This window comes from Myceligenerans halotolerans (assembly GCF_054782975.1).
On record NZ_BAAGRL010000063.1, the window covers coordinates 1 to 56,830 of the forward strand.

Annotated in this window: 56 protein-coding genes (1 of these 56 cut by a window edge); 39 read left to right on the top strand and 17 right to left on the bottom strand. The window is 69.8% G+C overall.

All coding sequences use genetic code 11. From position 1 onward, the window contains the following. Positions 1–104: 104 nt before the first annotated feature. Together ACYVK5_RS25215 and ACYVK5_RS25220 are read right to left on the bottom strand one after the other, a co-directional pair. Entirely contained in the window at positions 105–722 is a 618-nt protein-coding gene (locus ACYVK5_RS25215; RefSeq protein ID WP_460708919.1) for a GNAT family N-acetyltransferase, read from the bottom strand. Continuing rightward, complete coding sequence (locus tag ACYVK5_RS25220) at positions 719–1,459, bottom strand: GntR family transcriptional regulator (RefSeq protein ID WP_460708921.1); 741 nt, start codon at positions 1,457–1,459, stop codon at positions 719–721. The genes ACYVK5_RS25215 and ACYVK5_RS25220 overlap by 4 nt, the downstream gene beginning before the upstream one ends. 231 nt (positions 1,460–1,690) lie before the next feature. Between ACYVK5_RS25220 and ACYVK5_RS25225 the strand changes: the two genes are divergently transcribed. The 24 genes from ACYVK5_RS25225 (at position 1,691) to ACYVK5_RS25340 (ending at position 26,120) form a co-directional block, all read left to right on the top strand. Beyond that, positions 1,691–2,023: a hypothetical protein gene (locus tag ACYVK5_RS25225; RefSeq protein ID WP_460708923.1), complete on the top strand. Its 333-nt coding sequence runs from the start codon at positions 1,691–1,693 to the stop codon at positions 2,021–2,023. A gap of 182 nt (positions 2,024–2,205) precedes the next feature. Further along, positions 2,206–2,535, top strand: coding sequence for a hypothetical protein (locus ACYVK5_RS25230; RefSeq protein ID WP_460708925.1), 330 nt, complete (start codon positions 2,206–2,208; stop codon positions 2,533–2,535). 142 nt (positions 2,536–2,677) lie between these two features. Continuing rightward, positions 2,678–3,058, top strand: a complete 381-nt coding sequence (locus ACYVK5_RS25235; protein WP_460708927.1) for a hypothetical protein — start codon at positions 2,678–2,680, stop codon at positions 3,056–3,058. Then, a complete protein-coding gene (locus ACYVK5_RS25240; protein ID WP_460708929.1) occupies positions 3,058–3,909 on the top strand; it encodes an HAD hydrolase family protein in 852 nt (283 codons plus the stop codon). The genes ACYVK5_RS25235 and ACYVK5_RS25240 overlap by 1 nt, the downstream gene beginning before the upstream one ends. Next, positions 3,906–4,235 (top strand): hypothetical protein, encoded by a 330-nt coding sequence (locus tag ACYVK5_RS25245; RefSeq protein WP_460708931.1) that lies wholly within the window; start codon positions 3,906–3,908, stop codon positions 4,233–4,235. Before ACYVK5_RS25240 ends, ACYVK5_RS25245 begins: the two co-directional genes overlap by 4 nt. Then, on the top strand, positions 4,232–4,630 hold the full coding sequence (locus ACYVK5_RS25250; RefSeq protein ID WP_460708933.1) for a hypothetical protein: 399 nt from the start codon (positions 4,232–4,234) through the stop codon (positions 4,628–4,630). Before ACYVK5_RS25245 ends, ACYVK5_RS25250 begins: the two co-directional genes overlap by 4 nt. After that, positions 4,627–5,478, top strand: coding sequence for a hypothetical protein (locus ACYVK5_RS25255; RefSeq protein ID WP_460708935.1), 852 nt, complete (start codon positions 4,627–4,629; stop codon positions 5,476–5,478). Before ACYVK5_RS25250 ends, ACYVK5_RS25255 begins: the two co-directional genes overlap by 4 nt. Positions 5,479–5,572: 94 nt before the next feature. After that, entirely contained in the window at positions 5,573–6,820 is a 1,248-nt protein-coding gene (gene fxlM, locus ACYVK5_RS25260) for a methyltransferase, FxLD system (RefSeq protein WP_460708937.1), read from the top strand. Positions 6,821–6,846: 26 nt separating this feature from the next. Further along, positions 6,847–7,038 carry an FxLD family lanthipeptide gene (locus ACYVK5_RS25265; protein WP_460708939.1) on the top strand — a complete coding sequence of 64 codons (192 nt, stop codon included), beginning with the start codon at positions 6,847–6,849 and terminating at the stop codon, positions 7,036–7,038. An 80-nt stretch (positions 7,039–7,118) separates the two neighbouring features. Continuing rightward, positions 7,119–10,166 carry a lantibiotic dehydratase gene (locus ACYVK5_RS25270; protein WP_460708941.1) on the top strand — a complete coding sequence of 1,016 codons (3,048 nt, stop codon included), beginning with the start codon at positions 7,119–7,121 and terminating at the stop codon, positions 10,164–10,166. Further along, entirely contained in the window at positions 10,163–11,470 is a 1,308-nt protein-coding gene (locus tag ACYVK5_RS25275) for a lanthionine synthetase C family protein (protein WP_460708943.1), read from the top strand. Before ACYVK5_RS25270 ends, ACYVK5_RS25275 begins: the two co-directional genes overlap by 4 nt. Beyond that, entirely contained in the window at positions 11,443–12,279 is an 837-nt protein-coding gene (locus ACYVK5_RS25280; RefSeq protein WP_460708945.1) for a thiopeptide-type bacteriocin biosynthesis protein, read from the top strand. Before ACYVK5_RS25275 ends, ACYVK5_RS25280 begins: the two co-directional genes overlap by 28 nt. A gap of 42 nt (positions 12,280–12,321) precedes the next feature. Then, a complete protein-coding gene (locus ACYVK5_RS25285; protein ID WP_460708947.1) occupies positions 12,322–13,464 on the top strand; it encodes a hypothetical protein in 1,143 nt (380 codons plus the stop codon). 56 nt (positions 13,465–13,520) lie between these two features. Then, on the top strand, positions 13,521–14,789 hold the full coding sequence (locus ACYVK5_RS25290; RefSeq protein WP_460708949.1) for a cytochrome P450 family protein: 1,269 nt from the start codon (positions 13,521–13,523) through the stop codon (positions 14,787–14,789). A gap of 41 nt (positions 14,790–14,830) precedes the next feature. After that, complete coding sequence (locus ACYVK5_RS25295; RefSeq protein WP_460708951.1) at positions 14,831–16,042, top strand: sulfotransferase family protein; 1,212 nt, start codon at positions 14,831–14,833, stop codon at positions 16,040–16,042. A gap of 468 nt (positions 16,043–16,510) precedes the next feature. Continuing rightward, a complete protein-coding gene (locus ACYVK5_RS25300; protein ID WP_460708953.1) occupies positions 16,511–17,020 on the top strand; it encodes a hypothetical protein in 510 nt (169 codons plus the stop codon). A gap of 386 nt (positions 17,021–17,406) precedes the next feature. After that, on the top strand, positions 17,407–17,910 hold the full coding sequence (locus tag ACYVK5_RS25305; protein ID WP_460708955.1) for a hypothetical protein: 504 nt from the start codon (positions 17,407–17,409) through the stop codon (positions 17,908–17,910). Between the two features lie 413 nt (positions 17,911–18,323). Beyond that, a complete protein-coding gene (locus ACYVK5_RS25310; RefSeq protein WP_460708957.1) occupies positions 18,324–19,193 on the top strand; it encodes a hypothetical protein in 870 nt (289 codons plus the stop codon). Positions 19,194–19,303: 110 nt separating this feature from the next. After that, positions 19,304–21,565: a class I SAM-dependent methyltransferase gene (locus ACYVK5_RS25315; protein WP_460708959.1), complete on the top strand. Its 2,262-nt coding sequence runs from the start codon at positions 19,304–19,306 to the stop codon at positions 21,563–21,565. A gap of 8 nt (positions 21,566–21,573) precedes the next feature. Further along, complete coding sequence (locus ACYVK5_RS25320; protein WP_460708961.1) at positions 21,574–21,948, top strand: hypothetical protein; 375 nt, start codon at positions 21,574–21,576, stop codon at positions 21,946–21,948. A gap of 584 nt (positions 21,949–22,532) precedes the next feature. Beyond that, positions 22,533–22,958 carry a hypothetical protein gene (locus ACYVK5_RS25325; protein ID WP_460708963.1) on the top strand — a complete coding sequence of 142 codons (426 nt, stop codon included), beginning with the start codon at positions 22,533–22,535 and terminating at the stop codon, positions 22,956–22,958. A 282-nt stretch (positions 22,959–23,240) separates the two neighbouring features. Continuing rightward, on the top strand, positions 23,241–24,575 hold the full coding sequence (locus ACYVK5_RS25330) for a vWA domain-containing protein (protein WP_460708965.1): 1,335 nt from the start codon (positions 23,241–23,243) through the stop codon (positions 24,573–24,575). Between the two features lie 7 nt (positions 24,576–24,582). Beyond that, positions 24,583–24,969 (top strand): hypothetical protein, encoded by a 387-nt coding sequence (locus ACYVK5_RS25335; protein ID WP_460708966.1) that lies wholly within the window; start codon positions 24,583–24,585, stop codon positions 24,967–24,969. Between the two features lie 41 nt (positions 24,970–25,010). Then, on the top strand, positions 25,011–26,120 hold the full coding sequence (locus ACYVK5_RS25340; RefSeq protein ID WP_460709098.1) for an AAA family ATPase: 1,110 nt from the start codon (positions 25,011–25,013) through the stop codon (positions 26,118–26,120). A gap of 3 nt (positions 26,121–26,123) precedes the next feature. Here ACYVK5_RS25340 and ACYVK5_RS25345 read toward each other — a convergent pair whose 3' ends face one another. From ACYVK5_RS25345 to ACYVK5_RS25375, 7 genes are all read right to left on the bottom strand, one after another. Beyond that, positions 26,124–26,954 (bottom strand): hypothetical protein, encoded by an 831-nt coding sequence (locus tag ACYVK5_RS25345; RefSeq protein WP_460708968.1) that lies wholly within the window; start codon positions 26,952–26,954, stop codon positions 26,124–26,126. 128 nt (positions 26,955–27,082) lie between these two features. Then, entirely contained in the window at positions 27,083–28,108 is a 1,026-nt protein-coding gene (locus ACYVK5_RS25350; protein ID WP_460708970.1) for an ArdC-like ssDNA-binding domain-containing protein, read from the bottom strand. Positions 28,109–28,141: 33 nt separating this feature from the next. Then, positions 28,142–28,336, bottom strand: coding sequence for a hypothetical protein (locus ACYVK5_RS25355; protein ID WP_460708972.1), 195 nt, complete (start codon positions 28,334–28,336; stop codon positions 28,142–28,144). A 126-nt stretch (positions 28,337–28,462) separates the two neighbouring features. After that, a complete protein-coding gene (locus ACYVK5_RS25360) occupies positions 28,463–29,410 on the bottom strand; it encodes a hypothetical protein (RefSeq protein ID WP_460708974.1) in 948 nt (315 codons plus the stop codon). 36 nt (positions 29,411–29,446) lie between these two features. Continuing rightward, a complete protein-coding gene (locus tag ACYVK5_RS25365) occupies positions 29,447–30,094 on the bottom strand; it encodes an LPD29 domain-containing protein (protein WP_460708976.1) in 648 nt (215 codons plus the stop codon). Next, complete coding sequence (locus ACYVK5_RS25370) at positions 30,091–33,279, bottom strand: FtsK/SpoIIIE domain-containing protein (protein ID WP_460708978.1); 3,189 nt, start codon at positions 33,277–33,279, stop codon at positions 30,091–30,093. Before ACYVK5_RS25370 ends, ACYVK5_RS25365 begins: the two co-directional genes overlap by 4 nt. 9 nt (positions 33,280–33,288) lie before the next feature. Continuing rightward, positions 33,289–33,930 carry a nuclease-related domain-containing protein gene (locus ACYVK5_RS25375; RefSeq protein ID WP_460708980.1) on the bottom strand — a complete coding sequence of 214 codons (642 nt, stop codon included), beginning with the start codon at positions 33,928–33,930 and terminating at the stop codon, positions 33,289–33,291. A 110-nt stretch (positions 33,931–34,040) separates the two neighbouring features. On the opposite strand from ACYVK5_RS25375, the gene ACYVK5_RS25380 reads away from it, so the two are divergent. Next, complete coding sequence (locus ACYVK5_RS25380) at positions 34,041–34,211, top strand: hypothetical protein (protein WP_460708982.1); 171 nt, start codon at positions 34,041–34,043, stop codon at positions 34,209–34,211. Between the two features lie 30 nt (positions 34,212–34,241). Here the strand turns inward: ACYVK5_RS25380 and ACYVK5_RS25385 are convergent, their stop codons facing one another. Next, positions 34,242–35,003, bottom strand: a complete 762-nt coding sequence (locus tag ACYVK5_RS25385) for a hypothetical protein (protein WP_460708984.1) — start codon at positions 35,001–35,003, stop codon at positions 34,242–34,244. Between the two features lie 98 nt (positions 35,004–35,101). Between ACYVK5_RS25385 and ACYVK5_RS25390 the strand changes: the two genes are divergently transcribed. Next, on the top strand, positions 35,102–35,392 hold the full coding sequence (locus ACYVK5_RS25390; protein WP_460708986.1) for a hypothetical protein: 291 nt from the start codon (positions 35,102–35,104) through the stop codon (positions 35,390–35,392). A gap of 6 nt (positions 35,393–35,398) precedes the next feature. On the opposite strand, the gene ACYVK5_RS25395 is transcribed toward ACYVK5_RS25390, so the two are convergent. The 6 genes from ACYVK5_RS25395 to ACYVK5_RS25420 form a co-directional block, all read right to left on the bottom strand. Next, positions 35,399–36,766 carry a hypothetical protein gene (locus ACYVK5_RS25395; protein WP_460708988.1) on the bottom strand — a complete coding sequence of 456 codons (1,368 nt, stop codon included), beginning with the start codon at positions 36,764–36,766 and terminating at the stop codon, positions 35,399–35,401. Further along, positions 36,763–39,171, bottom strand: coding sequence for a type IV secretory system conjugative DNA transfer family protein (locus ACYVK5_RS25400; RefSeq protein ID WP_460708990.1), 2,409 nt, complete (start codon positions 39,169–39,171; stop codon positions 36,763–36,765). Before ACYVK5_RS25400 ends, ACYVK5_RS25395 begins: the two co-directional genes overlap by 4 nt. Positions 39,172–39,876: 705 nt before the next feature. After that, on the bottom strand, positions 39,877–40,212 hold the full coding sequence (locus ACYVK5_RS25405; RefSeq protein ID WP_460708992.1) for a hypothetical protein: 336 nt from the start codon (positions 40,210–40,212) through the stop codon (positions 39,877–39,879). Between the two features lies 1 nt (position 40,213). After that, positions 40,214–40,618: a hypothetical protein gene (locus ACYVK5_RS25410; protein WP_460708994.1), complete on the bottom strand. Its 405-nt coding sequence runs from the start codon at positions 40,616–40,618 to the stop codon at positions 40,214–40,216. Between the two features lie 16 nt (positions 40,619–40,634). Then, complete coding sequence (locus ACYVK5_RS25415; protein WP_460708995.1) at positions 40,635–41,528, bottom strand: hypothetical protein; 894 nt, start codon at positions 41,526–41,528, stop codon at positions 40,635–40,637. A 472-nt stretch (positions 41,529–42,000) separates the two neighbouring features. Continuing rightward, positions 42,001–42,810, bottom strand: coding sequence for a hypothetical protein (locus ACYVK5_RS25420; RefSeq protein WP_460708997.1), 810 nt, complete (start codon positions 42,808–42,810; stop codon positions 42,001–42,003). A gap of 325 nt (positions 42,811–43,135) precedes the next feature. Here ACYVK5_RS25420 and ACYVK5_RS25425 point away from each other — a divergent pair, with 325 nt between their 5' ends. The 3 genes from ACYVK5_RS25425 (at position 43,136) to ACYVK5_RS25435 (ending at position 47,717) form a co-directional block, all read left to right on the top strand. Continuing rightward, a complete protein-coding gene (locus ACYVK5_RS25425) occupies positions 43,136–43,924 on the top strand; it encodes a hypothetical protein (RefSeq protein ID WP_460708999.1) in 789 nt (262 codons plus the stop codon). Positions 43,925–44,482: 558 nt separating this feature from the next. Continuing rightward, the gene (locus ACYVK5_RS25430) at positions 44,483–47,104 is read left to right on the top strand and encodes a DUF3854 domain-containing protein (protein WP_460709001.1); all 2,622 of its coding nucleotides are present in this window, start codon (positions 44,483–44,485) and stop codon (positions 47,102–47,104) included. Between the two features lie 88 nt (positions 47,105–47,192). Beyond that, positions 47,193–47,717, top strand: a complete 525-nt coding sequence (locus ACYVK5_RS25435; RefSeq protein WP_460709003.1) for a hypothetical protein — start codon at positions 47,193–47,195, stop codon at positions 47,715–47,717. Here ACYVK5_RS25435 and ACYVK5_RS25440 read toward each other — a convergent pair. Continuing rightward, complete coding sequence (locus tag ACYVK5_RS25440) at positions 47,709–48,524, bottom strand: hypothetical protein (protein WP_460709005.1); 816 nt, start codon at positions 48,522–48,524, stop codon at positions 47,709–47,711. The genes ACYVK5_RS25435 and ACYVK5_RS25440 overlap by 9 nt on opposite strands. Positions 48,525–48,988: 464 nt before the next feature. Between ACYVK5_RS25440 and ACYVK5_RS25445 the strand changes: the two genes are divergently transcribed. The 10 genes from ACYVK5_RS25445 to ACYVK5_RS25490 all read left to right on the top strand — a co-directional run. Next, the gene (locus ACYVK5_RS25445) at positions 48,989–49,432 is read left to right on the top strand and encodes a hypothetical protein (RefSeq protein ID WP_460709007.1); all 444 of its coding nucleotides are present in this window, start codon (positions 48,989–48,991) and stop codon (positions 49,430–49,432) included. Positions 49,433–49,456: 24 nt separating this feature from the next. Further along, complete coding sequence (locus tag ACYVK5_RS25450; protein ID WP_460709009.1) at positions 49,457–50,239, top strand: hypothetical protein; 783 nt, start codon at positions 49,457–49,459, stop codon at positions 50,237–50,239. Positions 50,240–50,274: 35 nt separating this feature from the next. Continuing rightward, complete coding sequence (locus tag ACYVK5_RS25455) at positions 50,275–50,424, top strand: hypothetical protein (protein ID WP_460709011.1); 150 nt, start codon at positions 50,275–50,277, stop codon at positions 50,422–50,424. Between the two features lie 236 nt (positions 50,425–50,660). Continuing rightward, positions 50,661–51,077 carry a M15 family metallopeptidase gene (locus tag ACYVK5_RS25460; protein ID WP_460709013.1) on the top strand — a complete coding sequence of 139 codons (417 nt, stop codon included), beginning with the start codon at positions 50,661–50,663 and terminating at the stop codon, positions 51,075–51,077. 40 nt (positions 51,078–51,117) lie between these two features. Continuing rightward, entirely contained in the window at positions 51,118–51,462 is a 345-nt protein-coding gene (locus tag ACYVK5_RS25465) for a hypothetical protein (protein WP_460709015.1), read from the top strand. Positions 51,463–51,539: 77 nt separating this feature from the next. After that, the gene (locus tag ACYVK5_RS25470; protein WP_460709017.1) at positions 51,540–53,021 is read left to right on the top strand and encodes a RecB family exonuclease; all 1,482 of its coding nucleotides are present in this window, start codon (positions 51,540–51,542) and stop codon (positions 53,019–53,021) included. Positions 53,022–53,038: 17 nt separating this feature from the next. Beyond that, positions 53,039–53,488: a hypothetical protein gene (locus tag ACYVK5_RS25475; RefSeq protein WP_460709019.1), complete on the top strand. Its 450-nt coding sequence runs from the start codon at positions 53,039–53,041 to the stop codon at positions 53,486–53,488. 54 nt (positions 53,489–53,542) lie between these two features. Then, entirely contained in the window at positions 53,543–54,139 is a 597-nt protein-coding gene (locus ACYVK5_RS25480) for a hypothetical protein (RefSeq protein WP_460709021.1), read from the top strand. Next, positions 54,136–55,194, top strand: a complete 1,059-nt coding sequence (locus ACYVK5_RS25485) for a hypothetical protein (RefSeq protein ID WP_460709023.1) — start codon at positions 54,136–54,138, stop codon at positions 55,192–55,194. Before ACYVK5_RS25480 ends, ACYVK5_RS25485 begins: the two co-directional genes overlap by 4 nt. Next, a protein-coding gene (locus ACYVK5_RS25490) for an ATP-binding protein (RefSeq protein WP_460709025.1) crosses the window boundary here: on the top strand, positions 55,191–56,830 show its 5' portion. The gene runs 826 nt beyond the window's last position; 1,640 of the gene's 2,466 nt are visible here — the first part of the coding sequence; its start codon is at positions 55,191–55,193; its stop codon lies beyond the right edge, outside the window. The genes ACYVK5_RS25485 and ACYVK5_RS25490 overlap by 4 nt, the downstream gene beginning before the upstream one ends.

Consider the following 56,830-nt stretch of genomic DNA (forward strand, 5'->3'; position numbering starts at 1 on the left):
GCCGCCATCATTCCTCAACTTCCGGGTGTTCGATGTCTCCATCTAACCCGGGGCGAGACAGTCTCTCGTGCTGGCTCCGTGACCTGTCCGGCGGCGGAGTTCTGTCAGTGGCTACGGACCGCATGCGGGGGCATGCCTGGCAGGGAGGTATGGGTCTCACGCATCGGAAGGGCTCTGCTGGCGTTGGGCGGCACGCCGTTCCAGGACGGAGGCAGCACGTTCTCGAGGCGCCGTTCGAAAAGAGCGCCCGACATGCGATGGGGGTGCTCGACAATGCGCACGAGCTCGAAGCCGAGCGACTGGTAGTACGAATGGAGCCGCGTGTTGTCGCGCATGCAGTCCAGGCGGAGGGCTGATCGTCCAGCACCGGCCGCTGCTGCTGCGATCATCTCGATGAAGAGTGCACCGTATCCCTCTCCGTGGGTCGCCGACATGACGCGAGCCAGGTACCAGGCCTGGTCCAGGTCATCCGCTTCCGTCCAGAAGTCCTCGTCGGGTGGGGCTAGGGCACCGACAACAAGGAGTGCCTCACCCTCAGTGAGTGCGACGAATCGGCCTTGGTCCAGGAGCCGATCAATTGCTTGGTGCGCGAGCTTCGACCAGTGCGGGCCTTGCTGGTCCGGCCAGCCGTGCTCGGCGAGCCAGACTTCGACCTGGTCACGAAGGGCATGGATGACGGCGCGGTCATCGTCTCGGCAGCGCCGGAGTCGCATATGGCTCATGGCTCGAGCTCGTAGGTGATGTGGACGCGGTCGGATGCCATGAGCGTGACCATGTGGCGGACCGGTCGACTGTGCTGGTCGAACCCGGTGCGGCTGTGCACTATCAGCGGTACTCCACGTCCGGTCTTGAGCGACCGGGCTTCTTCGGGCGTAGGCATCCGCGCGCTGATCTCGTCGGCCCACCGCGCCTGCGCAAGGCCTACGTGAGCGAGGATCCCGCCCGGCGCACTGATGTCTCCAGGTTGCAGAAAGATCGGGTGCTCCTCGGCGATCCAGAACGGGAAGAAGCTGTCGGCGAGCTGGTGGGGTTCGCCGTTAACGAATCGTGTCCGACGTCGGGCCACGACTTGGTCGCCAGGATCGATCTGAAGTGCCTTAGCCACGCCCGAGGATGCCTCCTCGATGCGCACCGAAACCTCAGCGTGTGGCGTTCCTCCCTGTGCCCGGACAGCCATCGCCCACGCATCGGCCTCAGCGGTATGAGCGTTGGGTTTTTCCCATGAGGACATCGGCCAGGACATGCGCTCTCGCTTCAAGACTCGTCGGCGGGCTCTTCCCTGTACTCCGATCAGCCCTTCGTTCTCCAGCGTGGTGAACGCTCGGCGCACGGTAGTCCTGGAGATCTTGAACTCTTCGATGAGCTCCGCTTCGGAAGGGAGCTCACCGTCGTACTGGCCAGCATCGATGCGCTGCCGGATGGCTTCTGTCAGCACTTCATGCTTCGCCTCGACGGACATCCGATTCTCCTCTGTCTGTTGACACACCAACTGTAGTCCCTGTAGAAACAGTCTCGCTTGTCACTACAAGTGCTACATGGACTACAGGTAGGTGCCCCGAGTCGACTCGTCGGTGACGAGAGGAGACGGATCCATGGAAGGCCTAGTGAGCGGCCTGAGCGTCGAACTGGCGCTGTGGACGCTGGTGTACACGGTGATCGGCGCGTGCGCCTGTCTTCTGGCGGTGCGCGCATGGGACCGCTGAGCAGCGCCGACCTGTCAGGAGAACTGGGCGGGCGCAAGACGACCGTTCCCGGTGACGTCGTGCGGGCCTTGGTCGCCGCGACACGGATGCTTGCCGACGTCGGGATCCCGATCGCCGCGGTTACCGTGGCCGGTACCGGGATCGTGCAGATCCGCCCTCGGAGCCTCGCCGATGGCGACGAGGTGGCGCGTCGACTCGGGCTGACCGACTCGACACCGCACATGCACCTGATCCCGCCACAGCGTGAGTGGTGCGGGCGTCTCGATGGTATGGAAGTGCACGTCCACTCCCGCTTGCTGTCCCCCGGAGCGCGGCGATGAGCCGTTCCGAACCCGCGCGCGCTGGCGCGAGAATTTGGCAGAGCCGCAACTTTCCGCCGCCGGGGTCGCATCATCCCAGTTCAGGACGCCGCCCAAGTCGCGGAGAAAGTTTGCAACCTCGACGGGGTTCTCACGGCACGTTCTCAACCACACTGAGCAGCCATGCCGGAACGGGGGCGACCATGGAGCATGCGACCGACCTGATGTCCAAGATCCGCAGCGACGCGGATCTCACCGTGTGCGAACTACGCCTCGTCTCTGCCCCGACCACGGTCTGCGGCGACCGCCTCCCGGCCGTGAGCGTCGAGGTTGCCGACACGGTCAGTGCACGTCTCCTGGCCGGTGACCTCGGTCTCATTCCGGACCCCGATCGCGGCTCACTCACCTGGGATGGCTGGACCCGTGTCCCGCGGAGTATGCCCGGGGTGGTGTGGTGCACCGTTACGGTGCGCCCCACCGCCGAGTTCGTGGAGGCTCTCAAGCGGGTTCCAATCCAGGCAGGTCCGGCATGAGCGCCGCGACGACTACGACCGCACCGTGCATGGGGGGCGGGTGGCTGCGCTCCGCGTGTGTGAGCTACCTCCGAGCTTCCAAGCGCCTACGCGGTAGCGAGGCTCACCATTCGATCCCGCCCGCCATAACAGGGGGGACGGCATGAGTGGGGTCAAACCCTTGGCGCTCGGGTACGTCAGCGCGAGCCAGGCCGAGGCCCGCGACCGGCAGAGCCAGGCCGTGGCTGACCACGCGAGTGAGGAGGGTTTCGCGTTGGCTAGCGTCCTGGTCGATACCCGGGATGGCTTCACGATCAGTGAGCTCGTCGCGGCCGCGCTGCTTCACGAGGCGAAGGCCGTGATCTTGCCAGCTGAAACCAGCATCGCCGCGGCCCGCAACCGACTCATGGCCGAACTCACGCCGCATGGTGCCGCCTGCCACGTGATTGGCACCACCACCAGGACGCCGTTGGAGACGGCGACCGACCTTTCCCATGCACTGTCGCGCGGAGGCGCAGTGCGGACCTCGGACGGAACACGATGATGCTTACCCAGACCCACCACCAGAGCGACGCGATGCTGGCGGCGCTCGATATCGACGGCACCGTGACCCGCGAGGGGTCGATCCAGGTGCCCAGCCGGACGATCACGACCGTGGCAGCCGTGCGTGCTGAGGGCCACGATGTCGTTCTTGCCTCCGGGCGTTCCCTGGCCGGCATCCTTCCGGTGGCCGAGCGGCTCAAGCTGACCGAAGCCTTCGTCGTGGCGTCGAGCGGCGCCGTGACAGCGCTGCTGGACCCCCGAATGCCCGGTGGATACGAGGTCGTCTCCGCCGAGATGTTCGATGCGGGTCCCATCATCGAGCTGGTTTGCGCGCGCCAACCCGGTGCACGCATTGCCATCGAGGAGGTCGGGTGGGGCTACTTTGTCACGGACAGATTCCCCGACGGCGCCATCAACGGCAACCAGATGCGCCTGCCGCTCACCGATCTGATGGCTGCCCGCACCCCACGCCTCATCCTGCGAGCACCTGGCGTCGCGGCCGAGCTGCTAGAGCACCTGTGGGAGCTGGGTGTGACGGCGCGCGCCAGCTCGCCCGACTCGATCGACGTCACCCCGAACGGCGTGTCGAAGGCGACGGCGCTCGAGCCTGTCCGGGCGAAGCTGGGCGTGTCCAGGGCGCGGGTGGTGGTCGTCGGTGACGGGCAGATCGACCTCCCGATGTTCGAGTGGGCCCGGGCCGGAGGCGGCCGCGCGGTGGCGATGGGACACGCGCCGCAGGCGGTCCGCGCGGCTGCGGGTGAGGTGACCGGGACTCTCGAGGAGAACGGCGCCGCGGCGGTGCTGGACTCGATCCTCACCGCTGAGAGCACGCTGGCGGTGGTCGCCCGATGAGGTTCACCGACGCACTCGCCCAGGCCATCGACATGTGGTTTGAGCCCGGTCGGCACATGGTCATCCTCGTCACCTGCGCCGATGACCCCCAGGAACATCTGACGGCCTGCCAGCTGTGGTCGACCAACCCCCAGGGCGCTCTGGTCCAACGCGACGACATCGCCGTGACCGGCAAGGAAACGCGCCAGGACGTTGTCTTCGCGGTCGTAGCGACAGGATGCAGCGTCGACCTGACCAAGGACGCGGAACCCCTCTGGCGCGAGGACGCCAGGACCCCCGCGACACACCTGCTGGACGTTCGCCGACCGATGAGGGGGCAGCGATGATCCGCCGCCGCACGGAGCGCAAGATCGGCCGCCTTGCGGAGCTGCTGCGGCTGGGCCTGATGTGCCTCGACCTGAAAAGCGTGCCCGTCGTGATCCGCGCCGAGCCCAGTCACGGACGGCGGCTTACTTCCTGCGAGCTGTGGACCACCACCGGCGAGGGCGCCCGCCGCATCTGTGACCTGCCCGGCGGCGCGGACCTCACCATCGAGATGGTCGAACAGGCCATCGTCACGACCGGACTCTTCCGGCACATCGCCGTCGGGAACGCCCAATGGACAGCCTCACCCGGCGGCACGGCCGTGGAACTGGACCTGACAGATCCCGGCGGCCGGCCCGGCCCCGAACTTGTCAGCACCACCACACAGCACGCCGACGGACCAAGGAGCAGCACATGAACGCCTCAACGGACACACCGTCGGTCGGCGGCCAGGCGCCGGCGGATCCGCGGCGGCTGAGTGCGTTCCTGGGCCTGGGGCTGGAGGCCATGCTGCGGGGCCAGGAGGTGCCGTGGGAGAACGTGCCGGGCGGCTGGGATGCCTGGTGGGTGGCGGTGCGCTCCGATGGACGCCTGCTGCCGGACAGCGCCATGGAGGGCACGTGCAGATCATGCCGCGAGGCAGCCAGCTCGTTTCTGCCATCGGCGGTGTCGACCGTCTCGTGCGGGTGTTTCGAGCAGTGGGCGAGGACCTTCACGTCCCCTGCCATGGAGTGGTCGCTTCCGCAGCGGCTGACCGTGGCGATGATCAAGCCGGGCGTCCCTGATGCTCCGATCAGGGCGCACCTGCGAGGCAGGTTCCGCATCGTGAAGGACGTGACGCGTCGGTTGCGAGCAAACGACGTCGTGCGGTTGACCCCCTTCGCGTGCGGCGACTTCTTGAAGGCATCGACCGAGTACCTGACCGGGGGACTGGTGCGGGTCTTGGTGATGCACGGGGGCGAGCACGCGATCGCCGAAGCCCTGCAGATCAAGCAGACGGTGCGTAATGAGATCGGTGGGGACGAGGTTCGCGATGGTTTGCATGTGCCCGTCACACCGGCCGATGCGCTGGCCGACATCGCGCTTCTGGCCGGCGGCGCCGTTCAGAAGGAGCAGTACCAGCGTCGAGTGGTCAACGACCCGCGCGGAGCTCGCACCCGGATCGACGCCTACCAGGAGCGTGTGGGGCCTGGGCACGGCCAGGGTGATCCCGCTGAAGGCCTAGCGAGGGATCGTCCATCACAGGCAGCCGGGGTGGCGGAGTGAGGGGACGTTCACGGTGTGATCGGCCTCCGCGAGGCAGGCAGTCCAAGCAGATCGAACCGGCGCTCGAGGAGCGTCAAGGAAGGAGCGGCACGACATGACGAGCAAGACGACGGTGAACGAGACGGCCGAGGACCCGGAGGTGCTGCGGGCCGAGATGGTCGACGATCTGGTGAGCAACGGAACGGTGCGGTCGCCGGGAGTTGAGAAGGCGCTGCGCACGGTGCCGCGGCACACGTTCCGTGGACCGGATGACTCTCTGGCTGACGCGTACAAGACCGGCCGGGTGCTACACAGCACGAGCGATGAGTCGGGCACGGCGGTGTCGATGATCTCGGCCGTCGACGTCCAGGCCATGATGCTGGAGCTGGGCCTGCCGGCCGGGGGCGAGCGCGTGCTCGAGATCGGCAGCGGCGGCTACAACGCCGCGCTGCTGGCGGAGATGGTCGGCCCGGATGGGCAGGTCACGACCGTGGACATCGACGAGCGCGTGACCGACCGTGCCAGTCGGTACCTGGCCGAGGCCGGGTACGGCGGCGTGCACGTGGTGCTGGCCGACGCCGATGGTGGGGTGCCGGCCTACGGTCCGTTCGACCTGATCATGGCGACCACGTCGGTGGCCGACCTGCCGCCGGCGTGGGTCGAGCAGCTCGCTCCGGGCGGGCGGATCGTGGTCCCGCTGCGCCTGAGCGGCACGACACGGGTCGTGGTGCTCCAGCGCGACGGCGAGCGCCTGCGCGGTGGCCGGTACGAGCTGTCGCACTTCGTGCCGATGCGCGGGGTGGCCAGCCCCGAGGAGCGGCTGCTGCAGCTGGCCGAGGGTGTGCAGCTGCTGACCGACGCGGACGTGCGCGCCGACGAGCGCTCCCTTGCCGAGGCACTGGGCACCAGCGGCGTCGTCGCGTGGGCGCCGCCGGTGGACGTCGAACGTTTCGACGGCCTGCACATGTGGCTCCTGGCGAACGCGCCGGGGCGGTTCGGTCTGATGACCGCGACCGCCGCCGCGCGGGACGCCGGCGTGGTCCGGCACGCCTGGGGGCTGGGGATGCCCGTGATCCTCGATGCGACCGGCACGTCGCTGGCCTACCTGACGCTGGACAACACCGACGACCAGCTTCGGTTCGGCGGGGTCGGGCACGGCCCGGCCGCACGCGAGCTGGCCGACAGGTTCGCCGCGCTGGTGGCCTCGTGGGACGGCACCAGCCACGGGGCGCAGATCGACATCTACCCGGCCGACACCCCGGGCGACCAGCTCCTGTCCGGTGAGCACACGGCCGTGCTGGCACGGCCCCGCACCCGTGTGGCCATCTCCTGGCCCGCGACCCAGGCGCCGACCGGCGCCTGACCGCCAAGAAGGAAGGAAACCCAGCCATGGTTCTGGCGATGTCCCGCCCCGAGGCCGACACCGCGTTCGGCCTCCCCCAGGTCCCGCCCGCCGCGGAAGGAGGGTTCGACCTGGACATCACCGTCATCGAGAGCGGACCGGACGTGGAGGACCTGTTCAGCCTGACCAACGACAACTGCGGGACGACCTGCGAGAGCGCCTGCACGTCCTGCAAGTAGTTCGCCGCCCCTGACGCGTGGCCCCCCGAGGACGCGCCCCTGTTTCTCGGGGTCCACGCACCCTACCGACGAGGTTTCCGATGACCTTCACCGCCACGGGTCTGCCAATGATCCGCCTGCCTCTGTTTCCTGGCCATGTCCCGCCCCCGCCCGCCTCGAGCGTGGCGCGGGGTGACGTGCATGCCTGGTTGGAGGAGGTCTGGACCGGGCCGTTCGCCGCGGCGGTGGAGCTGGCCAGCCCCGACCTGGCCGCCCGCGTGCGCCACCTGCTCGCCCAGCCCCAGACGCTCGGCGATGCCGATACGGCGAAGGTGGCGCGCGCGGTGGCCCGGTACGCGCGCCGGGCACAGTCGCGCGCGACGCCGTTCGGCCTGTTCGCCGGGGTCGCGCCAGTCGACTTCACCGAGGCCGCCAGCGTGGCCGCGGGGAGTGACCATGTCGGTGTTCCACGCGTCGACGGGGTGTGGCTGACCGACGTCGTGGACCGGTTGGAGCGGTACCCAGAGCTGCTGCGCCGGCTGCCGGTGCGGGCCAACGAGCTGGCCGTCGTGCGCGATGGCCGGCTCGTCCTGGGACACCGGCCCGCTACCGTGACGCGGGGCGGTACCCGCGAGGTCTCGGCGGCGCTGACCGGCCCCGTCGTGATCGCGATGCGGGCTGCCCGAGAGCCTGTTCTGTTCGAGCAGGTGACGGGCGAGCTCATGCAGGACTTTCCCGATGCGCGTGCGGGCGTGGTCGAAACGATGCTTACCACGCTGGTGCGGCAAGGCTTCCTGACCACCAGCCTGCGCCCCAACCCGTCGTCGACCGACCCCCTTGGCGACCTGATGGCCGCGCTCGAGGTCGCAGGCGCACGCGACCTGCCGTCGGTCGCGCCCCTGGTCGGTGCGCTCGATGCCCTCGCCACCGACACCCGGCCCGCACCGGTCCAGGCCACCTCGGCTGGTACGTGGCGGGCGATCGCCGCCCGGCAGCGCGCCCTCGCACCCGCGGAGCGGCCTGTGGGCGTGGATGTGCGCGCCGACGCGTATGTCACCCTGCCGCGACACGTCGCTCAGCAGGCCGGGCGGGCGGCCGATCTGCTGACACGTCTGACCTCGTATCCGGCAGGCATGCCCGCCTGGGTGGACTATCACGGCCGGTTCCTGGAGCGGTACGGGCCCGGCGCCGTCGTGCCCCTGGCCGACCTACTGGGAGAGACCGGGCTCGGCTATCCAGCCACCTACGTCGGCACGCGCATCACCCTGTCCCGGACGGGGCCCCTGGAGCGCGAGCGGGTGCTGATGCGGCTGGCCCAGCACGCCGCGCTCGCCCGCTCCCGCGAGGTCGAGCTCGACGAGCGCCTCCTGCAGGACCTGGCCGTCGCCGACCCGCAGTCCGTCCAGCCGCACACCGAGCTGCGCTTCGAGCTGCACGCACCCAGCCGCGCGGCCATCGACGACGGCGACTTCACGCTGCTGGTCACCAGCGCCGCCCGGGCCGCGGGGACCACCACCGGACGGTTCTGGCACCTGCTCACCGAGCCCGACCGGGACCGCGCTCGCGCGGCGATGCGCGCACTACCCACGCTCGAGGCCGGTGCGCTGCGAGCGCAGGTGGCCGTGGGGCCGCTGAACCTGCGCACCCTGAACATCACCGGCAGCGGACAGGTGCTCGACCACGTCATCCACCCCGACAGCCCAGCATCCGACGGCGGCGAGCAGATCCTGCTGGAGGACCTCGCGGTCACCGCCGACGTCGACCGGATAGGACTGGTCTGGCTGCGCCACGACGAGGCGGTGCCGGTGGAGCCGACGACGGTCACCGCGATCGAGCTCACCCGAGCCGCACACCCCCTGGCGCGATTCCTGTGCGAGATCAGTACCGGCCGCTCAGCGCCGTGTGACCTGCTGGATTGGGGGGCTGCTGTCGATCTGCCGTTCCTGCCGCGGTTGCGCCACGGCACAGCGATCCTGTCCCCGGCCCGCTGGCGCCTGCATGCCGACGACCTGCCTGCCGAGCCCGGTGACCGGTGGCGGCAGGAGCTTGCCCGCTGGCGAGAGCAGTACATGCTCCCGACCGCAGTGCTGCTGGCCGAGGACGACCGGCGCCTGCGCCTGGACCTGGACGCGAGCACCGACCAGGACCTGCTGCATACCCACCTGGCCCGCCATGGATCCGCCCGCCTGGTCGAAGCACCTGACCCGGACGCGTTCGGCTGGCTGGACGGCCGCCCCCACGAGATCGTCGTCCCCCTCGCCACCCAGCAGCCCAGCACTCCGCCGCCACCCGCCAGGCTGCCGGCCAGCCAGCGCCTCCACACCGGTCTCGCGCACCTGCCCGGCCACGGCCAGTGGCTGTCGGCCCACATCTACTCCGGCCCCGACCGGCTCGACGCCATCCTGGTCGACCACCTGCCCGCACTGCTGACCCACCTGCCCGACGGCGTCAGCTGGTGGTTCCTGCCCTACGCCCACCCCGAACCACACCTGCGCCTGCGCCTGGCCACCAGCAAGAACCTGACCCTCGCCGACGGGATGGAACACCTCGGCACCTGGACCCAGCTCCTGCGCGAGCGCGGCCTGGCCAGCCACGCCGTCCTCGACACCTACCGGCCCGAGACCGGCCGCTACGGCACCGGCGAACTCCTGGCCGCCGCACACGAGTTCTTCGCCGCCGACTCCGCCGCCGCACGCCTCCAGCGCGCCGCCACCCGCCACGACCGGGCCGCACGTCCCGCGCTGACCGCCGCGGCCTTCACCCGGATCGCCGCGGCAATGACCGCCAGCCCGGCCGCCGGGGCGCACTGGCTACTGGCCAACACGCCCCGCACCCCCGACACGCCCCCAGACCGCGACACGCGCACCCACGCCATCGCCCTGGCCGACCCCGACGACGGCCTCGCCTTCACCCGACTGCCCGGCACAGGCAATCTCGTGTCCGCCTGGTACCGCCGCGACAAAGCCGCCCGCGCCTACCGCAACGCGCTCACCAACCGGGACACCGACCCCGCAGCGTGGATCCCGGACCTGCTGCACCTGCACTCGGTGCGCATGGTCGGCCTGCGACCTGACGACGAACACCGCGCTCTGCACCTGGCCCGCGCCGCCGCCCTAGCCCAGACCGCCCGAGCAAGGAGCCACACATGACCCCCACCCTCAGCCGCTCTGACGCCGGGCTACCCGCCTCCACCAGGACGACGGCGCTCGCGGCCGCGGCGGCGGTCGCCGATCTGCTGCAGGACCCTGCCGGTGTGCCGCACGGGACCGGGCGCGCTCGGCGCCAGTCCCTGGGTGGGGGAGCGGCAGGGATCGCGCTGCTGCACATCGAGCGCGCCCGCACCGGACACGGCCCGTGGGCGCGGGCGCACGACTGGCTGCGGGAGGCCGCCGTCGAGCAGGTCTCGGCCGGCCACAACGCCAGCCTGTTCTTCGGCGCCCCGGCGCTGGGCCTGGTGATGCACACCGCCACCGACGGCACCACGCTGTCCGGAGCGCTCGCCGGGATGGATGACGCGACCATCCGGCTCACCCGCACCCGGCTCGGTGTGGCCCGGGCCCGCGCCGCGGCGGGCGAGGTACCGCCGATGGGGGAGTACGACCTCATCCGCGGCATATCCGGGCTCGCCGCCTACCACCTGACCCGCCACCCCGAGCACGGCATCACGGCCGAGACCCTGACCTACCTCGCCGAGCTCACGCGCTCCCTGCCAGATGGAAAACCCGGCTGGTGGACCCGCACCGCCCCGACCGCCGAGACCGCCGGCAGCCCGGAGTACGCGAACGGTCACGGCAACATGAGCATGTCCCACGGCATCGCCGCCACCGTGAGCGTGCTGTCCCTCGCGCTGCTGCGCGGCGACAGGTTCCCCGACTCCGCGCTCAGGGAAGTTCGCGACGCCGTCGGACGAGCATGTGCCTGGTATGACCGATGGGCCAGGCGGGATGAGGACGGGCTCTGGTGGCCCGGGACCATGACCGCCGGACAGGCCGACGGCGTCGCTCCGCCACCCGGATGGCGCCAGCCACCTAGTTGGTGTTACGGCACGCCCGGCATCGCGCGGGCCCTGCAACTGGCCGCCCTGGCCACCGGCAACGACCGGTTGCGCGGCCAGGCCGAGCAGGCGCTCCTGGCCGAGCTGCGCGACCAGAACCACCTGGCCCAGATCACCGCGGCGGGCCTGTGTCATGGCCTGGCAGGTCTCCTGCAGTGCACGTGGCGGATCGCCGCCGACGCCGCCAGCAGTGACCTGGCCGGCGAGCTGCCCCAGCTCGTGGCGAGGCTCACCGCCCGGCTGAACCGGGACCTCGACGACCGCGCGGATGCCGGCGGCGTCGAGGACATCGGCCAGGTCGAGTTCCTTGACGGCGTCGCCGGCGCCGCCCTGGCACTGCACACCGTCGCGAGCGATCACCGGGAGGCGCTGTGGGACACCAGCCTGCTGCTGCACTGACCCGACCGGCCACCGTTCTGGCCCGCTGGCATCCCCACTGGCATCAGGTCAACCTCCGGTTCGCCGAGCGCGCCGCCGGGGAGGCCGCCGCGATCAGCCACCTCAGCAAGCTGTCCGGCGACACCTCCGAGCCAGCCAGCTGGTTCTTCATCCGCAAGGCCCCCTGGTGGAGGCTGCGTTTCCACGCTCGACCGGACGAGGCCACAGCCCTCTACCACCGCCTGCACCGGATGATCGGCGACGGCGTACTCGCCGAATGGGTGGTCACCACCTACGAGCCCGAGAACCGAGCGTTCGGCGGGGACCGCGCGATGCGCACTGCCCACGAGCTCTTCACCCGCGACAGCCGGCACGTGCTGGCCTACCTCACCGACCGGCACGCTCGCCCAGAACCCGCCGATCAGCGCGGCCAGGTCTCGCTTCTGCTGTGCACCCTCATGCTGCGCACCGCACGGCAGGACTGGTACGAGCAAGGCGACGTGTGGCACCGGGTAGCCAAGCACCGCGCCTTCCAGCCCGGCCAGGCGGCCCCGACGCGCGACGAGGTCGCGCAGGTGCGCCGCCGCCTTCAGCTCGACACAGTCCGCGTGCTGGACGAAGGGCACATGTCCTGGCTGCTGCCCTGGGCCGACGCCTACGCCCAGGCCGGGACCAGCATCGGCGTCGACCACACCGGCGGCCTGCTCGAGCGCGGCGTGCGCAGTGTCCTGGCCCACCACGTGCTGTTCGCGTGGAACCGGATCGGACTCTCACCCACCGACCAGGCCCGCCTCGCTCACGCCGCGGCCGCAGCCGTGTTCGACGACTGACCCCCCCTCTCATCCCGCCTCCAACTCGAGGAGATCACGCCAGTGTTCACCACCCTCGACAGCCCACTCGCCGCCGCGCCGGCCTGGTTCCCGCTGGTCCCACGCGACCGGCCAGCCTGCCAGGCGCCAGCCGACCGCATCACCGACCTCGACACCCACGCCGACGCCGCCGACACCCACCCCGACGCGAACGACCGCATCACCGCGGCGACCCGCGCCCTGAACCTCGCGGCCCTGCTCCTGTCCGACGTCGGCCACGCCCGCCAGGCCAGCGAACTGTGCACGGCTCAATACGACGTCTTCCGCCGCCATGCCCCACTGGGCGAGCTCCACGCCACCTGGGCACTGCAGCCCCTGGTCAACATCGCCCGCCTGCGCACCCGAGCCGGAGACGGACCAGCCGCCCACCGCATACTCACCGCCCTCCACCACGCCGTCACCACCGACACGCCCGCCCGAATCGACGGCCACGACTACGACATCACGGAACTCGCCCCCGACGAGCTGCCCACCCTCGCCAAATTCACCTGGTCCGTCCTGCTCGCCGACGGCGGCCACGCCCTCGTGCAGGCCGGACGCTGGACCGAGGCGCTCACGGCGGCTCGCGAGCACCACGGTGTCGGCGAACGGCTCCTGGACGGCCGCCAGATCGCCGTGCTCGCACACATCAGCGCCGCGGAGTACGACGCCGCGCGCGACCTGGTCGCGCACACGCGCCGCCAGGAGCCGTGGGAGGGACTGGTGGCTGTCATCCTGGCCGGTCTCACCGGGCTCGCCGCCGACCACCCGCCCCGCCTGGCGCCCGACGAGGTCGAGCAGTACGTCGACAGCCTGGACCAGAATCCTGGCCTGGAGGTGTTCCGCGCCCGCGCGACCCTGCTGTTGCTCGGCCTGATGGACCCCGACCATCCCCGAGCCCATGCGGTCGGATCTGCTCTCACCGCTGCTCTGACTGCCGCCGGCGACGGGTATGTGGCCCGAGACCTCCTCTCGGCGCGCTGGGTCGCACCCCACCTGAGCAACACCACCCGGGCCCAGGCCGTCGTGACTCTCCACGCCGCCGGCCTGACCACACCGCTCCCACGCGAGGACGTCGACCACGTCCTGGCCCTCGCCCACCGCGCCGCACGCAGCCTCGACGCCGCACTCACCCAGGTAGCCGCGGCCCCCAGCTCCATGACCTGACCCCCGGGAGACCCCCCAGAATGCATGACTACCCCAGTCCACCCACGTACCCGGCCGTGAGCGAGCCCGGCTCACTGGCCATGGCCCCCTTTGTCCAGTCCCCGATGCACTTGCACAGCCCGGCAGACGTCCCGGTGCTTGCCGACGTCCTCGCGGCACCCGACGTCGAGTCCGCCTGGACCGGGCTGCGCAAACGATGGGGCGACATCACCCCCGTCGAGGTGGAAGCGGGCGTTCGCGCCTGGCTCGTAACGGGATACTCGACGATCGTCAAACTCGGCCGCGAGTCCGGCCTGGTCACCACCGACGCCAGCGTGTGGAACCGCGAGCGCCACGGGCCGCTGCCCGCGATCTTGCGGCCGTTCCAGCTTGAGGCCGGGCAGACGGTGGAGACAGCTGCAGGGCCGGTTCATGCTCGGTTGCGTGCCCCGCTCGAGGAGGTGCTCGCCGCCGTCGACGCGGCGCAGATCAAGCGCGTCACGGGCAGTGTGTGCGACGACCTGGTCGACAAGCTGGCCTCCATGCAGCGGGCCGATCTGATGGCAGAGTACGTGGTGCCGGTGGCGCGCCGCGCCCTCGGCGCGGCCCTGGGTCTGGATCTCGAAACCGGGCGCCAGGTCTTCGAGCTCGCTGACGACCTCGCCGCCGGGCAAGCGGACGCGTCGATTATTGACGATCTGAGCTTTCTGCTCAGCGGGCAGGTGATGCGCGACGCCGGCGGCGAGCTCACCCCCTTCGGCCTGCTCGCACAACACAGCGCGTACGGGGACGACCGCGAGGCGGTGGGGGGTCTGCTTTCCTTGGTGGCCGGCGCCAGTCGGGGCGTGCAGGCATGGCTGGGCCAGACGCTGCTCCTGGCCCTGACCGACCAGCAGTTCCGCCGACGGCTGGCCGGCGGGCGGCTGGGAACCGACGAGGCTCTCGACGAGGTCTTGTGGTACGCATCGCCGGTGAGCCTGCTGGCGCCGCGGTTCGCCCTCAAGACAGGCCGCTTGCTGAGCGAGACCACGTGGGTCAACAGCGGGGACGCGGTTCTCCTAGCAGCCGGAGCGGCCGCCTCGGACCCGGAAATCCGCGGCGAGAGCCCATGGGAGGAACTCGGCAACCGCGCGCACCTGGCATGGGGTGCGGGCTCACGCCGCTGCCCCGGACAGCGGCCGGCCCGCCTGATCGTCCGGACTGCCGTCGAGGTCCTCCTGCGCCGCGTAGAACCCGTACTTGACGCCGGCGCTTCGGAGGTCCGCTGGGCACCCGACATCCGGTTCCGCCGGCCGCAGGCCCTGCCGGTTCGGCTCCGCCAGCCCGAGACGATGCCCCGCCCCTGATATGTCCTGCCCGAATAAGTGATCTAGCAGAAGGAGAACCTGTGAACCGCACCCCCCGCACCACCCGCATGCTGAACGCCGTCCTCGCCCCGGTCATCAAAGGGCAGGCGGACCCAGAGGGGACCTGGGCGAAGGCAGCCGCCCAGATCGAGAAGAAGCACGGATCCGCCGACCGACCGTTCGCCGACGAGCTCAGCCAGATCGTGGCCGGCGCGGCCCAGATCTCCCGGCTCTCACCGCTGGGCTGGGCCCTGACCCTGGCCGAGGTCAAGGGACGGTACCTCAACAAGCTGCGCATCAACCGCGTGCTGTCCGAGCACCCCGAGGTCGCCGACGAGCCGATCACCAACCCGGTGATCGTGTGCGGGCTGCCGCGCACCGCCACGACGTTGACTCACCGGGTCTTGTCCGCTTCCCCTCACCACCGGGCCCCACTGATGTGGGAGCTGGCGCACACGGACCTCGAGGATCCGCGGGCGGCCGGCCGGGTGGCCAAGCAGATCCAGCGGGGCGCCGACATGATGCAGCGCCTCGCGCCGGACATCCGGCACATCCACCCCATCCACGCCGACCGGCCTGAGGAGTCGATGCCGGTCCACGGCAGCCACTGGGAGGCCTTGCACGGCCTGATGCCCGGCTACCGCGCCTGGGTGGCCAGCCACGACATGACCCGCGACTACGAAGACCTGAAACTGGGACTGCAGGTCCTCCAGCACGGGCGCCAGCCGAGGCGGTGGGTCCTGAAGTACCCGGCATACCTGGGCGACCTGGACAAGATCCGCAGCGTGTTCCCGGACGCGACGTTCGTGTGGACTCACCGCGACCCCGTCTCGGTCATCGGCTCAGCCTGCAGCCTGGTGGAGACCTTCTGGGGGCTGTACCAGTACGACGTCGACCGTCAGGAGATCGGCAGGTTCGTCCTGGACCACCTGGTCGGGCAGGTACAGCGCGGCCTGGAACTGCGCAAGGACCTGCCCCCAGCCTCGATCATCGACGTGCCCTACCACCAGCTCGCCGCCAACCCGGTCGCGGAGGTACCCCGCCTGTACGCCGCGATCGGAGCTGCCTGGACCGCCGACGACGAGAAGCACCTGGTCGAGGTCATCGCCAAGCCAAAGGGCACCCCGTCCCACCAGTACGACCCCGCCCGGTACCTCAACCTCGACCAGGTCAACAGGGCATTCGCGCCGTACAACAAGCTGCTGGACCGCCTGGCCGCCACACGCAACGCCACACCGGTCGTGGAGCTGTGACAGGCACGTGGTGAACAGGTCGGTGCCGCCGACGCCAGCAGTGCGACGACTGCCACGTCGGCGGCACCGACCCGAGCACCACACGCTCGTTGACCATCGATCGAGCATCTGCTCCTCCGCATAGTCATCGAAAGCGACCGGATCAGCCCGCGCCAGAGCGGCTGTCCACCGAGAGATTCAGATCGGCACCGCAGGGGCGCCGGCGAAGGGAACACACGGCATGACGGACCGGATCGAGATCACGGCAGTATGGTCGGCCTTCGGTGGCTCGCGTCCAGCAGGGTCGCTCGAGCGGCTCCGGAAACAGACCACGGCAGGGCTGACGGGGCTGGGGAGGATGCCACTGGTCGACGGGCAAGAGGCTGAGTTCGCAGGCGAGATCGCCCGTGCGGTGACGGCCGCGGTCGGGAACATCGGGGCCTCGACCTGGCCCTGGGCGCGAATGCGGATTCCGACGCCGCAGCACTCGTGCGCAGACTCGTCGCGCTGGTCGCGCCCGACGGCGAGGTGCATCAGCACCGCACGGACACCGTGCATGTCTACCTCGATCCTGCGGCAGTGTTCCGCCGCGCCGGTATGGACGACCTGTACATGCGTGAATGGCAGGCGGCCATGGACGTGCGCGACCTGAACCTGTGCAACAGAATCCGGGAGGTGCGCGACCTGGACCTCCTCACCTTCGGCCAGCACGCAGCACGCCGGGCCGCCGAGCACGCCATCGAACTGGGCGTCCGAGCACCAGTGGTCGCGCACAACACGTCCGAGCGCGGATATCAGGGCCCGACCGAGAACCAACAGCCCGATCCACTGGCCGAAACCCTGGCGTGGGATGCGCAGGAACGGACCGTGCTGCCGATGACCGGCTGCACGGAATCGCAGCAGAAGGCATGGCAAGGGCCCGCGGTGTATCCCGAGGGGCGCACCTACATCGTCCGCGCCCGCGAGCTCATCCAAACGCGCCAGGCAGCCGGCACGTGAACCGGATACGCCACCAGATACCCAGCATCCGTTCCCGGAGCCCGCGGCGGCCGACGGCGTGGAACCCGAGCCGGTGCCCCAGCGACAGCTCCTCGCCCCGGCCGCTGTGGCCGGACGGGACGACAGCCGCGAGCCGATCCGCGACTGGGACACGACGGCCACAGCCAGGGCGACCACGGCGACGGTGATCGACGGTACCGAACGCCTTGTACCTGTCGTGCCCGGGACTTCGAGTCGGGCGGCCCCACCGGCTTGACCACGGCCCATCCCGGCCCGCGATCGGGCCGGAGCTCGCTGCCGCTGGCCGGGACCGTCCGCAGATTCCCGGTTGAGACGTCAGCTAGCACGCGCGCTCGCGGAGCACATCCACCACGCAGGAGAACGCCATGAACAACAAGATGATCGACGCACTGACCCGGGAAGCGATGCGCGATGACGACGCCTTCGAACGCCTCGTGGCCGACATCGGTGCCGACAAGGTCCGCGCCAGCCTCGCCCGCATGAGGAACGACGTCCGGTGGCAGGAGGTCACCCAACACGACAAGAGGAGTACCGGCGAGATCAGCACGCGGCAGATGCTGCGGTGGCAGATCAAGGCACGCAGGTTCAAGCTCGCGCTCAAGCGGCGCCTGGCAGAGATCCAGGTTGACCCGCACAACCTGACGGCCAGCTATCTCCCCGACGACACACGGCAGCACTACCGGAAGATCGTCATGCGGATGGCACTGGCTGTGGATACCTACCTGGACGACCCGAACGCGTCGGACTCCATCCTGGAAGACCTTCTCGACGAGCGGATCCCGTTCGGCCCGAACCAGCAACGGCTCTCCCTGGCGGACGCGATCAGCGAAGGCATCATCCGGCCCGTGAGCAACGCCGACCAGCACTGATAGGCGACCGGCCGACCGCGAGCCTGGCCGCGCACCTCCCAACGGCCGTCCCGGCGACCATGCGGCAGGTCGAACACGCGCTGACCGCGGCGGGGTACAGCTTCGCCATGACCGATCTCGGATTCCTCGGCCCCTGGAAGGCCACCGGGTCAGGCACACACCTCCTGCGGATCCACGGCGACACCCTCGGCGTGACGGAACAAGGGCGCTATTTGACCGACTGCTCTGGGTTGGCACAAGAGAGGCACGGTATCCGGGGCTGCTGTCGGCACCACTGCTCACCGCACTCGACGCCTTGGCCCGTGCCATGATCCCTGCCCGGGACCCGAAGCCGTGCACCGACTGTTCCGGACCGGCGACCGCAGTGACGGGATCGTCTTGTCCGACGAAGCCCTGACGAAGGAGACGTTCAGATGACCGAGACCGTCGAAGACCTCCGCGACGTCGCCTACCGCCGTCGACTGCATGACGGACTACGCGCCGGAGCCCGCGAGATGGGTTACGAGCTGACCGGCCCGATCCAGTCCGGCACGTTCGACCGCACCGCTGGTGCGCCGGCCAGGCGCGGCGGTGAGAGTGCATGGCTCAGGATCGTCGGCTCACCACCCCGGCGCGGGGATGCGGCCGGGTATCTCTGGAACGGGAACGCCGAGGCCAGCGCGGTCGTCGGCGTGCCGAAGCCGGTCGTGGTGGACCTGACCGAGATCCGTGAGGAGGACTGGTGGTTCCGGATCGAGGCGATGACCCTCCTGCCGGGCGCACCGGTGTCCGCGACACGCGCCATCACCACCGGTCCCGACCTGCCGGGCAGCTGGTTCGACGGCCTCGAGCAGGCCCTTGGGGCGATCCCGGGCACGCGCACGGACCGGGAGTTCTACGACCAGGACGCGGTCACCACCGAGATCCGTAGGTACTTCGGAGGCTGGGCCGACCCGACCGTCTCGCGGTGGCCGACCGCGCACACCGACCTGGCCTGGACCAACGTCGCCGGGCCGGAATTCGGCATCTACGACTGGGAGGGCTGGGGCGTCGCGCCGGCCGGGTATGACGCTGCAATGTTGTACTGCCACGCCATGCTCGTGCCCGACCTCGCCGACCAGCTTCACCAGCGGCTGCGCGATTACTTGGACACCCCCGACGGCCAGCTCTCCCAGCTGCTGGTCATCGCCCGGATCCTCAGCCGCGACGACCTGGACGGCTACGACGACCTCGTCCTGCCCGTCCATCGCCTCGCCGACCGCATCCTGGGCCGCGAACCGGCCACCAGCGCGCCGGCCCGCTGACGGCACAACCGATCCGGCACCCTGTCGGTGGCAGCGGGGGAACAGTCACTCGAACCACAGGCCGGGCACCAGCACCGCCTCCACAGACGAAGAAGGACGGGAATACCGCGATGGCAACGCCTCGGTTCGAAGAGTTCGGCACCCCTGCCCGGTATCACCTCAAGGGCGACGTCACCGCCGGGAGCGTGGCTGGTATCTCGTTCAGGCCCGACACGGTCGTGGTCACGCCGCCAACTACCGTCGTCGATTCCTCGCCGGAGGCGCTTCGTCGGCGGATGGTCGAGGAAATGACCGCGGAAGGGGTGCTGGACGATCCCGCGATCGCGCGCGCGTTCGCGACGGTTCCACGGGAGGTGTTCCTCCCCGCGGGCATCCCTGCGGCGGACGCCTACCAGGTGCACCGGGCTGTACCGACCGGCCTCAACGCGATCGGTCGACGCACAGCTTCCCTGACCGCCCCGTACATTCACGCTGGCATGCTCGCCCAAGCCGATCTGGCGCCCGGGATGCGGGTCCTGGAGATCGGCGCCGGCGGGCCGAACGCGGCGATGCTGGCCCACATCGTGGGAGCCCGCGGCCGGGTCGTGACTGTCGACATCGACCCCGAGGTCACGACCCGTACCAGCATCGGCCTGATGCGGATCGGCCTGGCGGACACGGTGCGGGTCGTCACGGCCGATGCGACCCAGGCGCTGGGCTTCGGCCAGTTCGACCGAATCGTCGTGACCACAGCGGTCAGCGACATCCCTCCCGCGTGGCTGGCCGCACTGGCCCAGGGCGGCGTCCTGGTGGTCCCGCTGCGCACCGGGCCCCGGCTGCAACGCGTCGTCGGGCTCGTGCGCGACGGCGACCGTTTCGTGGCCCGGTCCGTCCTGTGGGCGGGCTTCGTGCTCGCCCAAGGAGGCAGCGTGCACGAGCATCCCGCACAGAAGGTGCTGGGTCCCTCCGGCAAGGACGTGACCTTGACGTTCGAGACCGCGGTCCCGGAAACCTTCGCGCTCGACGCACGGATCCCGAACGCGATGCCCGAGTTTGCCTGGTCCGGGGTGCGGTTCGACGTGCAGGAGACATGGATCGACCTGCTGGCGTACCTGACCTGCGTGACGCCGGGCGCAGTCACGGTCTCGGCGGACGAGCCCGCAGACCTGGGAGACCGGTACGCCTTCCTCGCCGGCGTCGTCGAGGGCGGCTCGATCGCGGTGATGACCCGCCGGCGGGACGGGCAGGACGTCGAGCTCGGGGCAGTGGGCAAAGGACCGGACGCCACGCGCCTCGTAGCGCGGCTGTGCGCGGCGATCCAGCAATTCGACAGCCGCCACCGTGGCGGACAGGTCGGCGTGGAGTGGTGGCCGCACCCGGTACTGCCTGCTCCCGACGTCGTCGCGCGCGACGAGACGACAGTGCTGCACCGCCCACACGGGAGCCTTGTGCTGCACTGGCCAGTGACCGACCTGGACGAACCCGGAGACCCTACGACGTCGGGGGAGGGGTGGTCGTGGCGGGCGCCGTCGGACTCGCGGCGCCGGGCCTGGAGCCCCGACGCGCCACCCGACCAGCAGGCCGAACGCGAGCAACATCGGCCGCGGGCTGTGCGGCCCGCACCTGCTGTAGCTGCCGGTGCTGCCGCTGACCCGGGGCGTGGCCTGCGGCCGACGGTCGCACGGTGGAGTGAACTGGAAGCAGCGTTCGCCGCGAACCGGTACGACGGCGATCGCGACCTGCTGACCAGTCTCGTGCCAGTCGAGGAGCCCCATCAAGGGGTCTTCGTCCTGCCGGCCACCAGGAGGCCGGACACGATCCTGACCGCGGTGCACGGCGTGAACCACCGGCGCGACGGCAAGACGAAACTGGCCGACCGCGGAACGGGTGGACTGGCCCTGGCCGTCGCGGAGGCGGTCGGATGCGGGGCTGTGGTCACCCTCGATGCGGGCGCGGATGCGAACTATGACTTGCTGCACCCGGCCAAGACCGCGTTGGTCGGGGCCGATATGGTCGAACGCGTGATCGATCTTCACGGCGCGGCCGCCAGGCCGGGACGGCCGGACCTCGGGCTTGGCCTGGGCAGCGGGCGCATACCGCACCAGTTCGTCGCCGCGCTCCTTTCCGACGGGCGCCTGGTCGTGGACGTCGACGAACAGTTCACCGGCGCCAGCGCGCGCCGGGTGACCGCCGCCGTACAAGGCCTGGGGCAACTCCGTGCCGTGCAGGTCGAGATCGGCGCCCGACACCGACTCCCGGACGCAGCGCCCGCTCGTCTCCAGACGCTTCTGGAAGTCTTGTACGACGCGCTGCAGAGCTTCGACATCGCCGGGCCGCGACAGGCACTCGCGTTCCCGGCCATCCGTACGACGGGTCCTGGAGGACTGTCATGATGAACGCCATGCCACGCACACTGCCGCCGGCCGACGGTCCGGTCTCTGTCGCCGACGGGTACATCGCCGCACGGGACGCCGAGGCTCTCTCCGCTGTGGTCCGCCGCCCGTTCTGGTGGACGACCCGTAGTCCGGACGGAGTGATGCTGTTGCAGCGTGCCCGGCCCGGCCGATGGCCCGTGACCCGGGAACACGGCCAGGTCACGACACAGATCCCGGCCCGTACCATCGCCCGGTCCCGAAGATTCGGATGGCTCCCGGCATGGGACACTTCGACGATCCGGATCACCCACAGCGACGACATCGCCGTGCCGGGATGGATCTCACGTGGCGGGCTCCTGCACCGGAGCCAGTTCCTGTCGATCGAGCAACCCAGCAGGTGACCCACCCGCCCCCGTTCTACGGACGGCGAGGTTCCGCAGTACGTCGGTGGGAGCACAGAGTACGGGCTGGACACCACAGCGGGCCGTCGTCCGGCGATGTCCGCCGGCCTTGGGGGCGCTCCTCCTTCTCGCCGACATCAGCGACAAGCTGCTGCTTGAGCCGCTCCTGGTTCTCGGTGACACAAGTGCCCTGACCTGGAGCGCGATACCGCCAAGGTGTTCCCCGGTCTCTGGACCCTGGTGGACGCCGGAACGGCAGGAAGGCGGCCGTCCCCGAGGACGGTGCTCGGGCGCATTCGAGTGTGCTTCAACGGTGGGAGCCACGTTGGTAGGCTCCTGGCGTGACCAGGGCTGCGATCTACATCCCCGATCGTGCCCCGGGCCAGGCCCCGCCGGACCGTCAGGAGTCCGATTGCCGCGCTCACGCCCGGTTTCTCGGGCTCGACGTCGTACGCGTCATCCGATCCGGGTCTGATGCTCCACCGGGCTCTGCTGCCGACCTCGACGCTATCGTCGGCGCTGCCGGCGACGGAGCGATCGAGGTTGTCGTGGCGTGGTCACCCACATGCCTGCCGGATCAGATCGTGAAACGACAGGAGGAAGTCGCGCCCGGGATCGAGTTCATCCTGGTCCATCGCACAGATCCCCGGATCAGGGCCGGTTACCTGGTGTCGCTGGCGTTGTTCGCGGTGACCGCCGGGCTCATCGCGGGCCGACTGGCATCGGTGACCGGCGCCGATCTGAGCCAGGCCGCGGCGTTCGGCGTCCTCATGGGCGCGGTGCCGCTCGGTGGCGCCTGGTGGGCCGCCCGGCACCACCCCCTACCCCTGGCACGTCGCGACCGGCTGATGTTCGTCCTGGTCTTTTGGGTGATCGCCTATCTGGTCATGGCTGTGGTCTATCTGACCCGGATCCCCGATCTCTCCCTTGCCGCTGTCCTGATCGGGGCAGGGCTGAGCGTCGTGGCACCCGTGCTGTGTCTGGGCAGCTTCCTCAAAGCCCGGCTGTAGCCATCAACTTCAAGCTGGGTCGACCAGGCGCGCATCGACGCTGGTCTCCGTAGCCGGTCGTCGAACTGGGCGACTACCTGGGCGGACCTACGGGGTGACAACCTGACGGATTCCGCGACACCTGGACGACCACTGGCTCAGGCACACCTCCTGCGGGTCCGCCGACCCGGCTCCCGGAGCGACCGAGGAGAGTCCCACCGAGGAATACGTCGGGGCGCGAACTGTGCTCCTGCCGCACATCCGCACAGTATGACGGCGCCCTTGCGTACTGCCCTCCGGCCGTTGACCACGGCACAGGTCGCGCATGTTCAGGCGTGGACAGCTCTGGCGCTGGAGCGGATGCCCTACATGGCGTCGATGCTGTTCAGCCTGCGCTTCGTCGACGCACCAGGGCTGGGCACGTTCGCCGTCGACGCGGCTCACCGGTGCTACATCGACTTCGACGCGGTGGTCCCGCTCGGGCCCGGGTACTGCGGCCAGGCACTCCTGCACGAGTGCTCGCACCTGTTCGCCGACCATGCCGCGCTTGCCGAGGACCTCGGTCTTGAGCCAGGCATGCGCCATGTGTGGAACGTCGCGGCCGACGCCGCGATCAACGACGACCTGCGCGACGGCGGCTGCGAGATGTTCGACGACGACAACCCGTATGGGCTCGTCCTTCCTGCGAGCCTGAGCGAGCCCGACCACCAGACGCCGCACTACTACTACCGGTCACTCCAGGACCGGCTGCAAGGCGCAGGCGCTCCGCAGGAGCGAAGCCACCATGAGGGCGGCACTCCCGGTGGCTCGTCCGACGTCGGGCACGGTAACGGTTGGTCGGGATGCGGTTCCGGGTCGGGCGGTATTCCTGCCCCATGCGAACTGGGCGAGGAGGACGATCTGGGCGGCGCGGCGCCGCGCGCTACGGGCTCGGAGCGTGCACGCGTGCGAGTCTCCGTGGCTGCTGCGATCCGTGAGGCTGCGGCCAGGGCGCGCGGGAGCGTGCCCGGCGGTCTTGTCGAGCACGCTGACCTCGTGCTGACCCCGCCGCTGGTGCCGTGGCAAAAGGTCTTGGGCCGCACGCTGCGCGGTGCCGTGCGCGCTCGGGCGGGGGCGACGGCGGAGTCGTACCGGCGGCGTAACGTCCGTCGTCACGAGGCACGGGTGCTCGCGCCTGGTGGGGCTGGTAAGCGTCTCGTGCTGCCTGCGCTGGTGGACCCCGTGCCGCGCGTGCATGTCGTGCGTGACACGTCGGGGTCGATGTCGAGCGATGACCTGAACGCGGTCACCAGTGAGATCGTCGGGATTGCCCGGCGCATGCGAGTGCAGGGCGAGGATCTGGTGATCACCGATGTGGACGCCGTCGTGCACGAGTCGCGCAGGTACGGCCGTCCGAGCGGGTTGGCCGAGACCGTGGGGCGCGGTGGGACGGACATGCGTGAGGGGATCGCGCACGCGCTGTCCGCTCGTCCGCGCCCGAGCGTCGTGGTCGTGATGACCGACGGCTACACGCCCTGGCCCGCCCGGCAGACCTCCCGCGTGCCGGTGATCGCAGCGATCGTGAATCCGGCCCCCGACGATGCGGCCGCGAGCGTGCCCGACTGGATCCGCACTGTCCCGATCCCGCTGAAGGAGTGAGAGCACGATGAGGGATTTCGAAGCACGGCTGCGAGAACTCGCGGCGCTGACATCAGGGTGGCTCGGTGAGAATCGCGGGGAGCCCGTCTCACATGCTGCGCTGCTCGCGGTCCGGCCTCTGCTCACGTGGATCATGCAGGAGCGACTGCCCGAGCCGTGGATCTTCCCGACCGAAGAGGGCGCCGTGCAGCTCGAGTGGGAACAAGGACATGGCATCGCGGTCGTCATCAGCGACGGCGGCTACGAGGTGCTGACCGACGGCGACACCGCGGAGTTCGGCTGCGTGAAGCAGGTCCATGTGCTGCTGCGCGAACGCCTCAAACCGGCGACCGAGCACACCGGCCCGTATGACGTTCTCGGCGCCGTGTTGGAGGCTTCCGCACATCTGTCCTGATGAGCGGGCCGATCCACGGCCCCAGGTAATCAGGGGTGACTATGTCCAGCACGTCGTCGGTCATGATGCGGGCGCTTGCCACGCTCGTTCGGGCGAACGTTCCTGTCCTGGTGATGGGCGACCCGGGCCAGGCAAAGACCAGCAAGATCGAGCGCTACGGGCGGGCCTGGGGCCGTCATGTCGAGACGATCTCGGCGTCCTCACGCGAGGCAGTCGACTTCATGGGACTACCCATGGAGGACGGCGGACGTGTGGTCTACTCACCGCTGTCGTGGGCTGTACGGCTCGCGGAGGCCGAGTCAGGGCTGCTCGTGGTGGACGAGATCACCACGGCCCAATCGACGTTCAAGGCGTTCCTGCGGATCTTGCAGGAACGCTACGTGGGAGAGTTCCGGCTGCCCGAGTCGGTGTCGATCGTCGCGATCGGGAACCCGCCCAGCATCGCGGTCGACGGCGTCGATCTTCCCGCTCCGGTGGCTAACCGCTTCGCGCACCTGGACTGGCATGTGGACTCGGGCGAGTGGCTGAGCAACGTGGGCACAGCGTTCAGCCAGGTTGCCGTGCCGCGCCCGGACTCGTACCTGACCGACGGCGGCCCGGCCGACCGGGCCCGCGCCGTCGCGCTGGTCACAGGGTTCCTGCGGCATCGTCCCGACCTGCTCGACGCCGTGCCGGATGACCTGGTAGCCCAGTCCGGTCCGTGGCCGAGCCAGCGGTCGTGGGCGAACGCCATCGACGCTCTCGCTCTCGTCCCGGCCCACGACGCGGACCTGCGGGACCTGCTGCTCAGGGCGCTCGTCGGCGACGGCGCGACGACGGAACTTCTGGCATGGCTGGCAATATCGGACCTGGCCGACCCGGTCAAGGTGCTGGCCGACCCGTCGCTGGTGAACTGGCCGAACGAGCGGCCGGACCGGCTGTTCGGACTGCTCAACGCGGTGTCCGCCCTCGTCGACCTCGACGGAAGCGTGAACCGGTGGCGGCAGGGAATGGACGTCGTCACGGCATGCGCGGGCGCAGGACGGCCTGATGTTGCGATGCCGGTTGCCCGACGGATGGCAAACCACGCCCATGCCCGGCGCGGCCTGCCACGCGAGTTCCGAGCGGCGTTCGCTGACCTGTTCACGCGGACAGGGCAGATCAGGGCGTGAGGCTCAGGTCAGCTCCGCTCGGACCTCGCCGGCGACCAGGGCGTCGCCGTCGAACGTGAGCGGGACCGTGAACACCGCCGCGCCGCGGACCGTTGTGGCGGTTGAGGAGAAGGGGGAATCGAAGCGGACCGGCACGTCGGACGCAGTCACTTCGAGGTTCCCGTCGCCTTGCGGGGCCACCTGGAGCGCGGATCGTGTGATCGTGCTCGTGGTGGTCAGGACGACGTCATCTGCGGTCGAACATCCTGAGTCGCAGGTGTTCAGGGCGGCTGCAGCGGCGGTCCGTGCAGTATCGAGTCCGCGGTCGGTGAGCTGCCACTCGAGGGAGATCCGGTCGGCCCAGGTGGCCGTCACATGCCCGCCATCCTCGACCGGCTCACCGTCGAGAACGGGCATGAAGAGGTCCTGGCCGCCGGTGTCGACCAGGCGATAGCTTCCGCCAGGCAGCAGCGCGTAGTCACCAGCCCGGCCTGGTGTCGCGCCCGCTACCCGCCAGCCCATCGCTGGTTCGATGAGAAGAACGGCCGGCGAGCCAACCGCGACGCTGCCGCCATCAGTCACCGTTCCGAACCGATGTCCGTCGAGCAGGATGTCGCGGCCGGAGGCGCTGAAGTCGGGATCGACGAGCGCGATCGCGCTGCCGGATGCCTGCTCGACGATCGCGGCCGTTTCCGAATCGGCGGGAGTGCCAAGGAGCGTCCTGAAGGCCTCGGCATCGCCCGAGGAGGCGGCATGGTCGAGTTCGGCGGCCATCTCGGACGGCGACGAGGGTCCGGCGCATGCGGTCAGGGCGAGGAGCACAACGATTCCGAGTACGTGGCGCGAGGTCGGCACTGGCGGGTTCCTTTCACCGGCGGCGGGGCACGTGAACATGCGCACCTGCAAGGCGTAGCGTGCACACGCGCCGTCGCCCGGCGCCAGCCAGAACGGCGACCGTGCCAGATTTCCTATGGGGGTCGGCCTCAGACCACGGTGTTGCGGAACCGGCCGGACTCGAGCAGATCTTTGACCACGTCGGCGACCCGCGCGCCCGCGTCCTTGACGAGGTCTGGTTCCTCGCTCGTCCAGCCGGCCACATAGGCAGCGGGACCCTTGGCCTCGGCGATCTGCATGCCCTGGCTGCGTAGAAGCACATAGGAGATCGCTTCGGCCTCGAGTTCCATCCGGCCACGCTGTCCCCCGTGACCTGTGTGGTATTTGTCGAACTTGTCGAGATGCCCTGCGGCAATGTGCCCGAGCTCATGGGCCAGGACCTCGGCTCGGTTGCCTTGGCCGAGGAGCGAGTTCACGACCACCTGTTTCGTCGACCGTGTCGTGTACCCCTCGCGGCCACCGTCGATCGGTTCATACCTCAGCGAGTAGCCAGCCGAAGAGATGGCGCCCTCCAGATCGTCGATCAGCCCGTCAGGGGGCTCGGCGGACAGCGTGTAGTCCATCTCCGGCAGCGGTTCACCGTCGGTCTGAGACACGTCGAAAGTCTTCCCGACGGTGAATCCGACAAGCTTCTCTCTTGGTGTGTTCTCCTCGCCCTGGGGCGACCCGTCGTCGCTCCCCTCGGGCTGTGCGCGCACGATCCTCGGGCGAAGGATGACCAGGCCCTTCTCGTCCTTGCGGACCCAGCGCCCCAGCTTCTTCCAGGTCTTGAAGCTGGCGACCCGGGTTGCGTCGGGCATCTGCCAGAGAATCAGGAGCTGGTTGTTGAACGAGTATCTGGGCAGCAGAGCGGCCATACGAAGGTACGCGTTCCACTCGGCGTCGCCCGCGAGCGCGGCGACGTTCGCGTCCAGCTCGCCGTGGATGGCTTCCAGTTTCGCCGCCACGGTGTCGTAGCGTCGCCTGAAGACCCCGAGATCGGGGCCCGTGACGGGCGGGGCAGGATGCGCGAGATCGATGCTGGACTCGGCTCGCGCTTCGGGCGCGAATTGCCCGCCGGTGGAATCTGGGGCTCCTGCCGGGTGGCGCGTGCGTGCGGTGGCGCCGGTACTCATGCCCAGGTGGAGTGCGGCGGCACGCGGCATGGATCAGGTTCGGCTTCGGGCCTCCTCCTCGATCAGGTCAGCGTGGAAGGGATCGTCCGGGTCGTACCATGGCGACTCGATGTCGTCGGCATCGAGCCGAGCGTCAAGGCTCGTGCCGAGCTCGTGCTCGCTGCTGGACACCGGGGCGGCGCTGGGCGCGCCCGGAGTTGGGCCGGGGGACGTGGTGGATTGCCGCATGGCTGGAAGATGTGCGGACCGCGAGCATTGTTCGTGCGCGGATGGGCGTGTTCCGGCATGGCGAGGGCCCGTCCCGCTGCGCCGCCGGTGTGGATTGCTGCTGGCACGTTCGCTGGCTTGCGGACTCTATTCGATGACCAGCAAGCCGCCGTCGGAGACCGACAGGTGCGATTCGTGGCCGCGAACGGCATCGCTCAACGCGTCTCCCGCGCTCCCGAGCCCACGGTCCCAGAACCCGGTGCCGTGGCCGTTGCGGGTGAGCCACAGGTCGTGCCCGATCTGCGCGGCGTCGTAGTCACCTGCGACTTCCCGCGCTCGAGAAATCTGGTCGCGGTGGAGGGTCAGGAACGTTCGCAGCTCGTGTGTGAGCGCTGCGCGGTTGGCGGGGTCGATGTCGTCGGGCGACCACGATCCGCCGCCGGATCGCCGTTCGACGACGTCGCCGTCGGTCCATAGCGCGGCGTTCGTGTAGGCCCAGACGGCTTGATCGGCCTGTTCGTCGAGGTCGCGCAGGTGGGCGGCGAGCCGGGGCCACAGGCTGGCAGGGTGGCCCGGGTCTGCGGCGTCGTGCAGCGCGACGGCCCGGGTCTTCGACTCAAGGAGCGTGGAGAGCGCGTCGGTCGTGGTGGCGGGGTCGAGTTCGTCGAGGAGTACGACGGCGTCGCGCGAGTCCCAGTCGTCGCCGACCAGTTCTCGCACGCCGTATTCGTCGGCGAACCAGGCTTCGATGGGAAGCGCGCGAGCGGCCAACCAGTCCTCAAGCTCTTCCGCGGATGGTCCGTCGCGGTTCTCCAAGAGGTCTGAAAGCCCTTCACGGACTCCAAGGCTGACGCCTGCACGGACCTGGAACGTGCCGCCGTCGTCGTTGGCGACGATGTCGGCCCATTCGAAGTACGGCGACTGGAAGTCGAACCCGTCGACGTGCTCGACGCCGCCGGGGGTGAGCCCGAGTGCGCTCAGCGGGATCGCGGCCGTCTCCTCGAGCTGGAGAGGGGCTGGTGTGCGCGCCGTCGCGGTGAACTGGCCGCCCGTCGAGTCAGGTGAGCCTGCGGGGCGCCGTGGGATATCGCTCATGTCACGGTGGAGTGCGGTAGCCGGAAGTCGTGGCCTTCAGCCACGGTCTTCGAAGGTCGGCGGGTCGTTCGTCAGATCCAGGTGGCGGTGATACCACTCCGCGGCAAGCCGCGCGGTGGGGTGGTAGTCGATGACCGACTGGGGCAGGCGGAGCCGGGCGCACTCGGCGTCGGTGAGGACTCGGTCGTCGTCATACCCGCCACTGCCAGGTCGCCGGGTGCCGGCGGCCGGGTCGGTGCGTTCGAACCGGTCGATGCCGGCACCACGGAGCCAGTCGTCGACCACCTGCTGTCCGGTAGGCCCGATCGTTCGTCGCGTGAGCACGCCGGAGAGCCCGTATCGGGTGCTCTGGTCGGCGTTGATCGGTCGGTAGGAGTCGTCGAGGGTGTCGAACTCCTGGTACTGGTAGCCGAGCCCGATCTGCCGAACTGCCTGTTCGCGCGGGCCGTCGCTCCACGCGACGTCGACCCAGCCGTAGCCGGATCCGCGGTTCAGGCGCACCGCGATCTTCGTCCCGGGGAATCGGCCGCGTAGGTCAGAGCGAAGCGCGGCGGCCGAGTCCTTGGCATCGACCCGCTCGATGGGCTGGGGCAGTTGGACGGGCTGTTCGTCGTGACGGTGGTGGGTGAACTGGCCGCCGGCGGAGTGGGGTGCTCCGCGGGGGCGGCGTGCAGGGTTGCTCATGGCCCGGATGATGTGCGGAGCTCGGCCAGTTGCTTGGCGAGCTCTGTCTGGCTTCCCGGCTCGTACCAGGCCTGGATGACCTTCGCCGATGCGTCGACCGACTCCCACAGTCCGCGGCCCTTGGGCACGTGTTCGCCGAGGACGGGTGCTTCGAAGGGAAGCCGGAGTGCAGCCATCCGGTCGCCGTTGGACGCGTTCCCCAGGAGAATTCGTGCCAGGTTGGATCGCAGGTCGGTACTGCCGGGAATCCCGTCGAGGATCTTCGCGGAGAGTTTCTGCGTGGCCAGGACGAGGATGACACCTGCCGATCGCAGCTCGCGGGCGATGCGGCCGGCGAGGCCGCCGATCTGGACTCGTGCGGCGTTGTCGGCCACGATCCGGTCACGTTCGGCCTCGGCATCGGGATCGTCGAGGTCCTTGGGGAGCTTGGGTACGGCGTCTTGCGTGATGAGGGAGGTGAACTCGTCGATCATGATCATGAGGGGCTTCGGGCGTACGTCGGCGGGCAGCTCGCGGTAGGAGCCGACGCCGTGCTCGGCGTTGAGCCGCTTGCGCCGTGCCCCCTCGTCGTACACCCATCGCATAGCCTCCAGAGCCCCGTCGACGTCGGTCGCGATGGCGCGCACGTAGCCTCTGGCGAACGCGAAGTCGGCGGCTTCCTTGGACGGGTCGGCCACGACGACGTCCCAGCCGCGCACGATCGCGCCGAACAGCAGTGCCTGGAGCGTGACCGACTTCCCGCCGCCGGTCGCGCCTGCGACGAGTAGGTGGGGGGAGACGGCCGGGTCGAAACAGATCGGTGTGCCGTCCACACCGGTCGCAAAAGGCAGGGCCTCCAGGGTGGCGGCCGCGGCGTAGTCGTAGGAGGCCCGGGTCGGCAGCGGGTCGGTCTCGGATACGAGCAGGCGGGCCGAGGACGCGCCGTCGGATCCCTCCCGTACGTCGATGAACGAGTTCCCGGTAGCGGTCCGCAGCCGGTGGGTGGCGTCGCGAACCTCAGGAACGGACAGTCCAGGCGGCAGGGCGAAGTCGAGGATCTGCACGTCCTTGTTGTGCGGCAGTGCGCCTACGCCCGTCAGCGACGGTGTCAGCGCGCCGGCCCCGGCAACGCCGGAGTCCAGCCACGCCTGCTCCCAGTCGAGCGCCGTCAGCGCGGCGGCATCGCGCTCGGGCCGGGCGAGCTGGGCCCGCTGCGGCGACGCCCCGGCGTACACCGTGCAGCCGTCCGGCGCCGCAGCCACGCGCAACCACGGCACCCCGAGCGACTGCCGCAGCCGCCCGATACCACCACGCACGTCTGCCAGCGTGACGCCACCGTAGAGGCGCACCTCGATCCGCCAGACATGCTGCCGTGACGTCGCGTCGGTCAGCGCCACCACCTTGATCACCTCGGGCCGGGCAAGCCGAGCATCGGTGAAGGCCCGGCTCAGGTGCCCCGCGATCACCCACCGCGGCGCGTCGCCCGGACACGGGGCCAGCTGCGCGATGCCCGGGACAGGCTCCTGCGACCAGGCCACGGTGAACGCCTGGTTGTGCCGCTCGGTCGCCCGCCCGACGGTCGGGCGCGGCCAGTACGCGAACGAGCAGAACGCCGGCGAGCCCGGGATAGCGGCCGCCATCGCCTTCTCGTACTTGGGCTGCATGTAGATCTCCGACGACTCCCCGTGCAGCGTCGTGAACGGCTGGAGATGCACCTCCTGCCCGCCGGCCAACGTCGCGGTGACGGTGAGCCCCTTGTACGGGGTCGGCGCGTTTACGCTCTGGCCCAGCACCGGTTCCCACCGCGAGCGCCACTGGTCCTCACTGAGCGCCCACCGGAGGTCCTCGGACGTGACGCCGGCCTCGTGCTGGAAGCGTGCCGTGTGGTCGGTCACCGCGCCGAGGAACATCACCCCGCCGTCCATGCGATGGTCGACGACCTCGTCGACACCGATCGCAGCGCCCACTGAGCCGCGGGCGGGGGACTGGCGGTAGTTCTGCAGCGTGGTGACGCCGAGCGGCGCCCAGCGGGTGGCCCAGATCGCGGGGGAGTACGGCTCGGTGACCCGCTCGATGCTGGTGAGCGCCATCGAGTGGAATGTGGCCCCGCCGCCGGAAGCGAGCGCGAACGCGGCACGTGACAAGAGGCGAGCGGTCTCTTCGTTGGTGTCGGGTGCGGAGATGTCGGGTGTGGCGTCCGCGGGCCAGACGACGATGTCGAAGCGGGTGGCGTGTGCCGATCCGGGCACGGGGGCACCCGTGGTATCGATGTCGGGGGTCTCCAGGAGGGCGACCTTGGTGTTCGGCCCGAGCGTCGGCAGTAGGCGTGGGCCGAGCGGCTGGAATGCCGCGGCGCCCAGGGACGCGGGCGCGTCGAAGGTGTAGGTCGCGAGCGGGCCTACTTCCTGGCACGCCACGAGTCGGGGAGCGGGGTCGTATTTGAGCGCCGCCCAACGGGGAGCCCAGACTTTCCGGGCGGCGACCACGGTGCGCCACGGGGCGAGAGCGGCCCGGGTCCACGGGACGGCGAGCGTGAACCCGGCGGCGCAGCAAACGGCCGTGATCGTGAAGACGGCGTGGCCGATGTCGCCGTAGAGGGTCGCCTCTCCGAGGCGAGCGGTGACGTGCTGGGCCTGGACGACGGCGGTCGTGGTCGCTGCTGCGCACAGCGTGCCGTTGACGACGGCGCGCTTGGTGGGCGTGAACAGACCGGGGAGGCCGTCGACGCGGACGCCGGGGCAGACGTCATCGATCGTGGCGTGGCGCCGATGTGAGGCGGTGACCTGCCAGATGACGATCGCAGAGGCCGCCCCGTTACAGGCCGGCGCCCAGGGCGCGAGGGCGGTGTCGAGTGGCAGGAACGTGGCCAGGATCCCGGCCGCAACGCCTGTGAGCCACGACGCGAGGACGGGCCGGCCAGGCATCCAGTCGGTGTTCGGCACGACCAGACGCCACCGCAGGTCCGAGAGCCTGCGGTAGCGCAGGAGCTCCTTCGTCTCGTGAATGCCCTCCGGCGCACGGCCGCTGGCGGCGCTCTTGCGGCCTGTCAGCTGGGGCGGGATGGCGGACCAGGACGCGACCAGCAGCCCGAGCCAGACCAGCGGGATCCCAGGGAAACCCTGCAGGTGGGCGACGACGGCGAGGACGACGGCGATCGTGAGCACCGGCACGGTGATGTCGCCAGAACGCGTAGAACGGGATGCCATCGGGCGCCCTCACGCGGCCAGGTGCGAGCCGTCGCCGACGGAAGGCACGGGGCGTTGCGGATCGGCGACAAGCTGCGATAGCGCCACGACCACGCGGTCATCGGCCCGGCTCCTCGCGAAACGCGCAACAGTCCGGGCCAGCGCACCGGCATGCACGACCCGGGCACCGGGCATCCGGAGGAACCCCTTGCGGAAGACACCGGCGCGTGAGGGCCACACAACGACCAGCGGCCGGACGACGTCAGCCCGGACGCCCCGTCGAGCGAGGAACGACCGAAACCCCCGCTCGGCCATCTCCATCGTCCGTTTGTCGGCAGGCGCGAAACGCCGCATGCCGCGGAAGGAACGGCCTGCGAAGGTCCAGTAGACCCCGGGACGCCACACCTTCGCGTCGATCAACAGGACCCGCCGACCGGACACGACCACATGATCCACGTTGGCCCTCACCCCGGGGGCCGGGATGCGCAGATCGTGCAGCACCGTGACGCCATGACGCCGCGCGGCCTCGTCCAGGACCGCGGCAGTCCGCAGCTCGCCGCGCCGGCCGATACGCGCCACCTCCCCGTTCACCGCCCAAGCCGGAGCGCCCGCCAGCCCGGCACCCGGCCGCCCGATGACCCGTCCCCTAGCCTCATGTGCCTGCTGTTCCATGCTGCAGAACATGCGCACCGAGTCACGACGGCGGACCTGGCGCATACTGCTGACAGGCGCGCGGTCCCCCGTCGACGGAGCCGCCACGACGCGTCGAGAGGCGGACGACCATGAACGTGATCGCGATGATCGACACCCGCGAAGGCATCGCCGGGCGCGAGCCGTCGCAGGCCCAGGAGATCACCACTGACGCCGACACCTACGAGGAAGGCAAGACGGCACTTGCCACCGAGGTCCCGGACGGCTGGCAGATCCTCTCCTACCGCGTCCCCGGCCGCTGACCGCGTGCAGAATCCTACGTGTGCAGAATCCTACGTAGCTGAACCCACGATGGTCTTGGCCTCGCCCCACTCCGCCTCTACCGCGGAACGCGCTTGTTCGTCCTTCAGCCTGTTGTCGATGTGGGCAATGGCGGTGCCGAACGCGGACATCGCCGCGCGGAGACTCGGCACTACGAGAGGCACCGGCTGGGTCGTCTTCGACGGGGAGTGATCGATCGCCAAGTACACGCCGTCGGCCGGCAGCACCGCCTCGTAACCGGGGCAGTCGGCAAAGACGTATGGTCCGTGATGGTGTGTCTTGTGGAAGGCGGGACGCTGGCCCTGCTCACGACTGCGATGGTTCCAGACGTTGTTGATGAAGCCGAGGATCGAATCCGCCTCAATGGGCAACTTGGCTGCCTTCGTCGAGTTCGCGATGGTCCGCAGGTCGGTCAGGCAGGGCGCGAGGTCGTTGAACGCCTGCGTGTAATAACGGAACAACCGGTCGTCGTTCGCCTGACTGGCGTCGAACGGATCGTCCTCGACGGTCAGTCCTTCGACGAGCTCGACGTCGTCGCACCATGTCCCATGCTGTAGGAGATCCTCGAGAGCCTTGACGTTCGACATCGCGTTGCAGTAGATCGCGACGTGGGAGTCGTGTCCGTCCTGCCACTCGCAGTATCGCTCGTACCCATCCTCGTCGCGGAAAGCCCGCCTCAGCGCGGCGAGGGATCCCGTGCGGACGCTCTCGAAGAGCACACGATCGGGGCTCAGATCGTCAGGGTGGGTACTGGGAGCCTCCTGGGTCGCCATGCCCAGACGATACCCACCTGGATGCTGGGTGGGCGGATCCGCGCTCGAAACGGCCACGGTCTCCGACGAGCCCGACGCGCGCCGCACATCCGATCCGCATGGCAGCGGAGGAGAAGAGCGAGACGTGGGCCTGGACCGCAACCTGGGTGCTGTTGCTCGGGGTAGTGCTCGTACTGGGCGCGGTTCACGTGGTGATGACCGCGCGTGAGCGGTCGCTGGGCGCGGACGCTGAGCGGATGATGCTCCAGGAGTACCCAGAAGCGCTCGCCGTCTCCGAGCCGCATCGGATCGAGGACGGCGTGTTCCGCATCGACGTCGTCAGCGGCGGCAGGCTGCTGAAGTGCGTGGTGAACCTCCCGGAGCAGCGGCTGGACTGCTTCGAGAGATGACGCCGGTCAGGCGGCCTCCCGCACCGGGCGGGACCTGTCGCCGGCGATGCTGCGGGAGCCTGGTGCGAGCATGGCCAGGCGATGCGAGGCCAGGTCCGGCGCACTGTCCCAGTGACGCAGCCAACGGGGCGTGCCACCCAACAGGGAGGCGTTGTCGATAACGGCGGTCATCGACGAGCGCTCGTGGGGCATGAACGGCACGGCGCCAGTATCGAGCAGCGGTACAGCTTCCCAGAGCCGTGACTCGCCGTCGCCCGCGGCCGAGGGCGGCCCGGTGGGGCGGGTCGCGAGGAGGCCGCGGACGCCGTCGGCGACTTCGCGCGCCCCTGGGAACCATTCCTGCCATCGCGCGACCGCGATTCGTGCTGCGACCCGGTCGGTCGCGGTACCAGGAAATCGGCGTGCCGCAGCTGCCACCTCGCGCAGGACAGCGTTGAGGACCGGCTGGCTTCGGCCACCACGGACCACGTCACCCTCCGGTTGCGGCGGCGGGCACACGACGAACAGCACCACGAGCCCCGAGGCCGCGAGCGGATTCCGTGAGAGCGTGCGTGCCCAGCGTTCGACTTTGCGACGCAGGTTCCGGTTCGCCGACGCGGTGATCTCCACGGCGATCCGCAACCCGTCGCGCCGCACGATGGTCAGGTCAGCCGACTGGGCGCGCGAGCGCGGCGTCGTGGCCCCGGGAGGAAGCTGCAGCAGAAGGTCCAGCGTCGAGAGCTTCTCCCCGAGGACGGTCCCGATGTCGCATAGTTCGGCGACGCGCAGGCCCAGCTCGGTGGCCAGGATGTTGTGCCGGTCGAACTGCCGGCGTGCGTCCCACGGGATCCCACCGGTGACCGACACCAACTCCTCGAACCTCAACCACGGGGCCACCTCGCGATCGAACACCGCCGATTGCGCGGGCCGTACGAGCCTTCGTCGAGGGTCGTCCTGCCCCTGTGGCAACGGCGTACCGAACGCGCCGACGTCGAGCACGCCGGCACTGAACCCGGTTCGAAGCCACGGGTTCGCTCTCGAGGCGAGCGACGTGAACCGGGTCATCGCGGCGAGCTGCTCAGTGGTCATCGTGCGCCACTGGTCCACGGCGCCCAGCCCGGCGAGCACCATCGCACGCCGTGCGGCGGCGCGTGCCCTCATGAAGGACAGCCCGTCGTCGCGCGTGCCGCGCAGGAACCACGGCAGGCGTGCCACACCCGCATCGGACTGCCGCCGGGCATCACCAGCCGAGACCCACACCCCCGTCGACCCGCCAGGCCACACCCCGTCCCAGAACGGGTCGAGCCGCTCAGTCAACGCGAACCCAGCAGCCGGACCCTCCGCACGGCGCGACGACGGCGTCAGGAGCACTCGATCGGCCTCGGGCGCGCTCAAGCTGCCTCCCCCGGCGGTCGGCCTTGCCGCTCGGCGAACGCCGCGCGATCCGCCTCCAGATGCGCGACCCGCATCGTGAACGCGGGCTGCCGCTGCCGGTTCACGGTGGATCGCACGATGGCGGTGAACGGGCTGAGGTTCACGACGTCGGAGGCCGACCAGGCGGTCCCGTCCGCGGCGAAGTCAGCGGCGAGCTCGGCCGCGACCCGCACGCTGTCCTGGGCGAAGGCGATGATCGTCGAGAAGCCGGTCATCGCCGTACGTACGCGCTCGGGAAGCTGCTCGGCGTACTGCGTCGCGAACGTGGGCCGGACGCCGTAGGAGCGGCCCTGGTCGCGCATCCAGGTCACCACCTCCGCGGAGGACCCCGTCAGCAGGCTCAGCTCATCGGCGAAGACCGACACCGACCGTCCGGTCGCCTGCCAGCCGGAGCAGCAGCGCCGGATCGCGTCGCGCAGGGTGAACATCAGCAGCGCAGACATCTGCTTCGACAGGCGCTCGTCGAGCATGTGTCCAGAGGCGGACGTGCCGGTGTTCACCACTACGGCCCGGTGTTCCTCCAGGATCTCCTGCCAGGCCACCTTCCCACGCGCCGGGGACCACCAGGACTCCAGCGCCAGGAGCTGGGCCACCTTGCTCGACGGCGCGTCGAAGAGCGAACGCCGGAAGGCTTCGGAGCGCTCCTGATACAGCGGCGCGAGCGCAGCACGCGCCAGCGACAGCGCGTCGTCGGGCGTGCCGAGCGACTCCAGCCGCACTGCCTCGGACATGATCGCGCCCGCCACGCTCACGCCCGCCTCGTCACCGAGCCCGCCCAACAGCGCGTAGGCGTACTTCAAGGGTGATGCCTCCTCGGGGAGCTCGGGGACGAGCCGGGCGATGGCCGGGGTTACGGCCAGGGCCGCGGTGAACACCTGGGTCAGCGTCGCGAACGACCGGTCCTGGATGGCGCCGGGTTCGAAGGCGTAGACCATCGCGTTGACGAAGAACGATGCGCGGTCCGCGACGCTGCCCGGCACCGCGAAGAGGTCGATCGCGAGCGTCGCCGGGTCAGCGACGTCCACCAGATCGGCATGGTCACCCAGCGCCTGGGCCCACCAGAGATACTCGGCGGCGCCCTCGCCCTTGGACTCGAACGCGACAAGCGTGTTGGCGCGACCGGGGTGCCCGGGGCGTCCGGAGGGCGCCACCCGTTCCAGGCAGCTCCACCCGAACAGCGATCGGCCCAGCTGCGACTTGCCCGACCCCGGCTGGCCCACCAGGAAGATCCCGGCGAAGGCGTCCGCCGCCGACAGATAGACCGGTTCCGCGTCGGCTCCCTCGCCCACCATCGGCCCGATCGGGTCGCGCACAGCTGGTGGCGTCGGGCGCGCCTGGGTCGAGGACGTCCCTGACAGTGCGCCGGCCCCGGGTGCGACGATGCCTGCCACGACCGACGGGCTTGCCAGGAAGGCGGAGGCCGCGAGCGGGTAATCGCCCTCGTGCTGCACGGTCTCACCGTTCTCGAGCCGTCGCAGCCGTGGACGACCGGGTGGGAGCCGGCGGCGCAGTGGCGGGCGGAAGCGCCCGGTCGACGCATCGAGGCGCAGGCGACTGTTCGCGGTCTTGGCGCGGCCGGTCGACATGAGCCATCCGACGACGACCCCGGCCGCCCCGGCCAGGCCGGCGACGGACGACCACCACCCTGCTACACCGCACATGAAGTACGCCAGGAAGGCCAGTCCCCACCCCGTCAGACCGGCCGCGTACCAGCTGGAGACTTCCAGCACGTGCCGCGGCACGCGGGCCGCCGAAGGGACGTCGAAGCCGGGCATCGCGGCGGCGACCTGAGCCAGCAGCGCCGCGAGAGCGCGACGATCCTCCGCGCCCGCGCGAACGGCCACTACGACCGCACTGGACGAGACCGAATGATGGACCGGATTCGCAGTCGACAGGCGCGCAGACAGCCACCGCTTGTGGCGGCGCTTCTCCGCGGCCGACGCCTTGCGAACCGAGACGGCCACCCATTGCCCGGGCGCGAGCGCCACAGCCAGCCGGCGTGCCGATTCGGCCGGGTCGGCACCGGCCTGCGACTCCCGCCCGGCCGCCGCGCCGGGGGAATGTCGCAGCCATCCCACCGCGCGGGCGGAACTCAGGTCCGGTAGGGCCGAGGCCTCCACGGCCCGCGCATTCGTCGCCTGCGCGAGGTGCAGTGCCGCCGCAGACGCTGAGGCGCCGTCGGGCGCGAGAAGATAGCCGGCAAGATCGGTGTCGGTGCGGTGCACCAAGAGCGTGACCGTGCCGAGCGGACCGGCCGCCGACGCGAACGACGAGGCCCGCGCGACGAACGCCTGCGGGTTCAACGGCTCCGCCGAGGCGCGCGCCATGCGCCAGATGCGCGGCGGGGCATCGCGACGACGAGTCATGCCCCGGAACATGCGCGCCGCCACGCCGACTCCGACCGGATCTCGCGACTACACGGTTCACCAGCCAGGGGCGATTTCCCCCAGAGCAGGCACCTGTAGCGCACCGACCCGTCCCCATCGTTCTGGACGCACAGCGCGACGCGGGACCCCCGGATCGACGCACTGGAGGAATACGCCAGGTAGAAGCCAGCCGTGCTGCACCCCGGCAGGCCCGCACCGATTCCGCGTGGAGGCGGAGCAGCCGTGCCCACGGCCGGGGGCGACCGGAGCCGCGGGGAGGGGGTTCCACGGCACGTCGACGGCGCCAGCAGAGGGACAGGCGACGAGAAGTCAGCGACCACCCACCTATCCGACGCACCTCTCCGTACGGACAGGTGAGGTGCGAACGAGATGCCCGACGCGACGATCGACGCGGAGGGGACCGAGCCTCACTGGCAGGTGAGGAACCTCGACGTGTCGGCCGGCCCGGCACCGATCCTTCTGGCAGGGTCATCCGCCCCGAGACGTCCGCCGCTGGGACGGATGCGAGGCCGGCGGGCATGAACGCTGCACGGCACCACGCCTGATGCGCACGGGCGCATGGGCGTGCGAGGTGAGCGGCGCGATCCGTGGCGGACCGCGCTGAGACCCGTGGTCACCCCCGGGCACGCCGCGCGGGTGACACCTGGCGGTCCTGCTTCGTCCGATGGCAGGGCAGATCGCGCGTCAGGCCGCGTCGGGCCAGGCGTCTGGGGCATCGGCGCGATCGCGCGCGAGCCACTGCCGCTCGAAATCGGCGACGGTGAGGCGGGGCGTGTGCCGCCAGAAGTCCAGGAGCTCTTCGGAGGCGTATGCCTCGCTGAACCGCGGCCCGCGCACGAACAGATCCCACACTGTGATACCAGCCGCGCGCCCGCGCGCGTTCAGGAGAGCATCCCGGCACGCCTCGGCGGCTGCCTCGATGTGTGCTTCGAGATAGCTCTCGTATTCGGCGCGCATCTGAGTCCATTCGGCCGCGGCACGCGTGAAGATCGCCGAGCCGCGCGAACGTGGCCGGACCATGTCAGCCCGCATCGGGAGGGTCGGGCTGGTCAGATCCGTCGTGTGCGATCGCCAGGAGCGACTCGACATCAGTGACATCGGCGCGCACGGCGGCAAGGAGCCTGTCACGCACGGCGGCCGCGGCCTCCAAGTCGTCCGGATGGAGCACGACACCTGCTGCGTGTGCGTACACCGCGAACTCCTCGGTGAGTCGCGAACGGGACTCGTCGTCGGGCGTCAGGCCTTGCCGGAGCCTGGCTTGAACGAGCTGAACGATGATCGCCGCTTCGGGCGTCCCGGAAGGATGGGCCGGTCGCAGGGGGGCCACCGGCGCGGGAGGATGCACCGACGGCATCGGCCGCGGGCGGCGGGAGCGATGAGCGCCGAGATCGACGACGTTGGTCTCGGCGTCTTCCGGTTCGTCCATGACGATGCCGTGGAGGTCAGGCGGCGGCCGCAGTGTCCGGGCCAGGACGACCGCGATACGTCTCGTCCGTGACCGCCAGTTCTTCGGCGAGGAACGCGCGGGCCACGCTGCGCAGCCGCATAATCACGCGCCGCACTCTCGTGGCAGGCAGACCCACCAGCGCGGCCACCTCGGTGCAGCTGCGCACGTCCTGCCAGTCGGGATCGTAGAGGCCGGCGATCCAGGCACGAGCGACCGTGCCGTGTTCCTCGTCGATGGCATCAGCCTGCTCGACCACGGCCCGGATCGTGGCCTGCGCCTCATGCGAGGCCAGGGTGTCGTCACCGGGCGCATCAGCCGGCCTGTCGAGGTCGTCGAGCTCGAAACTCGCGATGTCGGTCTGTAGGTCCTCGACGCTGACGAGCATGCCTTGGCGTTGCGGATTCTTGCGCGTCGCGGCCATGCGGTCGTTGGTGGCCTGAACGATCTCGGGGTTCGTCGGTTCGCGGTGCAGGCTTGCCCTGAGCCGCTCGCGGGTACGTTCCGCCTCGCGCAGCCGACGCGCGAGGCCCACGGCACCGGTCGGCCTGCCCGAGGCGCCGCCGTCGGCATGGGATCTCACCTTGGGTCGGCATCGCAAGTACAGCACGCCGTCGAACGAACGATGGATCTGATCGATCGTGGTCGGATCGGCGATGATCTCGGCCAGCCACTCGGAGCACTCGGCGGCGACGATGCCCACTACATCGTCGAGATCACTGGCGAGCCGGAGCTTGTTGGAACGGACCAGGTAGCGCGCGATGGACCGGATGGCGGGCATCTTGGAGCGCATGAAGTCGTCGGCCAGGCGGCCGCGGTCGTGCTCGTCGGCGGCAGCGATCTCAAGCAGGATGGGTCGTTCAGGGATGGGGGAGGACGGCGTAGCTTCCATGGCAGTTACTCCCTCGGAAGGCGTGCCCGCTGGGGAACTGTTCAGATCGGGTCCTGGCGCGGTGTGTAGGGGAATCCGTGCCATGGTGGTCCTTGCTGTGGATCGCGGGTCGCGTCGAGCAGAGCGCGAATCCGTCGTCCCCGAGACCGGGAATCGATGAGCCACTGGACGGTGGGACGTTCGACCGTACTGCCGAGATGGTCGGACATCCGCGCGAGGATCTGGCGTGCCTGGGCGTTGCCGACCCCGGGTTGGGCAAGGAGCACCTGGCGGAGCGAAAGGCGCCGGAGCGGCTTCCCGCCAGGAGATGTTGCCTCATGGAACACATCCCACATCGACATCTCTCCGAGCGCAACTCGTAGCATACATGTGGCGCGAATCTGATCCGCGCGGCGCCTCGCGGGCAACGCCTCGGCCGGCGGCAGGAGACGCCCGCCAGACGGGCGGGGCAGGTACGACGGCGAGTCCGGCGTCATGCCGTGGCCTCGTTGCCTGTGGCAGTGGTCAAGGGGACTTGGTTGGCCATCGGGTCCGGCCCGGTCCACAGGGCCGAGGCGACGAGATCCGCCGACACCGGTGCGTAGGGATGCCGGCGCCGGTACGCGCTGGCGATCTGCTCCGCCGTGGCCCCGGGCATCGTCTGCGCCAGCAGGCGGATACGCCGACCGGCACGGGGGTCGTTGATCGCCTTGCGGACTTCCTCCTGCGCGCTGCGGTGGAGATCTTTGGCGACAAAGCGCAGCGGGTCCACCTTCCGGAACGCACCCGGTTGCAGGCAACGCTCCAGCAGCGGCCCGACCCGGCCCGGGTAGTCAGCCTCACCGAGCAGCATCCGGTCCACGACGCGCTGGGTGCCTTCCTCATCGAGCACACGCCCCACAGGCCGGGCAAGCTCGTACCGCACGGACGCCGCGGCCCTGACCACTTCTCGGTGCACGAACGGTTCGAGGTCCAGGAGTAGCTGCCAGTAGGCGGCCGTGCCATCAGCGGTCAGCTCCCCGAGCTGTGCGGCCAGTCCCCGGCGGGTGAGCCGCGGTGTGACCGCGACGTGCTCGACGACGCCCCCGGGTGGGCTGCCGGACGCGGCGGGGAAGCGGACACTGCCGTCATCGGTCCATCCCATGCCGGCCAGCGACCAGTGTGCTTCCACCTCGTCCTCGATGACCATGACCGGGCCGGGCTCCCAGGACAGCCGCACGGGCAGGAGCGCTTCGGAGTCGTCACGGCGACGTGCCTTGCGTCCGACGTCGATACGTGGAGGCAGCCAGCGCCACATCGGCAAGACGACCAGATGGCCAGTCGCAGGAAGTTCCGACGACAGGCGGGAGGCACATCGTCCGGCGTGAACACGGGCGAGCGCATCGCAGAACACGTCCAGCCACTCATGTCGCCCTCCAGCACCCACGCCGGCGGCCTCAGCACCACCCGACCCCTGACGATGCCGACTTGTGCCGCCGTGTCCCCGTGCAACCATGGCGGGTCGATGTGCGGCACAAGCCACGGCGCGGAGTTCACCCGGGCCGATGCGCTTCCCGGACGGCGCCGTCCGGGAAAAGCCGGACAATGAGAACTGGCGGCAGGTGCCGCCCGCGGTAGGAAGGTGACACATGACAGACCGTGACGCGGCGCGAGGAGGCCCGCCCGATGATCCGGCCGCCGGGTTCCGTGACGGCGTCGCCCGATGGGCAGTCCAGCAGTGCGAGCCGCTGATCTCCGGTGCAGCGCGGATCTCGGCCGAGGCGAAGCTCGTCGAGCTCACGCAGGAAGCGCCCCGACGGACCACGGTGTGGTTCGCAGGAGTGCTGGCCGACCAGGTCCAGACACTGCCACCGGACGACCCATGGCAAAACCTCTCCGCCCGTTTCGGTGATCTGACCTGCGGAACCGCGCCCCCCGCGACCGACGGCGCCGTCAGCGCCGCGGGCGCCTTCGGGACGATCGCCGACGGCGCGGACCTGGTGCCTTCGACCTTCCCCTCACCGATGACAGACGTCGGCCTTGCAGCCCTGACCGATCCCCTGTGCCCATGCGCCGCTGCGGTCCTGGCCTTCGCCGGCAACGGCTGGAGCGAAACCAGCCAGGCCCTGACCGCCGTTCACGCGCAATTCGCAGACACCGACGGCGCGGCCGCCGCCGCGGCATGTCTCGTCGCGACCGGCGGGGACGCGCTGCGATGGGCGCTGTGGCGCCGAAGGGTGTACGGCGAGCCGGGCGACGACTGGTTCCTGGCGAGCGCCTTCTCCTGGACCTGGCGGGCCGAACGACTCGCGACCGGCGACCCGCTGCCCCCCGACGAGGTCGCCGACATCACCACCGCGCTGGAGGACGAGACAATCACGGTCACCTACGCGGAACTGCGGGCAGCGGCGAACATGACGCCGGACGAGCCGATCTGACCCGGTTTCAGGCGGTACGCCCGACACGGCGCCCGGCGAAACGGGCACAGCCGAACAAAGCAGGGCGCCATGACGACCGGAGAACGCCCGTGCGAATGGGCCGACCGATTCCCCGCAACACAGTCCCACAGGCGCAGGGCAGACCAAACCTGCTGGTCATCACCCCCGGCACGCGGACGCGGACCTGTAGGACCGGCCGCGAGCACCGCGGCCACCAACCTGCCGCACGCACTCTCCCGGACGCCCTTGACACTCTGAGTCGCTCCCGCGTGGGGAACCCTGAAATCGCACTCTCACACTCCTACACGTCCTTTTCGCGAACCGTTCCCGCGTGAGAATGACGCCCTGTCCAGGGCAGATGCAGCGATGCGACGGTCGCCGAGCCGTAGGAGCAAGCGTGGGAGTAGCCGTCCGACACCAGCCCGACATCACATCGTCCCCCCCACGGCCGTCGTCCGCCGAGGCGCTGGCCGTCCTCGCAGCCGCCGTCGTACGACTTCCGTCCTGCCGCACATCGGGCAGGCGCCCCCCAGCCCCGGCAGGAGGAGGACCGCTGCCATGTCGTCGACCAGCCGCACGCTGACGCCGAACCACGCGGACAGGCTGGCGGAGTCGGCGATCGACGAGGCGACGGCGCGTGCGTGGGGGATCTTCTCCGCGGTGGTGCCGGGGGATCTGCCGGCGGACCTGGCGAAGTACTCGTGGGCGACCGGGATCGTGTTCCCGCTGCGGCGTCCCGACGGGTCGGTGGTCCATCAGGTCCGTCTCGACCAGCCCAAGCCCGACGGGCCGAAGTACCTCCAGCCCGAGGGCACTGGCGCTATCGTGAACGTCCCCGACGCGATGGCACATCGCGTCCAGACGGCGACGAAGAAGCTGATCGTGGAGGGCACCAAGCAGACGATCGCGGCGTCGATCAACGTTGCCGGCGACTGGGCCGTGATCGGTATCCAGGGATGCGCGAACTTCTCTCGGGACGGCGTCCCGCTCGAGGAGTGGAGCACACTGGTACGCCCCGGCGACGAGGTCGCGATCTGCTTCGACGCGGACTGGACCACCAACCACAACGTGTGGGACGCGGCCCGGCGACTCAAGGGCCATCTGGAGACGAACTGCCTGGCCGCCTCGGTGCGGATGGTGACCGTGTCCGGTGGCGGGAAGCTCGGGCTCGACGACGCGCTACGGTCCCAGGCTGATCCGGCCCTGCGGCCGGCGGTGCTCGCGCAGATGATCGCGAAGGCCACCGACCGGCTGGGGCGGGAGCCGCGCCGCCGGACCGACAAGGTGGCGAAGCTGGCCTCCGCGGTCGAGGTGGACATGGCCGCCGGCCGGATCGTGCGGCGGGCGTCGCTGCCCGCGGGAGCTGCGCCGTCGGCCCGGACGCCGCCGGAGGAGGTGCTGCTCAACGCGGCCGCGCGGATCGTGGAGATCGAGTCGGTGGTCTCCGAGGACGACCGCACGACGTCGGACGCGCAACTCACGCTGGAGGTGGCCGTGCCGGTGGTGGGCCGACCGTTGCCGGTGGTGCACCGGGTCAAGGTGCCGTCTGCGGAGTTGTCCACGACCGGCACGTGGCTGGACCGGCTGCCGAACGGGATCGGCGTGAGTATCCCGCGCGACACGCGGCCCAACGACGAGGTGGCCAACGCGATCCGCGCGGCGGATGCGGAGCGGACGTTCGTGTCGGTGGTGCCGCGCATGGGCTGGTACCTCGACGTGGACTGTGACGAGCCGGTGTGGCGCTGGATGGACGGCGGCGGCGCGATCGGACCGGAGGGGAAGATCCGCACGCTGCGCGGGCGGCCGGGGGCGAAGGACTTCCAGGCGATCGACCTGCCCGACCCGGCCGAGTTGGACGACGACGTCGTGCGCGAGCGGGTGCGCGACTTCGTCATGGCGCGCGAGCTGTTCGTGCCCGGGCAGCGGTTCACGTGGGATGTGGCGATGGCCGGCTGGGCGCTGTCGTTCCTGGGGGTGACGCCGAACGCGGCGCTGGCGTACTTCGGGCCGAAGGCGTCCGGGAAGTCGACCGTCGCGCAGGCGATCGCCGCGACGCTGAATCCCGCGTGGGCGCCCGGGTCCGGGGTGGCGATGGCGACGTTCAACGCACGGCCGGCCGGGATGGACCTGCTGGCCAACGGAATGCAGCACGTGTTCGTCCACGTGGACGACCTCAAACCGGACGCCGACGCGCAGTCGATGAAGAACGCGCTCAAGGCGTTCGACGCCCTGCTGCGACGCGCCCATGGGTCAGGCGGCGCGGTGCGTGGGGGAGTGGACAAGGCGCACGACACGCTGATCGTGCGGGGCGTGGACTCGGCGGCGCCGTTCGTGCTGGTGACCGGGGAGGAGATCCCGACCGGCGGGGACTTCGCCGAGTCCGGGCTGGACCGGGCGCTGATCATCCCGGTGGTGCCGAACAGCCTGTTCGGGGAGGACCGGACAGGGCTGGACGCCCTGACCCGGCGGGCGAAATCCGGGCGGTTCCTGCCGGTGACGTCGGCGTTCGTGCGATGGATCGCCGAGGGGATCGACGACATGGACGTGGACGATCCCGCGGGCCGGTTCGAGGCGTGGAAGGAGCAGGTCGAGTCCGACCGGGCCACGGCGAACCGGACGACGACGGACCAGGGGCACCTGGCCGCCGAGGACAACGTGTCCGATCGGGCCAGGCAACTCGCCGCGTCGCTCACGGTCGGGATCAACTATCTGATGTTCTTCGCCAAGGACGTCGGGGCCGTGTCCGACGACGAAGCCGCCGGACTGCTCGCGGAGTTCGGGACGGCACTCATGGCCTCGATCCGGACCCACACGGCGGAGGTCATGGGCGGGAACGCGACCCCGTACCAGCGGGCCATGTCGATGCTGCGGGCGGCCGTCGCGGCGCGGGAGGTGAGCCTCGACCCGGACGAGACGCCGAACCGGCCACTGATCGGGCAACTCGACAAGGAACTGTCCGACGGGACCAGCGTGATCGCGATCAACCACGCGGCGGCCGCGAACGCACTGCGCTACCCCGGAGGTCCCAGAGCCCTGGTCCAGGCACTCTCGGTAAAGGCGATCCGGCATCGCGGACTGCCGACCCGCACGCTGCGGCTGCACGGGACGCCGGTACAGGTGGTGTGCCTGCCGGCGGAAGAATGGGAGGGAACCGCGATTGAGGAAGCGATCCAGGCCTGAGGCTACGATCACCTCCCACGATCCGAAATGGCGCAGCTTGTAGGGGGCGCCTTGGTCAAACGCCCCTCGCTGCGGCACGCTCTGGAGCGTGAACCCGAACCCTCTGGACCTTGGGGCGGCGAACTGGATCGCGCTCGGAGCGGTGCTCGTAGCGCTGGTAGCCCAAGGAGTCAGTGCCTGGAACACCTCCCGGGCACTCGCGGCACAGCGTGAAGCCCTCGCAACGCAGCGGCAGATGGCTGCCGACGATCGGATTTGGGAGAAACGTGCCGAGGCCTACGAACGTCTTCTCACATGGGCCAATCGTAATCTGCGATCGGTGAAGGAGACCGTCGACGATTCGAGTAGCGGTGTCGAAATGCTAGACCGCTTAAGAAATGAATACGATGCGCGCCAGGAAATGCCAATCGAAATCGAGGTGCCGGTCTTGGCTTACGGGTCGTCGCAAGTCAGGGAGCTTCTCTACGGGATGAGGGATGTGCATGGCATTCGGGCCAGGTCGCTCAACGATCTGGACGCTGATGGCATGACCACGGCAGGGAGCGCCGAGTTGACAATTTATGCCGTGTTGGTCGCGAAAATATCTGAAGAGCTCCGAGAGGGGCTACGTTAGAACGTTCGAGTCCTCCTTGTCTTGGAGCGGCATGGATTCCTCATTTCCTTGAGGTTCCTCAACACCCCCTTGGTTTACTCCATGGCTGGGTGAGTACTTCAAGGGATGTTTGATCATGAGCATGGTTGTCATGCCGAACCACGCGGCGAGGGTGGCTGTGAATCCGCCGTGTGCGACCAACCCCGGCCATTCCGTGTCAAGGTCACGTCCGGGGATTCCCAATAGCATACTGTCCTGTGCTCCGATAATTCCGCCCAGAAATGTTGCCGCGACGGAGATCGAGATGGCGTATAGCAATATCGGCGTGAAATATGAGTCCGCAGCGTGGGAGAGGTCGAATGGGCTGATGTGCACAGAGGCCCTGGTTTGTTTGTCGATCAGGTAGTCACATTGGATTCTTCGACGGACCAGCACAGCTCCGGCGGCGACCTTGAGACTCATTGTCATCATTATGGCGAGAGTGAGCGTGATGATGCCGAGCCCAAACACCCTGATATCAAGAGGTCCGGATGTCCCAGGAAGAGTCACGTAGCCGCTGTATCCCGCGAATAATGCGATCGGGAGTGGCAGGAGGAACCATCCAGATGAAACACAGAGTCGTCCCACTACGATCGCGTCTGCCTCGATTGTGATGCGCTCTAGATCACTCCTTCGATGTTTGCTTGTCTCGGCGGTAGCCATCTCTCGGGCAATCGCCGATCTGTGCCGATACCTGGCTCGCGCCGTAATCTGACTGATTCCCGCAGCGACGGCTGCAATGGATGCGACAGCGGAAACTATGGCGGTCACGGCACCGAACGGATCCATGCAGGTCAGGCTACCGCCATGTGAGAGGTTGATGCCTTTATGCCAGTTTCGCCAGGCTGCAGCCAGCTCGCGGCTCAAGAGAATGACCTTTCGAGGTCCGAGGGTGCGAAGGGGCTTGCACGTCTCTGGGTCCAGCAGTGCCCGTGGGGGAGTTGGAGCTCCGCATACGCGTGCAACCGTCGCTGTGAATGCAGTCGGCCGCACTTCACCCGCTTGTGGACGGGGGCGCCATGGACCAGCAACAGATTCCTGACGGGATCTTCGGGATACCGGACCGAGCCCGGCGGCCCGGTCGAGGGTGTGACGGCCCTGTGGCAGATGGGAGCGCAGGGCCGGGTGCCGAGGTGCGCCAAGTGACGCGAGGGCTTCGTAAGCCTGTCGTGTCGCAGCGTCAGCGGCCGGGACCTCGGCGCATTCCCTACACGACGGAGACCGGGCATGTCTTCGCAGGAAAGGTTGTAGGCGTGACCTGGTCAACCTGGGGATTCTGGACCGCCAGCCGTCCCGTATCCGACGGTGTCGAGCTGCCCTCGGGCGTGAGTTGGTTCCCGGAGCTCCCGGCCGAGCTGGTGCCGGTTGCGGCCGTCGGCGGACAGCGGGATGGCCGTGGCTGCGCGTGGGTGCTCGTCGTCGGTGCCGATGAACGACCGATCGCGATCTCCCGGGGCAGCGACTCCAATCCGCCTGATCTCACGCGGCAGATCGTGGCCACGCTGACCGCAGCCGCCGGCATCGGCCACACACCGGAACGACACTTCCGTGCGAGTCTGAGCGATGTCGTCTACGCCGACCTCGCCGAGCGTCTCGACTGGTCGCGCGAGTGGTGCCTGGATGTTGACGAGATCCCATCGCGGGTCGTACGGATCCTGGGGCTGCGCGCGGTGGGGGACGAGTTGTTGATCGCGTAACCCGCACCCGCACTTCATCGGCGCATGAGCGCTCAGCCGCGCTGTGCCGCCGGTGCGCCGGACGGCGGCCAGTTCGCCGTCGTGCCGCGGTCCGAGTCCGGCACGTCGCTGACGTCGTCAGACGACAGCGTGCTGATCGCGCGTCTTGCGAGCGCAGGGATTCCCGCGCACGGGCACGGGTCGATGCCGGTCACCTACCACCGACCGCGGCACGTTCCCGACGGTGAGTTTCGTCTGGATGATCGCCCGGATCGGTCGATGCTGATCGGCCGGAGCCTCGGCTCGGACAAGCCGTCGGGAGCCCTGTGGTCCGCGCCTGGCCGCCGCGTCGGAGGAGAAGCATGGTCAGCGTGGTCCGACTGGGTTGCGGGCGACGGCTACGGCGAGATGGCCACGCAGTTGGTTCCCCTCATGCTCAAGCCGGGCGGCGTCGTCGTACGCATCGACACAGCCGACGACGCGCAGCGCCTCGCCGAGCAGTATCCGGCACCGCCTGACGAGTACGGCCGGTTCGGCTGGGCAGCGATGCGGGACGACGGCGTCGACGGGGTCTGGCTGACGACGCGCGGTGTCGCCGCCGTCGACGGGGTTCACAACGACTCCGACTCGGGTGAGGACCGGGCGATCTCCTCCTTCTACGCGTGGGACGCGTCCTCGGTGGCGTGGCTCAGCACCAGGCACCTCACCGCGGGGGAACTCGTGCCGGTGGGCGCCTACCGATTCGAGATGGGTCAGTACGGGCGCCAGCGCGCCGTCAAGGAGAACGGGTACGGCGAGTACGACGAGGGCATGAGGCCGGTGATCTGACGCCGCGTGTGGGGGCTTCCGCACATCCGAGGTGCATGGAGTTCGACGATCCGCGGAACGAGATACCCCCTCTCATCGCGTCAGCCGTTGGTGACGCCGACGCCGCGGCGCTCGGCCTGACCGGTGACCTGCGCGAGCGCGTGGCCGTGACGCCGGACGGCGAGCTCGCGCCGGAGGAGTCGTGAGGACCCGCAGCGCGTGTGCGGCGGCGGTTGTCTCGGCGGTGGTCGCGCTCTTGCCGACAGCGGCAGTGGCTGCTCCTTTCAGCATGCGGTCGATCGAGGCCCGGCTTCCGGACGACGACCTTGCTGCCCCGGGACGCGACGTCGTCCGAGTTCCGGAGTCCGTGCGACTCGATGTCGAAAGCGCCGTCGTCCACGTCAATCCGGCGCCCGAGCCCGCACGTCCGAGGAAGGGAAGCATGCCGATGTCCAAGCCGGCAGAGGCCCCGCCGCGGCCAAGAACTGTGACGACGTATCCGAACGGCCGGATTCCCGCTGAGCTGCTCTGCCCGATCCCTTGGTCGCCGGGCGATCGGCTGCGCTGCGACGCGGCCGCCGCGCTGAACGCTGCCGCCGAGGCGGGCATGCCAACCGTCCACCTCACCGATTCCTACCGCTCGCTGGCCGAGCAGTACGCCGTGGCCGCCGAGCGGCCCGGGTTCGCGGCACCGCCTGGCACGTCGAACCACGGCCTCGGCATCGCGATCGACGTGCCCGAACCGGCGCGGTCGTGGCTCGCGGCGAACGGCGCTGCCTTCGGTTGGATCAACCCCGCGTGGGCTCTGCCGGGCGGGAGCGGGCCGTACGAGCCGTGGCACTTCGAGTACGTGGGATGAATCAGTGTGCCGGGCGACGGCCGCCGCACATCCGCCGACCATGCTGACCTACGACGTCTACCCGACGGACCACGCCCTGGACAGCCTCCAGACCTTTCGCGGGTCCCCGAAGGAGTTCCTCGACCGTGTGCACGGGCTCTGGAACTTCACGTACGGGACTCTGAAGCAGACGCCCGCCGAGGACTGGCAACGGCCGGTCGTCTCCGTGGAACTGGTTACTGGTGGCTGGTCGGGCAACGAGGCGGTGATCGCGGCGATCACGGACACGATGTTCCAGATCCTGTTCTGGCAGGCGTCCGCCCGGGGCGGCTGGCACGAGTACCGGATCCCGGATGAGATCTGGACCAGCACCCTCGACTTCGGTCTCCCGCGCCGTCCGGACTGACAGCGGCTGCTCGCGCCGCACATCTGCGCCGGAAGCCGCCGTCCGGCGGCCTTGCGGATCGAGGGGCAGGGGTTTCGATGACGCCCGAGGGTTCGACCGAGCTGCTGTTCCTCGGCGACCAGGTCGCCTGGCACGGCGACGACCTTGTCGTGTCCGACGACGAGCTCCTGGCCCGGCTCGACCGCCCGTACCTGTCGGCCAGCACCGCCAAGGCGATGCACTCGTGCCCCGCCCGGATGGTCGCCGACCGCGCTCTGCCGTCGTCGTTCGACCTGTTCAGCCCGACCGAGAAGGGCACGGCCGCCCACCTGGTCCTCGAGCGCCTCTACGCGCTGCGGCCGCAGCTGCGCGACCGCGTCCACGCCGCCGCGATCCTGACGGACATGGCTCGCCAGGAGCCGCCCGACGAGATGGCCGTCGACTACGCCCAGGCTCTGGGCGCCGACGCTGTGCGCTACACGCGCTGGATCGCGGCGATCACCCGCGCCTACGAGGGGGTGTTCACGATCGAGGACCCGGCCGGCGTCGTCGTCCACGCGACCGAGATGCTGCTCGACGGCGTGGAGATCGGCGGCATCCCGTTCAAGGGGATCATCGACCGCGTCGACGACGTCGACGGCGAGCTCGGGATCGTCGATTACAAGACCGGCCGTGACCGTTCGCGCCCCAACCCGCGGTTCGGCGACGATCACGGCGACCAGATCAAGCTGTACGCCGCCGCGGTGCGTGAACTGACCGGGAAGAAGCCGAAGCTCGGGTTCCTCTACTACATCGAGCACGGCAAGAAGCGCCGCGTCTCCCTCGCGGACCGCGCGATCACCAAGGCGGTGCGCGGGTTCCGCACGTCGTGGGAGGCGCTCCAAGAGTCGGTCGCGACCCGCGCGTTCGCCACGCACACGTCGCCTCTGTGCGGCTGGTGCCCGCTCGTGAACGCCTGCCCGGCAGCCCAGCGCGAGAACATGACCGACCGCAAGGGCGGTGCGCCGGCCGCCGTCGTGCTCGGCATCCCGACGATCGGCCCGCCAACGGCTAGTGCCGCACATCTGACCTCTGACAACGCACCCGACGCGGAGGACATCATGAGCACCACTCCCTGGCGTGAGGCCAAGCCGTATGACGGCGCCGAGATCGACGGGCACCTTTCCCTGAACTCCTACGCCGCCACGGCCGTGTTCGGCCTGACCACCCTCGCCGCGGAGCAGCTGCACGCGGCCGGGCAGAAGCTCGGCCCGGCGACGCTGCGGCTGACCACCGGCGTCCTGGCCAAGGTCGTGCTCGACGCGCAGGAGACCGTCACGCACGGCTCGCGCGACTGGCAGGAGGGCGTCAACACCCGCCTGCGCGGCGCGCTGCGCACGTCCCTGGACCTGATCCCCATGCCGTTCGGCGGTGACCACGAGGCATGGAGCGAGTGGGGTACACGCACCCGGAACTTCATCGTCGCTGTGGCGACGACTGCTATCGGCCTGTACGACGAGGGCCCTGCGCTCGACATCGACGCGCTCATCCTGGCCACCGGCGGCGGCGTGTCCGACGACGGTGGCCAGGCTGCGGCCTGACCTGGCGGAGGTTCACGATGACGATGTCGGACCAGATGCGTACTGCGATCATCCTGGCGGCCGCGCAGTCGGCCGGGCCGGTCGGCAATGACCAGGTTGCTTGGGCCGCCCGGGTGCGTGCTCAGGCGCTGACGATCACCGAGATGCTCTCGCCGTCCAGCACGGTTGCGCGAGCCCTGGACGGATTCTGGCGTGCGGGCAAGCCGTTCCCCGGGACGATCCTGGGCGGCCGGATCGAGCCGACCTCGACCCGATTGGTCGTGCAGTTCCGTAACCGCGACGGGCAGACCGAAGCGATCCGCACCGACCGCACCGACACGCCCGAGGGGCGTTCGATGGCAGAACTGGTGCGCACCCTCAAGGGCCATCGAGTCCTGATCTGGAAGGAGATGGAGGCCAGCGGCGAGGGCGCCAACGCGAAGCGATTTCGCGTTCTGCGGCACATCAAGGACCTGGGACCTGCCTGACGAGCGCGCTGAACCACGGCGCGCATGTTCCGCATCGAGGCCAGGGAGGCATGCATGAGCATCGAGAGCCACGAGCGGTACGACACTGCGATTGAACGCGACGACGCTGGTGTGCGGGTCGAGCAGGGCGCTGCCCAGGCGCCGCCGAGCGCTTCGACCGACGAACCGGCCACGGCGGCCCGCGCCACCGGAACCGACACGCCCGCCCCCACCCGGGCCCGGAATCGCCGGGGCAAGGACCGCGCGCTGATTCGCCGGGTCGCCGCCAAGGCGAAAGAGCTCGGCGAGGCCCCGGCTGAGCACCGGGCACGCCTGGCCGAATTACTCGGCGTGGAGGCGGACCTTGCCGACCTGACCGTCGCGGTCATGACCGATGACGGCTCGGCGCTACGAGGCGTGCATGACGTGGTCGCCGTCCGCGACGCGGCGGCCTTGGACCCGCTCGGTGGGGCGCTGGCCGTGGCGGAACTGGGCCGACGACGCATCCGGGGCATGTGGTCGCTTCTCGTGCGCCACGGCGCCGACCTGCCGCGGACCGCGCCGCCCTCCGACGCGAAGGCGGCGATCGTGCTGGCTCGGGGGATCGACTCCATCCAGGATGCCGTGATCCAGGAGCTCACCGCCGTTGCCGCGCTGGGACGCAAGCCATGACGACCGGACTGTCGAACGCGTGGGTGGAGTCGGCCCAGCAGTTGCGCGACGAGGCCGACGAGCCGCTGGAGGTGCCACGAGCCGGCGTCGCCCCGACACGCGTGCTGCGGCGACGGCAGCGCTGGTATCGCGCAGTGATCGTGTGCGCTCTGTGTCTGTTTCCCCTCGTGGGACTGGCACTGTTCGTGACCTCGGCGAACCTGCGGGACGTGCTGGGCCGGAACGACCAGCAGACTGCCGCCCCGGTCCAGGAAGGGCGGACTGCGGCCGTCATGGCGGTCGAGGACTGGCTGAACGCTGATTCGGCACCGGTACCCGGCGGGCAGGTCGTGGCCTGGGAATCGGCCGAAGAACTCCCCAGGCGGGACCCTGAAGCCGCCGCCGATCGCGATCCAGTGCTGGCTGATGCCCGCTTGATCGTCCATCGCGTCGTCGTGCGCAGCGACGTCGGTGTGCTGGTCGCCGTCGTCCTGGTGGCCTCCTGGCCCGATGGAAGTCAGGCCGTGGTGGGCAGGCTCGGGCTGGAGCCGGCCGCGGCGAGCTCTCGGAACCTGGCCGCCTCGGACGCATGGACCGGCGTCGAGCCCGTCGAGCCGGGCGACTCGGCCGACGCCGCGATCGCCGCCTGGGTGGACGCGTTCACGTCGGGAGACCCGGACCGGCTGCGCCTCGTGGTCGGTGATCCGGCCAGCGAGCACTACTACCTGCCGATGCGGGGCGTCGCCTCGGCGACCCATGACGTGCACGCCGCGGCCGCCCCCAGCGAGAACGGTGACGGGGAGCCGCTGCTGGTCCAGGTCGACCTCACCCTCGCATGGGCCGCTCAGGAGGAGCCCGCGGCGGGCGATTCGGAGACGGACGACTCGGGGACGGACGAATCCGGGCCGCGGGCGCTGGTGTCCTACGACGTGCTCATCGCCGATCCGGACAGTGCGTCGCCTCGGGTCGTCGCGTGGGGCGCGCCCGGGGCAGGCCGAAATCTCAGGCCCTACCAGAACGCGATCACCCATGACCCGCCTGACGAGGCCAACACCCCGCACGGTGGCGGAACGTGAAGCGGCGCAGCGCGGCCCCCGCCGAGCGTCTTGCCGCTGAGCCCGACTGGCCGACCGCGATCCGTGCCCGGCTCGGGGACGGACGTCTCCAGGGAACGGACGGGAGCCTGTGGCTCTACCGATCGGTGCCGTTGGCGCCGGTCACCGAGGCGCGCACCGCAGGCGAAGCGCTGGAGACCGCGGAGCCGATGATGGCGGTGCTGGACGAGCTCGCCGCTGCGACACCCGTGCGTTGGGCGCGACGCGCCCAGGCACGGCATACCTACCGGCAAGTGCACGCCCTGCTGGTGAACCTGCCACAACGGTGGGTGCCACCCCGGGATCATCCGCAGGCCCGTCTCCTGGAGGAGCAGTTTCCGAGCACGGCGACCTACCGGCGGGTCGTGCTGTTCGGAGTCCAGCTCAAGGCGTCGGTGGGCGGTGGCGGCGGGCTGCGGCGTGCGATCGACTCGGTCACCGAGACGCTCGTCGCAGGCGGGACACCCTTGTCGGACTACGAGCAGGATCACCGGGAGATGGCGGCTCTGCTGGCTCGATGCGGCCTGCGCACCCCGACCGGCGAGGAGGTCCGGCTCGCCTCGGCCTGGTGGAACGAAGGTGGCGTTCCGGACGTGCCGATGCTCAGCCAACCGGACTGTCTGCACATCTTCGCGACATCGGCGGCGGCACGCGAAGCTCAGGTCGCAGGACCAGACGCCGACCTGTCCGGGATCGACGGGCATCACACGGTCACCTTCGCGGCCGTGTCCGACCTGGACCTGCCCTTCATCGCGGCCACCGATCCTCGCGGACGGTGGGTCTCGGAATTGGTCACGCACGGCGCACTGGTGGTCTCGATCCGCGCGAAGGTCGAGCCGGCCACCGTCACCCGGGCCGAACTGCGCCGACAGCGCCGCCGCTACCTGGAGGACATCACCGAGAGCGCACAGGCCGGAAAGCTGGACCGCGCCGAACAGGTCGACCACGAACAGGCACTCACCGACGTCGAAGGCGCATACGCGCTGCCCGGACCGCCACCGACCCTCGTGGAGACCAGCGCGGTGGTCGGGTTCAACGGGTCGGTCCCGGACATGAGCGAGATCGGACGCTGGACGACCGCGGACCTCCTGCCGATGCACTACCGCCAGCGGGCCGCGCTCGCCGAGACGATGCTCTGCTCACCGGTGCGCGCGAACCCGCACCTGCAAGACCTCCCGGCCCAGACGATCGCCGCCTCCGGCCTGCCTGCCCTGTCCACCGTAGGAGACGCAACCGGAGCCCTGGTCGGATTCACCGAGCACGACCGGCAGGCGGCATGGCTGGATCCGATGGCGGCCACCGATGCCGACAGCCTCCCGATCGGCATCGCGGTCTCCCAGACCGGCGGCGGCAAGTCCCTGTTCATGGCCTGGCTCGCCAACCAGCTCGCGCACCAGCGTACCGCCCTGGGGGAGCGCACCCCCGTCGTCGTGGTCGACCCCAAGACCGGCAGCGATCTGTCGGCCGCGTTCCCGGACGCGCAGGTCGCATCACTGGACGAGCTGGTGCGTTCCGACGGCGTGTTCGACCCCATCCGATTCGCCGCCAACCCAGCCGTGGGGGTCGAGCTCGCCGCCGCGATGCTGATGACGGTCAACCCCTGGGGATCACGAGCCGA

Coding starts and splice junctions, on each gene's coding strand:
- ACYVK5_RS25215 (WP_460708919.1), bottom strand. CDS start 722: ATGAGCCATATGCGACTCCGGCGCTGCCGAGACGATGACCGCGCCGTC.
- ACYVK5_RS25220 (WP_460708921.1), bottom strand. CDS start 1,459: ATGTCCGTCGAGGCGAAGCATGAAGTGCTGACAGAAGCCATCCGGCAG.
- ACYVK5_RS25225 (WP_460708923.1), top strand. CDS start 1,691: ATGGGACCGCTGAGCAGCGCCGACCTGTCAGGAGAACTGGGCGGGCGC.
- ACYVK5_RS25230 (WP_460708925.1), top strand. CDS start 2,206: ATGGAGCATGCGACCGACCTGATGTCCAAGATCCGCAGCGACGCGGAT.
- ACYVK5_RS25235 (WP_460708927.1), top strand. CDS start 2,678: ATGAGTGGGGTCAAACCCTTGGCGCTCGGGTACGTCAGCGCGAGCCAG.
- ACYVK5_RS25240 (WP_460708929.1), top strand. CDS start 3,058: ATGCTTACCCAGACCCACCACCAGAGCGACGCGATGCTGGCGGCGCTC.
- ACYVK5_RS25245 (WP_460708931.1), top strand. CDS start 3,906: ATGAGGTTCACCGACGCACTCGCCCAGGCCATCGACATGTGGTTTGAG.
- ACYVK5_RS25250 (WP_460708933.1), top strand. CDS start 4,232: ATGATCCGCCGCCGCACGGAGCGCAAGATCGGCCGCCTTGCGGAGCTG.
- ACYVK5_RS25255 (WP_460708935.1), top strand. CDS start 4,627: ATGAACGCCTCAACGGACACACCGTCGGTCGGCGGCCAGGCGCCGGCG.
- fxlM (WP_460708937.1), top strand. CDS start 5,573: ATGACGAGCAAGACGACGGTGAACGAGACGGCCGAGGACCCGGAGGTG.
- ACYVK5_RS25265 (WP_460708939.1), top strand. CDS start 6,847: ATGGTTCTGGCGATGTCCCGCCCCGAGGCCGACACCGCGTTCGGCCTC.
- ACYVK5_RS25270 (WP_460708941.1), top strand. CDS start 7,119: ATGACCTTCACCGCCACGGGTCTGCCAATGATCCGCCTGCCTCTGTTT.
- ACYVK5_RS25275 (WP_460708943.1), top strand. CDS start 10,163: ATGACCCCCACCCTCAGCCGCTCTGACGCCGGGCTACCCGCCTCCACC.
- ACYVK5_RS25305 (WP_460708955.1), top strand. CDS start 17,407: ATGAACAACAAGATGATCGACGCACTGACCCGGGAAGCGATGCGCGAT.
- ACYVK5_RS25310 (WP_460708957.1), top strand. CDS start 18,324: ATGACCGAGACCGTCGAAGACCTCCGCGACGTCGCCTACCGCCGTCGA.
- ACYVK5_RS25315 (WP_460708959.1), top strand. CDS start 19,304: ATGGCAACGCCTCGGTTCGAAGAGTTCGGCACCCCTGCCCGGTATCAC.
- ACYVK5_RS25320 (WP_460708961.1), top strand. CDS start 21,574: ATGCCACGCACACTGCCGCCGGCCGACGGTCCGGTCTCTGTCGCCGAC.
- ACYVK5_RS25335 (WP_460708966.1), top strand. CDS start 24,583: ATGAGGGATTTCGAAGCACGGCTGCGAGAACTCGCGGCGCTGACATCA.
- ACYVK5_RS25340 (WP_460709098.1), top strand. CDS start 25,011: ATGTCCAGCACGTCGTCGGTCATGATGCGGGCGCTTGCCACGCTCGTT.
- ACYVK5_RS25350 (WP_460708970.1), bottom strand. CDS start 28,108: ATGAGTACCGGCGCCACCGCACGCACGCGCCACCCGGCAGGAGCCCCA.
- ACYVK5_RS25355 (WP_460708972.1), bottom strand. CDS start 28,336: ATGCGGCAATCCACCACGTCCCCCGGCCCAACTCCGGGCGCGCCCAGC.
- ACYVK5_RS25360 (WP_460708974.1), bottom strand. CDS start 29,410: ATGAGCGATATCCCACGGCGCCCCGCAGGCTCACCTGACTCGACGGGC.
- ACYVK5_RS25365 (WP_460708976.1), bottom strand. CDS start 30,094: ATGAGCAACCCTGCACGCCGCCCCCGCGGAGCACCCCACTCCGCCGGC.
- ACYVK5_RS25370 (WP_460708978.1), bottom strand. CDS start 33,279: ATGGCATCCCGTTCTACGCGTTCTGGCGACATCACCGTGCCGGTGCTC.
- ACYVK5_RS25375 (WP_460708980.1), bottom strand. CDS start 33,930: ATGGAACAGCAGGCACATGAGGCTAGGGGACGGGTCATCGGGCGGCCG.
- ACYVK5_RS25380 (WP_460708982.1), top strand. CDS start 34,041: ATGAACGTGATCGCGATGATCGACACCCGCGAAGGCATCGCCGGGCGC.
- ACYVK5_RS25385 (WP_460708984.1), bottom strand. CDS start 35,003: ATGGCGACCCAGGAGGCTCCCAGTACCCACCCTGACGATCTGAGCCCC.
- ACYVK5_RS25390 (WP_460708986.1), top strand. CDS start 35,102: ATGGCAGCGGAGGAGAAGAGCGAGACGTGGGCCTGGACCGCAACCTGG.
- ACYVK5_RS25400 (WP_460708990.1), bottom strand. CDS start 39,171: ATGACTCGTCGTCGCGATGCCCCGCCGCGCATCTGGCGCATGGCGCGC.
- ACYVK5_RS25405 (WP_460708992.1), bottom strand. CDS start 40,212: ATGGTCCGGCCACGTTCGCGCGGCTCGGCGATCTTCACGCGTGCCGCG.
- ACYVK5_RS25410 (WP_460708994.1), bottom strand. CDS start 40,618: ATGGACGAACCGGAAGACGCCGAGACCAACGTCGTCGATCTCGGCGCT.
- ACYVK5_RS25415 (WP_460708995.1), bottom strand. CDS start 41,528: ATGGAAGCTACGCCGTCCTCCCCCATCCCTGAACGACCCATCCTGCTT.
- ACYVK5_RS25425 (WP_460708999.1), top strand. CDS start 43,136: ATGACAGACCGTGACGCGGCGCGAGGAGGCCCGCCCGATGATCCGGCC.
- ACYVK5_RS25430 (WP_460709001.1), top strand. CDS start 44,483: ATGTCGTCGACCAGCCGCACGCTGACGCCGAACCACGCGGACAGGCTG.
- ACYVK5_RS25440 (WP_460709005.1), bottom strand. CDS start 48,524: ATGGATCCGTTCGGTGCCGTGACCGCCATAGTTTCCGCTGTCGCATCC.
- ACYVK5_RS25450 (WP_460709009.1), top strand. CDS start 49,457: ATGAGCGCTCAGCCGCGCTGTGCCGCCGGTGCGCCGGACGGCGGCCAG.
- ACYVK5_RS25455 (WP_460709011.1), top strand. CDS start 50,275: ATGGAGTTCGACGATCCGCGGAACGAGATACCCCCTCTCATCGCGTCA.
- ACYVK5_RS25460 (WP_460709013.1), top strand. CDS start 50,661: ATGCCGATGTCCAAGCCGGCAGAGGCCCCGCCGCGGCCAAGAACTGTG.
- ACYVK5_RS25465 (WP_460709015.1), top strand. CDS start 51,118: ATGCTGACCTACGACGTCTACCCGACGGACCACGCCCTGGACAGCCTC.
- ACYVK5_RS25470 (WP_460709017.1), top strand. CDS start 51,540: ATGACGCCCGAGGGTTCGACCGAGCTGCTGTTCCTCGGCGACCAGGTC.
- ACYVK5_RS25475 (WP_460709019.1), top strand. CDS start 53,039: ATGACGATGTCGGACCAGATGCGTACTGCGATCATCCTGGCGGCCGCG.
- ACYVK5_RS25480 (WP_460709021.1), top strand. CDS start 53,543: ATGAGCATCGAGAGCCACGAGCGGTACGACACTGCGATTGAACGCGAC.
- ACYVK5_RS25485 (WP_460709023.1), top strand. CDS start 54,136: ATGACGACCGGACTGTCGAACGCGTGGGTGGAGTCGGCCCAGCAGTTG.